Here is a 57,671-nt window from a genome sequence, read left to right on the forward strand (position 1 = left end):
TTGCTATCGTATCATTTATTACGCCATTGATTATTATCGGTGTACCTTTGTCAGATACATTCTTTGCTATTATTCGTCGCAAGTTGCAGAAAAAACCGATATTCTCACCGGATAAAGGCCATTTGCATCACTGCTTGCGCGAACTAGGCTTCAGTCACAGACAGACGGTGTTGATTATCTACGGTATTGCTGTATTTTTCGGTATATTAGCCGTTATCCAATCGTCGGCTGCGCTTAATGAAGCAAACTGGGTCACCTTTGTCGTGATATGTATCATGATGTTCTTCCTACAGATCGGAGCAGAAGTTATTGGTCTCGTTGGCAAAACCAAACGTCCTGTTCTTAACACACTAATTCGGTTGTTGGCTAAACCAGATTCCCAGACGCGATCGAAATTATAATTTTAATTTAAATGTAAGCCTTCAAGCTTAGCGGTATACCGCAGGTTTGAAGGCTTTTTTAATGTTTGCTGTAAAAAAACTCCCTCCTTTTTTGAGAATTTTCTAATTTTTTGTATGTTTGCTACCGATAAAAAAAGTAATGAATGATTACGTACCCCAAGGTGCGACAGAATCAAAGGAGGACAATGATTTGAAACGATTGCTATCCATGTTGCTGACGGTTGGTCTCATCATTGGCTTGGTGCCGGCGGCCCTGGTAGGTACGGCTCATGCTGCGACAGGAACTTATTTCATTTTTCCAAATGAAAAATATGATGCGGATTCGGCCAGAATGGTAAATACCGACCGTGTTACAGTTAACGGTACGATTAACGGAGTGAATGGAAGTACTATATCGTATAGTGTATTCCAACTCTCTAAAAATGGAACAAACCTTAACGTAGTTAATAAAAATGAGAGTCAAAAGGGCGGAATTACGGTCAATGGCTCTGCAATTCAAATTTCAGACATTAAACTGTTTCCTGGTTTGAACCGAATTACATTCCAAAGTAGTCAAAATTCGGCTGAAATGAAGGACTCCATTTATATTGAGTATCAGGATGGACCCAAGCTGTATGATCTGTCAGCCACACTGAATGGTGAAACCCAGCAGTTAGTAGAGAATCAGACGGCGGTACTGACAGACGCACGAAATAGCGGTACGGATGATGTGAAAGTAGTCATTCAAGGTACGGCGCCTAATGCTGACAGTGTAACGCTTACTTCTACAAAAAGTAGCAATACGTATACTGTTAACTCCTATACCAGCTATAAGCTAACAGGAAGTGTTGTACTCAGCCCGGGTAAAAATATAGTGACGATTAAAGTGGGTAACGGAACTCAGGCTCTTACGGTTACGCGTGAAATCACGATTTATACGGGTAAACCTGAATTTTCCGATTTGACTTTGAACAAGGACGGAAATGTGTCTGCTGATCTGACGACTTCACCTGACTTTACTGTATCGTCTACAAGCGGTGTGGTTTTAAAGGGTAATGTTCTGGTTCCTTCCGGAGCAACTGATCCAGTAGTGAGCAAAATTAATGCTAGATTTACGGATGTAAGTAATAACGGTAGCGCAATTGGTGATACCAATGGAATTGATGCTACGATTGATACAGCAAATGTTGTTACATCTACTGGTTACAAATTATATCCGTTCCAGGTAACTGTGCCTGATGGCATCGTAACCGACCACTTGATTCGTGCATCTCTGAGTGTAGGTTTTGCAAATGGAACGAGTTCCAATGCATCTGCGGTTCAATTTACATTGCGCAGCAGCACTCAGCCTTATATTGATGACGTGAACTTTCTCCCTGATTTTAATAATCAGTTGTTGAATAGAATCAAGGGTAGCGGGTCTGATCAAGCGGCTGCCCTAGATGAAGCCATGAAATTAACAGGAAGTTCTATGAAGAACAAGACTACTGATGCCCCATCTGTACCTGTAGGTATGGAATTTATCATTGTTAATGGTACACCTGGTTCAATTAACGAGCTTTCTGGTGTATCCGTTAATCCCGTGGGTCCAGCCCAAGATGTGATTCGAACAATCAATGGTAAGCCAACACAAGTGAAGAAAGTTGTCGCTTATGTAGATACTTTGCCTAAAGAAGGACAAAACGTCCTGAATTTCTACCTGAATGACTCAAGCAAATTGATTAAGGCAACTGTAAACTTATTGCAGGGGCCATTCATGAAATACGATACGATTTATGATGGTCAACAAATTCCGTTGAATACATCGAATGCAAACTTAAATACGTACAAACTGGATCAATTGGGTTATTTTAAAGGTAAATTGCTGGATGTGAGTAATGCAGCTGATATTCACTACACTGGCAGTAACCGAAATGTATTCTTGTATGTGAACAACGTATTAGTTGATCTTGATGGCTCAGGAGCGAACTTTAAGCTGGCTGCTTCCTCCTATGATGCGGCTGCCAACGCACTGGCAAACGGAAATAATGAAATCAAATTTGTGTTCAAGCCAGGCATCGAGTATAGCAATACGGTAAAAGTAAACTTTACACAAACGAATATTCCAGTAATTCCTGTTCCAAACACACAAGGAATTATTCCTTTTACACCCGTTAGCGGTCTGAGCAATACGCCGAAATATAGCGAAATTGCACCGAAATCAAAAGATGCAAACTTCACTAAAGTAGATGACACTAACTACAATACATCGCTGAAAAATATCAATATCTTTGGTACTTTCAGTCTTGCTGATTTGGGTAAAGCGGATCAGGTGAGTGGTTCGTTAAGTGATATTGCCAATAAAGATCAATACATTTTAGAAATTAAAGGTTCGGACGACAGTGAGGTAAACTGGACGCTGAATAACGAGTTCTTCTCAGCGGAAGATGCCAAAACTGCATACAACTCTGGTGCTACTACGGATAAGTTTACAAGCAAAGATTTGAAAGACCTGCTCGTATACTACCATCCGGACAAAAAGTATTTCAGTTTTGTATTGAAAAACCAAACTATTTCGCAAGATGGAACGCCAGTAGCTTATAACATTACCTTGTACAACAGCGGCAAGAGCGGACCGTTTGCTACTTTCCGACTGCAAGTATCCGGTCAATCCACATCTTTTGATATCTTGCGTCCGCTTCCTGAAAAAAGAATCGTGAATCAAAACTTTGTGCAAGTTGTTGTGAACGCAGGTAATGCAGATAGTGTTATGGTAGGTAAGGAAAAAGCAGTTCAAGAAGGTTTTGATTCTGATTATGATGGTACTGTTGATTACCCATCAACCTACAAAGCCATCGTTACAGGTCTAAAAGCCAACAAAGATAATAAAATTGATGTAGTGGTTACAGTAGGCAAGGAAAAATTAAAACAGACCATTACTGTTAAATATGTGCCTACTAATATTCCTGGCGAGCAGTACATGGAAGCGATGAAAACATCGCACAAAGTGTTCGATGGTAATCTTACACTTGCGTTCGCGAAGGGAACGAGCCTGATTCGTCGGGATTACGATCAACCACAGCAATTCAAAAACCAGGTTTTCTCTGGCCATACTTTGTACTTTGCGATCGCGAATAGCGAAGATGGTGTGGTAGACCGTCATGAATTTGAAACTGAAAAAGCATTGTCCGACATGCGGAGCTTGATTGCAGATGGAAGTAAATACTTCAACAGAGATTTCCCAAGTCGCTTTACCAAGTCCAGTCCAGTATTCTGGATTGACCCAGGTACAGCAGATGATATCAAAACAGATGCTTACGATCCGGTAACGTATGGTGCCGATCCTTATCAATTGGCTAACAAATCACAAAATGATAGCAGCAAGATCAAAAACTTTTACTGGCGTGACCCGTCTAACGAGCTAGTACCTTCCAAGCGTGCTACATTGACGCTGACGTATGATAGCAGTATTGCTCAGGATGCAGGGAAACAAATGACAGTGTTCTATTTTGATTCTGATTTGAAGGATTGGCAGAACATTGGTGGTGTGGTGGATCCGAAGAAACATACCATTAAAGTACCGTTTGACCGTTTCGGCTACTATGTAGTCGCTAAGGTTGGGGAAACGTATAGTGATGTCATTAAGCACAAATACGCTAGAGATTATATCGAAGCTATCTTGGCTAAGGGTGTTATGAACCCGATGGATCCAATTAATAGCTTTGGACCTGACAGCTACATTAAAAGAGGCGAATTCACGTCGATGATTGTCAAAGGTCTGCAAATTCCGCTTAATTTCAGTGGAGCGAAGCATTTCGACGACGTGTCTATTCCAAATACGATATCCGCAGATGCGCTCTACGATTATCGTTATATTGAAACAGCTGCGCGTGCCGGTATTGTCAAAGGTTCGCAACCAAGAATCTTTATGCCGGAAGATGTAATCACACGTCAAGATGCAGCAGTCATTATCGCCAAGGCATTGAATTTGAAGCTGGAAACAGATCATGACAAGATCATGAAAAATCTGTCCAAGACCTTTAAAGATGCGGACAAGATCGATTACTACGCACAAGCATCTGTATTGGCTATTGCTAAGAAAGGCTTTATCACAGGGTCGCCTGTAGACGCAAGTGATCTGAAAAAAGGATATATGTTTAATCCTACATCCTTGACCTTGCGCGGAGATGCAGCAATTATTGTAGCTAAAGTTATGGCTGATAAAAAACTGCTTCCTAAAATTTAATCATTCAAAAACCTGAAATTATCAAACATCCCTCCATGAGAAATGGAAATTCCCTTTCATATACATGAGAGGGATGTTTTTTATAAATCAGCTATTTGACTGGAATTACGGGCCTATGCCATAATATCAATGAGATGAAAACTTTGGAGAAGCATTACGGCATTTTTAATTTAGCTTTGTCTTAAATGGGTGTATTAATTGCTTTTTTTTAAGAATTTATCTCAAAATGTGTTTATTATTTTTGCATATGTTTTTTTTGCGCATTTATCTGAAACTTTACGCCTATTTCATCGTAGTAGAGGATGTGTGTGCTTAAATATTACATAGAGAAGTGAGTGGGGAGTGATGAGATGTCTCAGTTTTCAATACGCCGTCCTGTAACAGTATTTATGTTAATTGTTGCTTTGTTAATCGGGGGCGGTATTTTTGCGTTAAGGCTTCCTGTCGAGTATATGCCAGATATGAAGCTACCTTACGCTGCAGTGGTGACCAGTATTCCAAACGCAACGCCTACTGAGGTTGAGGAATTGGTTACTAAACCTATTGAAAAGAGTCTGGCTTCTATCGAGAACGTGGATACAATCACGTCCGAGTCTTCAGAAGGATCATCTATGGTCATGATTCAATTTAACTGGGGAGTAGATATGAACCAAGCAACCCTCGACATGAGGGATAAAGTTGATACCGTTAGAGGATCTCTCCCAGACACGGCAAATTCGCCGCGTGTTCTAAAAGTGGACCTCAATGCAACGCCAGTTATTACCCTCGCTTTTACAGGAGACCAGGATATTAACAAGCTGAAGCCTATTGCTGAAGATATTATCGAGCCGCGGCTTGAAAGAATTGCGGGAGTAGCTGCAGCCAACATGTCAGGTGGTCAAGAACGACTCGTAAAGATCACTGTAGATCAGGCCAAGCTTCAAAGCTATGGCATTACGCTGGATCAAATTCGACAGGCCCTATCGGCTAATAATGTTGCTGGCTCTGCGGGTTCTGTATATCGTGGTAATACACAAATTCAACTTCGCGTTCAAGGTGAATATAAAGCTGTTTCAGAAATGGGCGAAACGCCAATTCCTGTAGGTAAGGGAAGCGTGAAATTGAAGGATATCGCGACAGTTGAAGACTCCGTAGAAGAAGTCACCACTATTTCTACCTATAATGGGAAGCCAAGTATTAATATTTCTGTTACTAAGGCTACTGGTGGAAATACTCTTTCAATCGCTAATTCTGTGAAGGAAAGTTTGGATTCGATACGGAAGGACCTGCCTCCTGGAACACAATTGGAGATGGTAACTGATGCTTCCAAGCCTATTAGAGACTCCGTACACTCACTAATAGAACATGCTATATTGGGGCTTATTATCGCAGCTATTGTGTTGCTATTATTTTTGAACAGTATACGTTCTACTATTATTGCTGCGATCGTTATTCCAATTTCCTTCGTAGCAACGTTTATGATGATGTATTTCACTGGACAAACCATTAATGTTATTTCATTGAGCGGTTTGCTTCTAGGGTTAGGATCATTTGTCGACTTTGCCGTTGTTATCATTGAAAATATTTTTAGGCAGCGACATGAAGGGAAAAGTATGCTACAAGGGGCAATTGATGGCTCCAAGCAAGTGGGCAATGCGGTTATGGCATCTGCACTTGCACAGATTGTAGTATTTTTACCGGTTGTTTTTGTTGACGGAATTGCAGGAGTTATGTTTAAACCGTTGGCATTAACTGTTATCTTCTCCCATATAGCAGCCTTGCTGGTATCCCTTATGATTGTGCCAATGCTTGGCTCGCGTTGGATGCCTACAGTACCGGATGAATCCATATATTCTTCAGGTACTTATAAAGGTATTAACCCTATTGTGTGGTTTAATATCGGATTTGAGAAATTTAAGGGTGGTTATCGCCGTGTACTGAAGTGGGGAATTAATCATCGAAAATCTGTTTTAATCATTACTGTATTAATGTTTGTGGCAGCTGGGTCTCTGATTTCTATGGTTAAGGCTGAATTTATTCCTGAATCCGACACTGGGGAATTCTCAGTGAAAGTGAAACTTCCTAATGGAACAGTTCTAGAGGAGACTGAAAGAGTTGTTCAAGGTATAGAGAAAGAAATTCTGAAAGTTCCTGATCTGGACAAAATGACAGTGACTGTTGGTGCTGGTGGTCTTTCTGGTTATTCAGGGGCAACTCCATCCAATTCGGCAGAACTAAGTGTTGCGCTGAAGGATGGGCATCAGCCAACAGACGCTGTAGTTGAAGGCCTTCGCAAGAAATTCGATAGTATTCCGGATGCAGAGATTACACTGGAGTCTGCAACAGGCCTTTCGACTGGAGCGGCGGTTAATATTAACCTAAAAGGCGATGATATGGACGTCTTGAGGGAACTTTCCGACAATCTCGTTGCCGGCGTAAAGAGCATACCGGGAACGGTCAATGTAAAAAGTTCTTTGAATGCGGTTCGCGAAGAATATGAGATTACCGTTAATCGAGAACTTGCTAGTCAATATGGCTTATCAGCAACCCAAATTTTATCTGCTGTAAATACTTCCTTTAATGGATCTGTTGCAACAAGCTATCGCACAGGTGATGATCAAATCGATGTGAAAATATCTCTGCCTGAGCAGGATCGACATGACTGGTCCTATTTGAAAGCATTACGTATTACCACTTCACAAGGGATTGATGTGCCTTTATCTTCGGTAGCAAGTATTGATAAACGCGCTGTACCGGATAGTGTCACCCGTGAAGACCAGACACGTCAAGTACAGATTTCTGCTGATATTGATGGATCAGGGGACATTCTAACCGTCAAACAGAAAATAGATGCTCTTTTGAAGAGTACTCACTTCCCAGAAGGCTATAGTGCAGATACGGGTGGCGGGCAAAGTGAACAAATGATGGAGTCTTTTATAAACTTAGGGATAGCTATTCTGCTATCTGTAGTTCTGATTTATATGGTTATGGCAGGACAGTTTGAATCTCTGCTCACACCGTTTGTTATTATGTTTTCGATTCCGCCTACGTTAATCGGTGTACTTATCGGTCTAGTGGTAACGGGAGCGAGTCTTAGTGTTTCGGCTTTTACGGGTTACATCATGCTCGTCGGTTTGGTCGTAAATAATGCAATTGTCATGATTGATTTCATTATTCAGCTTCGAAAAGAAGGCGAAGATCGAGATGAAGCTATTATTCATGGGGCATCTGAGCGGTTGCGTCCGATTTTGATGACAACGCTGGCTACCGTACTTGCTTTGATTCCTATGGCATTTGCTAAAGGTGACGGTAATGAGACACAAGCTCCTATGGCGGTTGTTGTTGTATTCGGGTTATCCTTCGCAGCTTTGGTCACGCTGATTCTTATTCCGGTTGTTTATGTTATTTTGGACAATATCATTCAAAAACGTAAAAATCGCAAATTGAAAAGACAAGAAAAGAGACAACTGAAAAAAGAAGCGAAACTACAAAAAAGTGTTCATATATAAGGTGAGGTGGAGAAACATAATGAATAAAAAAAGTGCTCTGATTGCCACAACTTTGCTTTTATCAGTTGCATTAGCAGGCTGTGGTGGGGGGGAGGCCCCCACTGCGCCAGCTTCAGTGCAGAAGGCGATCCCAGTCCAAGTGGCAAAAGCGGCTAAAGGCAGTATTAACGACTCAACAGGTATTATTGGAAGCTTTGCTCCGAAAGAGACGGCTCAAGTATCTCCGAAAATTAGCGGAAAAATTCAAAGTATCAATCTTACAGTGGGGCAAAAAGTAAACAAAGGCGATACATTGTTTACTATAGACCAAAAGGATATTCAGGACTCGATTAAGCAATCTCAGGAATCGTACCAGGTTGCCTTGGCCAACTTAAAACAGGCTGAGTCAGGCGCAGCACAATCTGTGCAACAGGCGGAGTCCAGTGTGGATCAAGCCAAAAGTGCGCTTGTACAGCAAGATAACTCCATTACACAAGCTCAGACCAGTCTGATCGATGCTCAGAATTCCGTGCGTGATGCACAAAATACGCTTAATCGCAACCAACAGTTGTTTAGTGCGGGCGCTCTATCTCAATCCGAGTTAGAGCAGTCCCAAATAGCGTATAGAAAGGCTCAAACTGCGGTGGAGAATGCTCAGATTGCGCTCCACAATGCACAAACATCCAAGGAAAGTGCGCAAACCACATATAATAATGCCCAGAAATCATTGCGTCTTGCACAACAAAAAACGGGCATAGACGTAGCACGTGCTTCTGTAAATCAAGCTAAAGCCAGTTTAGACACAGCACGTAGCCAACTGGTGGATGCTGTAGTCAAAGCTCCGATTTCCGGCACGATATCGGTAGTAACAGGAGTCCAAGGGCAAATGGTTAGTGCGCAATCTGCAGTTGTTACAATTGCGAATACCAATCCTATTATTGCTAAGGTCAACGTTTCTGAATCGGAGCTTCTGAAGATGCAGGTGGGTTCATCTGTAACTGTAGGTGTGGACTCGTTGGATAAGCGCATTGAAGCCAGAGTATCGGCTGTCAATCCGGTAATGGATAATGATCTCAAGGCATATCCTGTCGAGATTTCGGTTCCAAATGGTTCTGGTGAATTAAAATCAGGGATGGTTGTAACTGTATATATGAAGTCAGAAGCTCCTAAAAACATTTTAGTATCGCAGGATGCCGTTACAGAGCAGGCAGGGAAGAAGTATGCATATGTAGTGGAAGGTACTGTTGCTAAGAGGGTAGAAGTGCAGACAGGCCAGGAAAGTGCCAAACAGGTTGAGGTCACCAAGGGGCTCACTGAGGGACAAAATGTCGTCGTTAAGGGCGTAAGTTTGCTTTCAGATGGCGCGAAGATTAATGTAGTAAAATAATTTGTTTCGTTATATTTACATTATATTGCTGTTCTCCGTCATTTCTACTATTTAAAGTGTATTAGAGTATTAGATTTCTAAGGAATCTATAGTCTTTATGTACTTTATGTATTCTATGGATTATTCGTTACGAATATACTCCATTAAAGACCTCATTAATGTACAGAAAATACCCCTGTACATTTAAGGTTGAGAAGGTAAAAGTTGTAGGATGACGGAGGAACAGGTTCAATAGTATAATTATGACTGTGGAAAGCGGAATACATAATCAAAAAAAATAAAATAATTTTTTTTTTTGAAACAGACGCAACTTTTTGGACCCATGCTACGTCTAATTGGGTGAGTATGAAACAAAGGGGTACAAAAGCGTAAAGACAAAATTCGCTAAAAAAAATCTTTACTGCATTGTTATCACATTGTATAATACTGGAGTACGTCATAAATGGACGCTTTCTTTCAACTAGATTCCAAGCTTCTGTGATATTGTCACAGATATCATTTTATAAGGGTTCTCATAAAGCTCGGAAAGGAGGTGTAACGACTGATGAGTGACAAGATCCGACAAAAAGACAAAAATAATATTTCTGTTTATATTCAAGGAGGAGAAAAAAAGGTTATGACAAAGTTTAACAAAAAAATGATCAACGTGCTGGCAACAGCAACATTGGTTGCTGGTGTAGCAGCTCCAATCGCAGCATTGACTGCACCAACTGCAATCCATGCAGCTTCTAGCTATGTAAATCTTAATACTCCATCTCTTAACTCTTCCGCAAACTCTAACGCTCAACTGGGTAGAGTGAAAGTGAACATTGGTAAAGCTGCTGTGACTAAAGACTCTTCTTTTACAGTAAGATTGCCAAAGGGAGTTAAGTTCAATGGTAAAAATACCACTGATTATGCTGGTGTTGTTGGTGTATCTGGTCACAACAGTGCTTCCGACCATAATAACTATGGCAGCGTAGCATCTGCTACTTATGGTACTAAAACATTTGGTATGGGTGTATATGTTGAATTGGATGACAATGGCTTGAAAGGTAACTCTGGAGATATTGCAGAACCAGTTACTGTAACGCCATTGAATGACAGCACTGTTAAAGTGAAAATTAATTTTGATAATAGTAATGATGATCTTGGACTTTACCTGAATTTTCTGAACATGAATGTTACAGGACCAAGCACTGGTCCAGTCAAAGTTGCTATTGATGCAGATAGCAACAGCGGTATCACTAGTGGTGAAGTAACGATTGCTAATGTAGTATCTTCTGGTCAAGTTTCCTTGTCAGCTACTGATACTGTTTCAAGTCAAGAGAATTTCGAGGCGACCTTGAAAGTTAAAGAACAAACAGCTGGCGCTTTGGGAACTAATAGAATTAAACTGAAACTGCCTAGCGGTTTCAAATGGGATGCTTCACCTAAGAGCAATGCTACCATCTTGTTTGGTGATCAAGATGCAGTAGTGAAATATGTGCCTGATGGTGACACACTGGAGTTGTACCTGAATAAAGAAACATCAAAAGAGACTTCTTTCCAAATTCCAGTAGGATTCTATGTTGATGATGAAACAAGTGCTAAAGAAGGCGATGTTGTAGCTAGTATCTCCGGAAATGCATCTACTGATGTTAGTACTCTTGTAGTAGGTAATTATGGAGAAATTGGTGGAGGAGTTACTGTTGCTACTCCAACAACAATTCTTGCTGGTCACGACGAGCAAAAAATTGGTGACATCGTAATTAAAGAAAAAGTTGCTGATTCTTTTGTTGAGAAACGTACTGTGACATTGCGTTTGCCTGAAGGCGCTCGTTGGCAGTCGACTTTTGATAATAACAATCCAGGATCAAGTTTCTCAGGATCTATGGAGAACACTAATGGTCTGGGTAATGCAGAAGTATCTTACACAGATTCCGACAAACGTACTTTGAAACTGACTTTCAATAATCCTAACAGCACAACTGATGCAGGTTCTCTTAAACTGAAAAACGTTGAAGTTGCTACGCAACCAGGTTTCTCCGGTGATCTGAACGTTGAAGTTGCTGGTAGCCAAGGTCTGAGCGGTACTGTTAAGGTTGCAACTGTGAAACAAGCAGTTACTTTGGCTGCTGCTTCCAAACCAACCCTGACAATCGGTCTGGGCGATCAACAAGTTGGTGATATCACAATCACTGAAGCTGCTAAAGAAGCTTTCGTTAAGAAAGACGGTAGCCGTGAAGTAATCTTGGAATTGCCAACAGGCGTACGTTTTGCTTCTACTCCAGAAGTAAAAGTTACAGCTGGTGACGTTAAAGTTAAGAGCGTATCTACTGATACTTACGGCGAAAGCAACAAAGGCCGTCTGAGCTTCTACATCGACAGCGAATCTGCTACTCCAAGTACAATCACAATCTCCGCTCCTAAGCTGACTATTGACCGTACTGTAGCTCAAGGCGACATCGTTGCTAAGCTGAAAGGTAGCGCAGTTTCTTACACTGCATATAAAGGTAGCGAAAACACTCAAAACTGGAAAGACAACAACACTGCAGCTGCTGAAGTAGCCATCGCAACTGTTGGTACTCCAGCTCCAGGTGCTACTAAAACTAAAGCTGTCTTCACATTGGGAAGCACTTCTTACACTGTGAACGGCGAATCTAAAACAGCTGATGTAGCTGCTTATGCTGAAAACGGACGCACTTACTTGCCAGTACGTTATGCAGCTGAAGCTTTGGGTGTATCCCCACAAAACATCCTGTTTGACAAAGCAACTTCCACAGTTACCCTGATTAAAGGTGACCGCGTTGCTCAAATCAAACTGAACACTAACCTGTTGACTGTTAACGGTTCTGTGATTCGTATGGACGTTAAAGCTGTAACTAACAAAAACCGTACTGTACTGCCTATCTTCTGGGTGAGCAGAGCGTTGGATGCATCCATCAACTATGATGCAACTGCTAAAACAGTAACTGTTGAAAACAACAACTAATTTAAGAGCAACTCTTTTGAGTTAACTGAATTAGATGAGAAGAGGGTTCCTTTTGGAGCCCTTTTCTTTTATTAGTCTTATTGACAAAGGAGAGAAATTATGAAACGTTTTGGAGTGGCATTACTATCCACATTGGTTCTTACTTCTGCGTTTGCTAATCTTGCAGGAGCTCAGTCAGGCGATATAAAGGTTATTATTAACGGTGTAACTCAACAATATACACAGTCTCCGATAGTCAGTCAAAATACAACCCTAGTGCCTCTTCGTGGTGTTTTTGAAAGTTTGGGAGCGCAAGTAGAGTGGGACAGCAAAGCCAAAAAAGTAATAGCATCTAAAAATGATGATACATTAACTTTAAATATTGGTTCTAAACTTGCCTACAAAAACAGTAATCCTGTACAGCTCGATGCGGCAACTCAAATTCAAAAGGGGCAAGTACTCGTTCCTTTACGTTTTGTGAGCCAATCATTAGGCGCCAAAGTAAATTGGGATCAAGCTACACGAACAGTGACCATTTCGAATCAAGCTAATGGTAGCGCCACTGACACTAATAGCTTGTCCAGTAAGCCACTTACAGCTCCTGTGACCAAAGTTACTTACGATACTTATTATAATGACTCCTTAACCTATGATGATGCAGTAAAACTGGCTATAGCTGATAGTACTTCAGTTAAAACAGGAGAAGTGAGTATCGATCAAGCAGGGAAAATCATGAAAGAAACTGGCAAAAATATTGATTTTGTTCCTGCTGAAGCGGGAGATGAGGCTCAAGATAAAGCTTTTAAAGGCTATGCCCAAACGAACCTTAATTATGAGGCTGCCAAAAAGAATCTGGAAATGACCAAAGAAAGTATTGAATATAATGTGAAGGATCTTTATAACAAGCTCCTTCAAAAACAAAATGCGGTTAAACTGGCAGCATTGAATATTGAAGATGCAGAGCGAAAACTTAAAGTTGCGCAAATCAAGAGAGATAATCAAATGTCGAGTGATTATGAAGTTACCCAAGCGACCAATCAGTTGACTCAAAATCAAGCAGCTTTGGATAAAGCTAAAAAAGATTTGGATAGTGCATATGTATCTTTAAATCAATTGATTGGCTACAAACCAGAGCAACGTTATGAATTGAAGGATAAGCCCGTATATTCTGAATTTAAAGATAATGTAGAGACAAAAGTAAGCCAAGTACTCACTAGCAGCACTGCCATTTGGTTGAGTGAGCAAAAAGTGGATTTGGCTGAACTGAGTTTGAAGCTTTATAACTTTAGCACTCCAGGAAATACCCCTTATGAAGCTGAACAACTTAATGTTGAAAAGGCTCAGTATGCTACAGAAGGCACAAAGAGACAATTGGAAGAAGCTGTGAGAACAATTTATAACAACATCAAAGCATTGGAAAGTCAGTACTCACAGATTCAAGCCGGTTTGGTGAGTGCAAGAAGTGCGGCTGATATGGCTAAAAAGCAATTTGATGTTGGATTGGCTACAGAGCTTCAGGTTTACGAGGCTAATTTGAAAGTGACTACCGCTGAACAACAAGCGGAAGATATTGTTTCAAGTATTGACACTTTGAAGCTGGCTTTCAATAAGCCATGGGCTATGCAAGGTTCCGCTGGAGCAAGTGCGCAATAATTTAAGCTTACCTATACTTGTTATAACCTGCAGTAGGAGGTCTTCATGAAATCACGCTATAAAGTATCGTTGGCTGCTGTTTTACTTGGTGGAGGATTTGTGGCTGGCTCTTTGATGAACAATTCAGTCAATGGAGCCGCCAGTTCTGGACAACCTGGAACAGCTGATGATCCAGTCGTAACCAAAAGCTATGTTGATCAAAAAATTGCTCAAGCGATCAAAGGTGGGGGAAGTGCAAGCGGTACTAGTAGTAAAACAACTAGCTCGACTGCTCCAGCAACAAACACCACTACTTCTAATACAACAACGTCTTCAGGAACCTCTAATGCAACTAAAAGTTCAACGGTGGAGCAAACAGAGGCTTTGAAGGTTGTTGATGTAAAGCCTGGTCAGAAACTAATTGCCAAAGCTGGAGCAGAATTTATTTTACGTAATGGAAATGCTGTTGTGTATAGCATGGATGCCAGTGGTGCTATTGATATTACTTCTGGAACTGAAATTGTTCATAACCAGGCTGTCGAAAAAAATCATTTATTATCGTTTCCTAGAGAAGGAAGAGGTATTCAAGTAAAAGAAGGCCAAAAGTATGGCTTAGTCGTTATGGTACGTGGCGGCTATACTGTTCAATAACTGGGGTCTATCTCTTTTTAAGGTACTCTTTTTCTTAAATCCTGCTTGGGATAGCAAATTGTTCTTGGCTAAGTTGACTTTAAACACTGCACACTAACTTCATGAAAACTAATTCATTGAGTGGAGGGTCATACAATGGCGTCGAGAGGTCAAAGACGATTAATTCCTGAAAGCCGTGCCAGATTAGATGATTTGAAGTATGAAATTGCTGCCGAGTTTGGGTTGCCTGTTTATAATCCTCAATATGCACATATACATCCGAATGCTGACAGTGAATTTGCTGCAGAATTGGGAGAGTTTACGAGGAGTCAAAATGTAGCGTGGCGCGATTTAACTTCAAGGCAAAATGGCTCCGTTGGTGGAGAGATTACTAAAAGATTGATACAATCCGCTGAACGTAGCTTGTCTGAATTTGGTACATTATAAATTGTAATTATTTGTACAGATTTTAAACAAATAGTAGGTTTAAACTGGAGCTATTTACATGTGGATCAAAATGGTTCGCATGTAAACTCACTTCATTTTCGAATTTTGTTATTTGGATGACATGAATTGACACCTTGTTTTAAATAGGATATCATGGCATTTGAGGCTTGTACGCAACCTTTTCCTACCGGAAAAGGTTCATTTTTTGTTAATCAGGTGTAAAAGATATCTTCCGTCATTTGTTGGGTTGAAGGTAACTGAATAATGCCATGCCATGTTAGGATTTATTAAAAATCCTCATGTATTTTAATTGTGGGAGGTTGAAATTCATGTCTGTAAAAGGTCGTCATTTGTTCACGTCCGAGTCTGTAACAGAAGGCCATCCGGATAAAATTTGTGATCAGATATCCGATGCTGTATTGGACGCCTTTTTGGCTAATGACCCTAATGCACGGGTAGCATGTGAAGTATCGGTAGCTACCGGTCTTGTTCTCGTCATTGGTGAAATCAGCTCCAAATCGGAATACGTGGATATTCCATCCATTGTTCGTAATACGATTAAGGAAATTGGTTATACACGTGCAAAATACGGTTTTGACTATAATACTTGCGCTGTATTGACTTCTTTGAATGAACAGTCGCCAGACATTGCTCAAGGGGTTAATGCTGCCCTGGAAAGCCGTGATCCTGCTGAAGTAGATAAGGAAACAGAAAACATTGGGGCTGGGGACCAAGGATTAATGTTCGGTTTTGCTACGAACGAAACACCTGAGCTAATGCCTCTTCCTATCGCTATGTCTCACCGTATTGCACGACGCTTGTCTGAAGTGCGTAAGGAGGGAACACTGAATTACCTTCGTCCAGATGGTAAAACTCAAGTAACGGTAGAATATGAAAACGGCAAACCTGTCCGTATTGATGCCATTGTGGTTTCTACGCAGCATGCAGAAGATACTACTTTGGAGCAAATTCAAGCAGATATCAAAGAAAAGGTTATTTTGCCAGTGGTTCCTGCCGAATTGCTGGATGAGCAAACCAAGTACTACATTAATCCGACAGGACGCTTTGTAATCGGTGGTCCTCAAGGGGATGCAGGTCTGACAGGCCGTAAAATTATTGTGGATACGTACGGTGGTTATGCACGTCATGGCGGGGGAGCATTTTCGGGTAAAGATCCAACTAAAGTAGACCGTTCTGCTGCTTATGCTGCTCGTTATGTAGCGAAAAACCTTGTGGCAGCTGGATTGGCTGACAAGGTTGAAATACAGCTTGCTTATGCCATCGGTGTAGCTACGCCTGTTTCGATTAACGTCGATACATACGGCACAGGGAAAGTCAGTGATGAAAAACTCGTTGAATTGATCCGAAATAACTTCGACCTTCGCCCAGCAGGCATCATTCGCATGTTGGATCTGCGTCGTCCAATCTACAAGCAAACAGCTGCCTACGGCCACTTTGGACGCACAGATCTGGATGTACCGTGGGAGAGTGTAGATAAAGCGGAAATTCTGAGAGAGCAAGCGGGGTTATAATCCTCGTAGGTCATCAGAATAACGCATTAACCTAAAAAGACTGTTCATGCTATGCATGAGACAGTCTTTTTTTGATATACTTTGCTATTAACTATGAACTTGCCACGGTGTACTTAATTTCGCTCCACTATTCGGATATCGGTGCGAGACCCAATAAATTTCTGAGTAAATGACATACCTTCTGTACTTCCTTATATTGCTCCAAATACGCAAAAAGAGCTTTTAAGAGACCTTTCTGAGGGTTCGATTTCAGAGCCTCTTCCTTTAATTGAGCGTAAATTTGCTGACACTCCTGTTTCTCCTCTGAGCTCCACGAAGACAGCAGTATACTGTCTTCCAGGGAGTGGAGAAGGCCGTTAATTTGACGACCTTGGTCAAAGGGATTACTTAAAGCGCTCTCGGGTAACCAGCCTTTCTTGCTCCAAAACAAATGTGGAGCGGGATCAGCACTGCTCAGGCTGGTTGCCAAGGAACTGGATAAGAAGATGATAAACTGTGTTAGATGCTCAATCGTTTCATCATTCATCCGATCGGCAAAGAAGCGAATATATTCAAACACAATGCTTTTCAGCACAAAGGTTATATCCCATGCATGATCTTCAATGCCTGGTCCAAAAATATCAATCAGGCAGTCGCGAACCCATTTGTATAATTTGTATTCATGCTGTTCAAACGCACCATTGAGTTGTTCATTTTGAAAAATAAGCATGGAAGGCTCAGGAAGATCCATCATGAGATACACTTTGTTTTCAACAAGATTTTTCAAGTAGAGTACAATAAAACCGTGCAGCTTATCGTGTTTAGATAGGTCAGGTTTACTGTAGAGAGCTCGGATGTCTTGTTCAATATTGTTTTCCAGAATGACACACATTTCCAAAGGCAATTCTTCTTTCCCTTGAAAATATTTATAGAAGGATGCTTTTGCCATTCCACTTTCTTTAGCGATTTCTTCAACAGATGTTGAATAATAGCCTTTTCTGGAGAACAGCCGAATGGCCGCCTGTAAAATATCATTTTTTTTACTTTCCATACATACTCCCTCCAGGAACCAACTCGACAGCATGCGGAATTCGATACTTCATACATTACAAAGGTTGGTCACGTGTAATAACTGTGTGCTGCTGTTTTTTGAGTTGCCGGTGCATCTTGTACTTGGCCATGATCATATACAAGGACGGCACCACAAACAAAGTTAACAAGGTTGAAAATAACAAACCGAAAATGACGGTGAACGCCAGTGGCTTAAAGAGCAGGCTCCCTAATAGTGCTAATGGAATCATACCTACAATGGCAGCCAGGGAAGTCAACAAAATCGGTCTGAAGCGAGCAGCGGCGGCTTGTATTACGGCTTCCCTTAACTCCACTCCTTCATATCTTGCATCCTCGATAAATTCAATTAAGACAATCCCGTTCCGTACCACAATACCCGCAAGTGCGATAATTCCCATGATACTCATAAAACCGATGGGCATACCAGTTAGAAAAATACCAATAATCCCGCCGGCAGCTGCTAGGTACACGGTCGTCATAATAATAATAGGAATGGAGAGTGAATAAAACTGCATCGTGATCAAGAGTAAAATGAGTAAGACTACAACAATCGCCAGCTTCCCTAAATCTCCGAATATGGTGGACTGATCGGATGTTTCACCGCCTACCTCCCATTTATAGCCTTCAGGGAACTTCATTTGTGCCAGTTTGCCTTCCACATCTACCATGGCTTCACTTGCAGTTCTTCCATTCAAGTCAGCTTCGACCGTAATCGTCCGCTCCATATTGTAATGCTTGATTTGCTGAATAGCAAATGACGGTTTAATCTGTACAAGCTGGTTTAATGGAATTTGCTTGCCAGCTGCATTCACTACACTTAATTGTTGGAAAAGCTTACTTGGCTCCTCGTTACTGTGATTCAAATACATCTTGATATCTACCAGACTGCTTCCCGTATCAAATTGACTGACTTGAGCTCCTTCTTTTAACAGAAGAAGGGTACGAGTCAAATCTGTATAGCTTACTAGATACTGATCCATGGCTTGTTTGTTAACCTCAAGCTCGAGGGCATATCGTTCAATTCCTATGTCATCTACGATGCCCGTTGTGCCCTCAACTGTCGCGATCTGCTCCTTTGCTTTTTGGGCAAGGGTTTGCAGTTCATTCAGATCCTGACCTGAGATACGAATAGAAACGGGTTTACCTACTGGAATCCCAAGACGGGGAACATACATGGTAACCGTAACGCCAGGGTAGGATTTCTTAACATGTTGTTCCCAAGCATCAACTGTCGAATTGAGATCGAATACGTTCTCTTTTCCGACAACAGCAATCTGACCTACGGTTTCGTTATAACTGATAGTTCCACCCGCACTATTAATGTCACTAAACAGTTGGGGGGCAGTCCCACCTGCACTGTAAACGACCTTGGAAGTTTCGGGTTGCTTCTTAATCCAGCCTGCAAGATCTTTAACGACCTGGTCGGTTTCCGCAATGGAAGTGCCTACAGGCATTTTTACATTTAATGCAACATGAGGATCTTCAGATTCAGGGAAAAGCTCAACCGATGTAAAGGGAACTAATCCATAAGCGGTTGTTCCAAGCATGAGTCCAACCATAGCCGTCAGCAAGGGACGCTGAATGACTTTAGGCATCAGCTTTTGTGAATAAAGCTTGTTTAAAGAGTGAATCTGCTGACCGAGCAAGCCTACTGGTTTAGATTTCCTCTGAGGATGATGAGTCTGTCTGCGTTTCTCATACCACTCTCGAAAAATAGGGATGATCGTGAGAGACATGATCATAGAAGCTAACATGGACAGAGAAACAATGGTGGGAATGGGTCTAATAAAGGCACCTACATTTCCGGGCAGAAACAACAATGGAGCAAAGGCAGAGATCGTGGCCAATGTTGCAATCAAAATAGATAGCATGACCTCTTTGGTACCTTTTATAGCTGCAACGGAGGGTGGCTCTCCTAATTCCGTAAGTCTGCGCTCAATATTATCGTTTACCACTACAGCGTCATCCACGAGTATGCCGAGTACAATGATCAGACCGACAACGGAAATCTGATTTAGAGTAATGCCGAACATAGGTAAAAAGATAACGGCAATCGAAACCGAAATAGGGATTGCCAGCGCGACAAAAGCTGAGGTGAGTAAATTCAAGCCCAACATACAAACAAGAATAACCGCTGCAATGGCCAGAATCGTTTCACGCTTTAAGTCGTCAAAGATATGGCTTACCTGATCCTTTTGTGCAAAGAGAGTCTGTAAGTGAACACCCGCAGGGAGTGTTTTCTCCAGCTCTTTGAGCTTGCTATTGACCTTTGCGCTCATAGAAGGGATGTCTGTGCCTGTTTCCGCCCCAATACTTAGTGTAATGGCCGGTTTACCCTCTACGTAAGCGAAATATTCTGCCTCAGGATGTGTCAGCTCAGTTGTGCCGATATCTCTTAAATAAACAGGATTACCTTCTTTTGTACGTGTCAAGATGACCTGATTTAATTCGTCAGCTTTTTCGGTCTCACGAACAACGAGTTGATAGGTTCGTCCGTTGTATTCAATATTACCAGTAGGAACCCGATCGATCTGAGATTGAATCGCTTGTGCCACTTGTCCCCACGACAACTGATATTGCTGAAGCTTCTGGTTGTCGATATGGACACGTACTTCTTGATCGGGAAGACCATTGAATTTAACACTGGATACGCCGGAAATCGTATTAAGTTGATCTTTCCAGGTGGTGGTCAAATCATTTAGTTTATACAGTGGGGCAGATGAGTCGGCGGTCAGGGCATAAGAGCCGATAAACGAGCTGGTCAGCTTGTCATTTACAACAGGCACCTCAGCACCTTGAGGAAGATCAGCTTGTGCATCCTGCACTTTTTTACGCATATTATCCCAAACCGTTTGAGGATCGACTCCATTTTTGGATTCGATTAAAATAGAGGAGAATCCGTTCCCAGAAGTCGAATTAATCGTTTTAACACCTTCAACCTCCTTGATGCGTTTCTCCAGCTCTTTAGTTACGGTTTGTTCTACTTTTTGTGGTGAAGCGCCGGGATAGACGGTTGTGACCGTAGCATTCTGTATGGTCACATCGGGCATTTCCTGCTGTGGTAACTGGAAAAATCCAAAAGTTCCAACTACAATCAGCATGACAAAAAACAGCAATGTTATTTTTCGTTTTTTTACGATGTACTCAATCATGGACGTCCGCCTTCCTCCGACTGAATCGCATTTCCATCAAATAGGGATTCTGCCCCTTTAATGACAATACGTTCTCCTTCACGAAGCCCGGATACAATTTGCAATTGATTATCTACAACCTGATTGCCAAGCTCCACAGGGGTTCTAACCGCTTTTCCTTGAACATCTTTGAAAATAAAAGGCTTGCTTCCCGTATTGATGACTGCTTCAGCAGGCACAAGAATACCGTTCTTGTCTGTCACCTGATGCGCAGCTTTGATGACCTGGCCGGGTAACCAGTCTCGCTGTGGATTGGCAATGACAATCTCTACGTTAACCCTCCCTGTATCGGTGCTGGTTGAAGGATAGACGTTGGACACCGTACCCTGACGAGTTTCTTCATAGAGCGCCACCTTTACCTGTTGTCCCTTTTTCCAATCCTTAATTTCACTGTCTGGTACGGGAAGGAGTACTTTAAGACGGTCGATGGAGCCTATGCGATAGACGGCTTGGCCCGACGCGACCAAATCACCTGTATTCACGATTTTGTCTAGGATTACGCCGTTCACAGGAGAAGTTAAACGGGTGCGTGACAGTGCCAGCTCTGCCTGGCCCTTGGCAACAAGCGCCTTTTCGTAGTTGGCGCGCGCTTGTTTTTGGGAAGCCTCAGCCTGTTCGCTGGCTGCAAGAGCTTTAGTTTTACCTGCAATCGCATCCTGAAAGGAAGCTTGGACAGATTGATGCTCTTCGGCTGTGGCTCCTTCCAGCAAAAGAGATAAGGAAGCTTTCGCTTGCTCCAGATTTTGAAGAGCAGTGGTAGCATTCAGGCGGGCGTTCTCGTTATCCGACGCGGTAGCTGCCCCCGCCTCAAACAGCTTTTGTGTCCGCTCGCTATCCGTCTTGGCCTTGTTATAGGCGCTTTGTGCCTTATCGACAGTGGTTTGAGCTTGCTGTTTTTCCTGAGCGCGCGCACCCTTGTTGACCTTGCTAACATTTGCACGAGCATTCGCAATACCAGCATCGGCAGATTGAATGGCAGAGGTAGCTGCCTGTAGGTTAGCCTGTGCGTTATCTATACCGGCTAGAGCTTCTTGGATCGAGGCTGTAGCCTGTGCAACCTGTAGCCTGTAGTCGGCGTCATCGAGACGGGCAATGGTTGTACCTTTTTGGACAAGAGTTCCAGTCGCGATTTCTGCGCTAGCGACGGTACCTCCGTTTTGAAAGGCTAGTGTACGTTCCTCATAGGCCTGAAGGGTACCTGACAAGTCATAGGCGGTATGGAGTGGTGTGTTTTTGACGACTGTAGTACGCACAACGGTCGGCTGTGCGGATGAACCTGAAGCAGCATCTTTTTTTCCGGTAGAGCATCCGGCGATGGCGAGGCTCAGTGATAAGGTGAGTATGATGATGGTTCGTTGTTTATTCATGATTATCCATCCTTCCGATAGGGTCATAAGTTTCTGTTTAAACTTACTGGTTTAAATTGAACTCATAAGTTCATGTGTATTATAGTGCGCCAATATTGTATTCGTCAATTCACTGTTTTGGATTTTATGAATTAGTTGGCGGGATTTCGGAACTTTTGCCTTTATAATAAGTCTATTAACATAAGAGGATTTTTTTGTTTATTGGTAGAGTACATGTGCGGGTTAATCCGTTTGAATACAAAGAAGATGGGAGCTATTATCCAAATGCTTTTAAGTAATAGAAAACACAGCAAAGTGAAAGTAGATGGCAAAGGAATCGCTAAAAGATGGGCTGTATTAACGCTGGCAGGAGTATTATGGGTCGGTCCGGTTGCTGGAACTGGGGTTCTAATCCCGTTAAACAATTGGATATCTGCTCCAATCGCGAGTGCTGCCTCCGGTTCAACGGTAAAATTGGGTGAAGAGATTATTACTTCGGGCGCAACATTATTGAAATATCGCTTTAAAGGGTCTAAAGGAACAGCGCTGGCTGATATCATTCGAGTAGACCTGCAAAATCCGTACGTAAAGCTGGATGTCATGACAGGGAAGAACGGACAGTTTACGACCCGTCAGAGCACAGGCGGTATGGCAAAAGAGACCGGTGCGGTTGCTGGAGTGAACGGGGATTATTTTAATACCTCTAGTGAGGGAGCACCGATCGGTGGACAGGTATCCAAGGGCGTGCTGATGTCTACACCCTCTGATTTAACAGGGATGTATGCCTTTGCTGTTACGAAGGATGGCTCGCCGATGGTTGAGCAATTTACTTTCGAAGGTACAGTAAAAGCTGGGGATGGGTCTTCCTTCTCCTTGGCAGGGATGAACAAGGCTTCGTACTCGCCAGAGACGAGTGGGAGCAGCTACAGTCACTCCAATGCTATGTATATTTATACATCTGCTTGGAAAGCGATTGAGCGACCTAAAAACAGTTCGACAACGCCTACAGAAATATTGGTACAAAATGGCGTGGTTACGCAAGTCTCCGAAAATGCTACATTGAATATGACTGTTCCGCAGGATGGCTATATTTTACGTACACACGGTAAAGCAGCTGAATATGCCAAAGCGCATCTGACTGTGGGACAGACCGTAGAAACGAACTATCACCTTCGCGTCAAATCAACAGGGAGTGAAGTAGATCCTTCCAACCTTCAGATGATGATCGGTGGACATACCATATTAGTAAATGACGGACAGAAGACTTCGTTTTCCCGAAGTACAACAAGTATTGGCGGGACACGTGCGCGTACGGCTTTGGGATATTCCCGTGACAAACGATACGCATATGTCATTGCCGTTGAGAAGAATGGGAACAGCGTTGGTGTATCCCTGAGCGAGCTGCAAACACTGATGAAAGATATCGGTGTCTGGAAGGGGATGAACCTTGATGGTGGCGGCTCTACCACTATGGTCACTCGTGATTTGGGAGATACGACAGCGGGGCTTACATTCAATACAGAATATGGTACAGAGCAACGTAGCATCGTAAATGGAGTGGGAGTATATACCACTGCTCCTAAAGGAACGCTCAAAGGCTTTACCATCAAAGGCAATAAAACGCTGCTGATTGGTCAGACCGGAAGCTACTCCTTCAAAGGCTACGACAACTACTACAATCCGTTTGATACATCGAAAGTACAAGTGACGTGGAAGTCCGGCAACCCTGCTGTTGTGTCCGTGAGCGGCGGTGTTGTGAAGGGGGCCCAACCGGGAACTGCTACCTTAACAGCATCCAGTGGTTCAGCCAGTGCGACAACCAAGGTCACCGTGCTTGGGGCAGATGAAATTTCATCACTTACTGCAGGAAGTGGGACAGGCTCGCTTACTGCAGGAGCAAAAATCGCAGTACCGATAACGGCCAAGACGAAAGATGGACAGAGTGTCAGCATTACATCAGATGCGCTCAAATGGGAGTTCATCGGCTTTAAGGGAAGCGTTAAGGACAATCAGCTTACGGTAAATACAGTGGATGCGGGCGTGAAAACAGGCTACGCCATTGGCCGCTACGATGGTTTCAGTGCGGTTGTCTTCCTGTCTGCTGGGGGGGCAAGTACAAATAACTGGGAAAACTTCGAAAATGTTTCGTATCCGGTTGATTTTACTTCAAATGCGGAAGGTGTTACCGGTACAGCGGCAGTTGTACAAGGGGATGGAGACCATGCCAATTCCAAAGTGCTGGAGCTAAGCTATGACATGACGAACGGCAGTGGTAAAATGTATGCTTACGCTCAATTAAACGGCACATCCGGCAAGACGCTGGAGCAGGCAGCTACATCCATCTCGATTGATGTCAAAGGAGATAAGAGTCTGAACTGGCTACGTGCGGAGCTGGAAGATGCTCAAGGCAAAACTGCATATATTGATCTTGCCAAAGTGATCGACTGGAACGGCTGGAAAACGATTAACGCAGATATGAGCGGTTTGAATATTTCGTATCCGGCGAAGCTGAAACGTCTCTATGTGGTCAATGTAGCCGAAGGTCAGGATGAGCGTGCTAAGTCAGGTAAGGTCGCTTTTGATAATATCTCTTTTAATACACCAGGAACAGTCGGCACAGAAGGACTTAAAAAGGGAACAGCTCAGATGACGATCGGTCAAAAATCGATGACGGTAAATGGAACGCCAACAACGATTGATGCAGCTCCGATGACTCGCAATGGGTCGACGTATGTTCCAATCAAGTATGTGTTGGACGCATTTGGCGGGCAAGCCAAATGGAATGCGGGCGATCAACGGATCACCATTATGCGCGGTGGTGTGCTGATGGATTTGACTGTAGGAAAAAAAGAACTGATTCTAAACGGAAAGCGTAAGAGCTCTGAAGTTGCACCTATTGTACTAGGAGGAAGGACTTTAGTCCCATTAAGACTTGTGTCTGAACAGTTAGGAATGACTGTAAAATGGGAACAAGAAACGAAGACCATCACCCTCCAGTCATGATATGGTATGATATATACTTGAAATGCTAGGATTGGAGTAGAACATTTGTGGACTTTCAAGCCGATATCATAGACCGAGTCATTAAAAATGCCATCCAGGTGATGGAGAACAGCAAATATCAGATGTTCGAAATATTGGACACGGCCCGGACCGAGCTGGTCACGTTAAATCAAGAGCTCCAGAGCGTATTGAAGGAAACGGCAGAAACGATCGAAAAAGTGGACCAGCTGGAAATGAACTATCGGCGGTCCCGAATTCGGTTGACTGAGGTCAGTCGTGATTTCGTCCGCTACTCGGAAGAGGATATCAAGCAGGCTTATGAGAAGGCAACGCAACTTCAACTCGATGTGATGATTTTTCGCGAGAAGGAAATGTATCTCAAAGCCAGAAGAGATGATCTTCAAAAGCGGGCCAAAAGTGTCGAGGCTTCTGTCGAGCGGGCCGAAACTATCGGTTCGCAGATGGGAGTCGTGCTGGAATATTTATCGGGTGAATTGGGACAAGTGACGCGGATCATTGAATCGGCCAAAAATCGGCAGTTTATTGGTCTGAAAATTATTTTGGCTCAGGAAGAGGAGCGTAAGCGCATATCCCGTGAAATTCACGATGGACCTGCGCAACTCCTTGCGCATCTAGTGCTTAGGACGGAAATTGTGGAAAGAATGATCGCCAAGCAGGAATTTAAGATGGTTCAGGACGAAATAGTAGACTTGAAGAAACAAGTTCGCTCCAGTCTTGAGGAGATGCGAAAGGTCATTTTCAACTTGCGTCCCATGGCTCTGGATGACCTGGGGCTTATTCCGACGCTCCGGAAATATGTGCAGGATTTTGAAGAAAAAACGAAGATTAGAGCGCTTTTTGAAACAAGGGGCAAGGAACACCGTCTCTCTTCCGCGATGGAAGCAGCCATTTACCGTCTGATCCAGGAAGCTTTGACTAACGCTGCCAAGCATGCTTACCCTACCTATGTGCTTGTTGAGATTACCTACCAGGCACAGCTTGTAAAAATTGTTGTGCAGGATAATGGTCTGGGCTTTAAGCCAGAGCTTTTTCAGCAAAAAAGCAAAGACCATGGGCATTTTGGTCTGATTGGTATGCGGGAAAGGGTTGAACTGCTCGAGGGGAGAATGGAGATCGAATCAGCTGAGAATCAAGGCACCAAGATAGTGATTCATATCCCAACCAACGTGGAAAAGGGAAAGGAGTAACAACATGGAAAATCAGGAAATGAGTAATGCACCCATTAAAGTTCTCTTAGCGGACGACCATCAGTTGTTCCGTGAAGGACTTAAACGTATTTTGAATATGGAGGACGACATTGAGGTCATCGGAGAATGTGGCGATGGCATTCAAGTGTTGGAATTCTGCAACGTAGAGAAACCGGATATTGTTCTGATGGACATTAATATGCCAATTGAAAATGGTGTAGAGGCAACTGAAAAACTACGTGAGATGTTTCCGGACGTCAAAGTGATCATTTTATCCATTCATGATGATGAAAGCTATGTTTTCGAGACGTTGCGCAAGGGGGCCAATGGCTATCTGTTAAAAGATATGGAGGCCGAATCCCTCATTAATGCTATTCGTTCAGTACATGAAGGATATGCATTTATTCATCCTAAGGTAACGGGTAAGCTTATTCAGCAGCTCCGTCGGATGACTTACCTGAATGAAACAGGGGCTATGGCGGAAGGTCATACTAAGGAAGCAGGCGTGAAGTTTGTCGCAGGTGAAAATAATCCACTGACCCGCCGTGAAGCAGAAGTGTTGCGTCTGATGGCTGAAGGCAAGAGTAATAAGATGATTGGTGAATATTTATTCATTAGTGAGAAAACAGTCAAAAACCATGTTAGTAGCATTTTGCAAAAAATGGAAGTTGATGACCGTACACAAGCAGTTATTAACTCCATCAAATATGGATGGGTTACGCTGTAAAGTGTAGTCTTTTCATGCATTAGACGATGCAGCTGCCTAGATATGAATGCTGTACCGCCTTTCTTTTAGAGCGAGATATCCGCTCGTATGGAAGTCCAGTACATAACCGTGACACCTCTTCCTGTTAAACGGCATATATTGTCGCTATAGGAGGAGGTGGAACCCTCGTGACGGCTCACTTGGTTTGGATATTGCTTATATACGGTGTGGGAGCTGCAGTCGTGCATCTCATGTATATACGACAGGCGGTTCAGGCTTATCACAATGGCGAAGATGCACACACGACATCGCTGGATCATCGTGCGACTCGCTACATTGTGATTACATCCAATGATGGAGATCGTGTGGAATGGGTGATGCGTTCATTGAGTATCCTTGCCTGGCTACACCGGAGGCCGCTACATGTAACGGTACTGGATGATGAATCTATAGACGATACGCTACCGATTCTGACCCGGCTGGTGCGCTATAGTCATATGGATGTTTCAGTCATCTCATGTCGTTTTTCACCGGGGAACCCGGTTTTGCCGAAGTCAGGCGGTGAAAAACAGGTTGTTATTGATCTTAGAACAGCAAACCCGTTGGCGGGCGCCCCACTTGTTCCTTAGTGACAGGGATCTGTGGACATCGTGGTTAAAATCAGATATAAATATTTATAGACAGTTGCATATGCAAGACAATAGGGATTTCGTTGAAATCTGTTTGATGTGAAGCACACTTCAGGCTAGCAGCCATGGAAGTGTGCTTTTTTGCTGTTCTCTGGGGTGATAAGCAATATGAAAAATGAATGAAAGGAGAGATTGAACATGAAAATTGCAGTATATGCAGTTAGGTACAAAGGGAAATGGAATCTCCGATTATCTGTGGATATTCGAGTAGATATGACATGGTGGTTGCACCAAGTTAAGGACCAGGAGAATGCTGTCGAAAGGTGGGTGTTATTAGGAGACGAGCTTCCCTTGTCTTGGGGAGTAAGCCTTTGTGGAAGATTTAAGGGATTAGCAGAAATGGAGCGGTGGGGGGATCGGCAATGGTGGGCTTATATTCTTTCACAGCTAAAGAATGAACTGGTTCTTGAGTCTTCTAATGGAGAACGAATCTTATCTGGAGGAGTAGAAAATATAAGCATTTGGGACCGTCAACAAGGGTGGGGTTCTCGCACTAAACATGGGAATGAGGGACGGGAAACAATAGGAACTGTACGTTCTATTCAAAACAGGAAGCTCGCTACGGGAGTAGATGGATTGGATATGGAAGGTTTAACAGGACAAGCGAACGAGCTGACTCATTTGTTGGCAGGACGCCAGTTGCTCGTACCTGAAGCTGAAGCACTGCTAGCAGAGGCAGCCCCGGATTTGGAGCCTACTTGGCGTTCAGCTGCGCAACTTGCATATCTGCAAGGCCGACTCAGCTTTGCTGCTGGTCTGGCTCCAGCACCACGCGCGCGCTGGTCTGCCGCGCGTAGACATGAACTCCGCTGCAACCGTTGTGGCAGTGGAAAGGTGCACCGCACAAGCTGCGCGTCGTGCGGCTGTAAGGCGTGCGCCTACTGTGAGACATGTCTCACACTTGGGCGCAGCCGTCAGTGCTCGCTGTTGCTTCGCGGTACAGCGAAACCTGCCATGCCGCGCGTGGCAGAGGTAGCGCCGGCGGCGAATCTCGACCGCTGGGGGCTGAGTCCTGCACAACGTGCTGCCGCCGAAGTAGCGCTGCGCTTTTTGGCTGCACCACCCCGCAGGGTGCGAAAATGCTCCCGCTTGGAAGGCCAATGGCAACGAGCGCGCGAATTATTCCGGCGCAGCATGCGTGTGCGCCAGGAATTAGGTGCTGCCGCTCCGCATGGCAGCACTCTTGCCCTCAACGAGCAGTCATCGCCCAAATCTGGCGAGCGTGCTTGGGAGATTGCTGGCTGGCAATTACCTGATTCTGCGGCCAAACGTTTTCTGCTCTGGGCCGTGACTGGCGCAGGCAAGACGGAAATGATGTTTCCGCTTTTACAGCATGTGTTGGAGCGCGGAGGGACAGCACTTGTAGCTACACCGCGCCGTGATGTGGTATTGGAGTTGGCACCTCGCTTGGCAGTTGCCTTTCCTCAAGTTAGTATGGTGACACTTTATGGAGGGAGTGCAGAACGGTGGCAAAGGGGACAGCTGACACTGGCAACAACACATCAGCTGTTGCGTTATCGCCAGGCCTTTGATTTGGTTGTAATCGACGAGATTGATGCATTTCCTTATCACAATGATCCAATGCTTGCCTTTGCTGCCCAAGCAGTATGCAAGCAGGAAGGGAAATTTATTTTTTTGTCTGCGACGCCGCCGCGTCCTTTGCAGAAAGAGGCTGCACGTGGTCAACTGCCACATGCCAAGGTTCCCGTTCGTTTTCATCGTCATCCCCTACCTGTCCCCATTCGTTTGGGGACTGCTCCAGTGCATCATTGGCTGCAAAAAGACCAGCTTCCTGCTTCATTTATTCAGCGCCTATACATATCCATTCAACGAGGGGCGCAGGTCTTTCTATTTGTGACACGAATCTCATATATTCAAGGTCTTGTGGAACTGCTGATGAGACAATTTTCTGATATACCTATTGCCGGCACATCATCGCAGGATGAAGAACGAACCGCTAAGGTGCGTTTGTTTCGAGCTACTGAAATACGTGTGCTGGTCACAACCACTATTTTGGAGCGGGGTGTGACTGTTCCACGAAGTGATGTGTATATACTAGACGCGGACAGCAGTCTTTTTGATGAAGCATCCCTTGTCCAAATGGCTGGTCGCGCGGGAAGATCTAAGGATGATCCATCTGGTAGTGTTATTTTTATATCCCCTCAATGGACTAGCGGTCAAAAGAGAGCGATTAAGCAGATTAAACGCATGAATGCACTGGCTCGGAAAAAAGGATATCTGAAATTGACGAAGCACTAAATGCATTAAATAAAAAAAGTTTTTTTGGAAATATGAAACCTGAAACAATGTTGGTACGTAAACTACCAGGAAAGGTGCATTTTGGTATGGGGATGATTCCAAGAACCCGTCTGTTTTTGAATTGGTTATTCCATTGTCAGTCGCAAACATGTGTTGCTTGTGGCAAGCTCGCAGGTCATTTTTCCGAATTTACTGGGCTTTGTACTCATTGTTCGATTCAAATTCCTTGGATTTACAACATTCGTTGTGTACATTGTGGACGTCCGACGTTTTGTCCGGATTGCGTCAGGCCCGACCGATTAGCGCGTTACTATATATGCAATCGGAGTGCGATCAGCTATACGCCGATGGCGAGAGAATGGATTGGGCAGTTCAAATATCGTGGCAATGAAAAGTTTGGTCCCCTGCTGGGCGAGATCTTGAACCGAGCCTATCAGGCGATGAGACATGAGTTTGCGGGTCATAATTGTACTCGTTTCAAGCGATCTTTGTGGGATGTAGATATAGTGACCTGTGTCCCGGTAAGTGAAAAGAGGCTGACGGAGCGAGGTTTCAATCAGGCCCAAATTTTGGCGGAAAAGATTGCTAAGCAAAATAAGCTCCCCTTCCTTTCTTTGCTTGTTCGCCCACAAGATACAGGGAAACAAAGCTTTAAATCAAAAAATGAACGCATGAATACAATGAATAATGCATTTTCCGTTATCCCCAATATGGTGAATTTGATGGATTCTTTTATTTTAAAAGCTGGATCTCAACGTGCTATGGAGCATAGGCATTCCGTTACAATTTTGCTTGTAGATGATATTTATACAACGGGGAGTACATTGCAGGCGTGTGCACGTGTTTTGAGAGAAAAGGCATTAGAACAAGGAGTACATTTGGCTATCTTTTGTCTGACCTTAGCGAGATCATGAGTCTGAATTTCTATTATATTCCATAATTTTGTGCTTGAAACTATGAAAAAAAGGTTATAATTCTTTTGAAAGAAGGATTAAATGATAGAGCATAAGCCTTTTAATCCGTACAATCAGCAGAATTTGACAACAAGCTAGAGAGAGATATATAATAAAAATATAGACACGAACAAAAAGTTAGGAAGTGAGGGATGAAATCAGAATATTTCAATTTAGAGGTTGATTTTTTTGGAAAAGAGGAGTACAATTTCTTTCTGTTGATAGCTAACATGATTGGTAATAAGTGATCAGCTAACGACAAAAGAGCGGACATTGGGAGTGTCTCGCTCAATAGTAAAGCAGTTAATTAAAATTTAAAGCTAAAAAGAGGAGAGAATAAAATCATGAAAAACGTAATGAAAAAAGTAGCAGTTTCTAGCATGTTGGCTGTTAGCTTAGGTGCAGTATCTTTGTTGAGCCCACTTGCTACAGGTCAAGTATTGGCTAAATCTGGTTCGGATTACTACAAGGATCAAGCTGAAGAACAACTGATTATTCAACAACAAGAAGCAGCACAAAAAGCATTCGAAGCAAAAGTTTACGGAACTGAAACTACTGAGAACGCAGCACCTGCTCAATCGACAACAGAGAACAACAACCAAACAACAACTACAAAACCAGCAACAACTACAACTGAAACACCAGCAACAACTGTAAAAACAATCACAGTAAATGTTCAAGATGGCGACACACTGGCTTCTATTGCTGAAAAATACGGTGTAACTGTTGAAGAACTGGTTAAAATCAACAACCTAGTAAAAGTTGGTCAAGAACTGCAAGTACCACAAACAAATACAAATAAATAATTAACATTATAAACTGTTTTATAAAATGTATTTATTAAACCAAGCGTTTGACTATAGTATACGGGAAGGCCTCTATTAAAACAATGCTTTTTTGAATAATTATTTGTAAAAATCGCTTGTTTTTTTGGGCTGCAAATTTCCAACGGTACATCTTGCTTAATTTCAGATAGGTTATAAGTTGAAATGATGTTAGGTGTATGAGATTTATGAATACCCACACTCCATGTGCGGAGCATTCGTATGGACGCCGATCCCCCGGATTTATAACATTTTCTTGATGCATCGGGGCACAGGTGAACATGAATTCTTCTGAGGATTGTTTCGCCCGGTTTTTCCCTCATTTTATTTCTACATTTTAACCATATTCATATATAGCTATTTAATGATAATGAAGCGCTATTCCCGAGAAGAACTGGAATGGCGCTTATTTTATTTTTTTATCTAAAATACGGAGGGATGTTTGACGATAAATACTCACATGTAATAGGCTGGATTAGAAGGACTTATTTGCCTCTACACTTTATGTTGTTGCATATTAATGTGCATAGAGATGGGAAAGATTTTACCCGTTTAATCTTCCTCTCTTATAACTTTTACTATGATAACGAACGAAATGTAGAATTGTGTTAAAACTAAAAAAAAATTTGGAATATTTGCTAGACGAGGCTCTTCACTATAAGTTAATGTAAGGATAATAGTAATTAAAGACCGGAACTTGGAAAGGGGCGCTACAGAGGATGAATTTGGATAACTGTCCTCGCTGTGGAAAGTTGTTTGTTAAGAATGTCAGAGGGATTTGCCAGAACTGTATTAAAGAAATTGAGGTTGAATACGAGCACTGTGTCAAACATATACGTGAAAATAAAGGTATTCATATGCATGAGCTTTCGGAAGCTACAGGTGTCTCTGTTAAACAAATCACGACATTTATACGTGAGGGACGTATTTCCATTGCTAATGCGCCCAATATGACGTATCCTTGCGAGGTATGCGGGATACCGATTCGTGATGGTCATATGTGCGATTCTTGTCGAACACGTCTGACTAAAGACCTGAATCAGGCCATACGCGAAAGTAGTAATCAGGATCAAAGTAATAATATGGGCTCAGGTACCTACAGCGCGATGGATAAACTTCGCGGAAACTAGTACAGGGGAATTAAATACGCATTCAGCTATTCAAAAAGTTTCAAATACCGCCGATAATCTTTATAGAGCTTATCGGTTTTTTTATTTTAGCAACCATGCACAAAATAAAGAAGTAAGGCATAATACGAACCATGTTCGACGCTATGTCGTCTGATACATTCTGACCATATCAAATAACTAAGGAAGGTGGAAGTTATGAAAATTAACGAGACCAACCGCATCGGAGCTATTAATCCATATCAGCGAAATATTGAAACAGGACGCCAGGAGGAGCAAAAGAAATCCCGCCGCAAGGACGAGGTTTCCATTTCCCCAGAAGCAATGGAAATGCTGAACCGCAGCAGTGATGCAGACCGCGTAAAGAAAATTCAGGAGCTTAAGCAGCAAGTAGCTTCTGGAACCTATCGTGTGGATGCTGATAAAATTGCAGAGAAGCTGTTACCTTTCTTTAAGCAGTCTTCCGAAAGCTAGGTGAAGGATATGCCTTTAGAGCGTTTGATTGGTGTGCTGGAACAGCTAGATCAAAAGCATCTTATTTTATTAGAGCTGGCGAAAAGTAAAAAAAAGATTGTTATGGAAAATGATATGGATAGTCTGGTACAGCATTTGAACCAGGAATCCAGACTCCTTAAACAAGTAGAACAGTTGGAAGAAGCTCGTATGGAGGTTTCGTATGAGCTTCTTCGTGAACGTGGTATTAAGTCTCAGCTTAATTTGACTATAACCGAGCTGGCGCGCCTTGTCTTTGATCCAGAAGATAAGAACAAACTCCTCAGTGTCCAGAGCCGCTTATCCCACACTCTTTCAGAATTAAAGGAAATTAATGAAATCAATCAAAAACTCATCGAGCAATCGTTGGTGTTTATTGATTACTCTTTGGATCTACTTGTAGGACGTCCTAATCAGGAAATGACTTATATGCATCCTGATCAGAAGAGTAATCAACACGCACGACCTGGATTATTCGACACTAAGGCTTGAGCCGAGGAGGAAAATAGAGTGCCATCCACATTTCATTCCATAGAAACAGCTAAAAGAAGTCTTTTTACACAAACAGCAGCTTTAAATACAACAGGACACAACATAGCTAACGCTAACACGGAAGGCTACACACGGCAGACGGTCAAAATGAAGGCTTCCATCCCCATGGAGGCTTACGGTATTAACCGTTCTAATGTACCTGGTCAATTGGGAACAGGTGTTGAATTTGACGCTATTGAACGTATTCGCGAAAAGTTCTTGGATAGCCAGTATCGCGGAGAAAATACCGAACTGGGTAGTTGGACAATCCGTAGTAATACGCTTGATAAACTACAACAGATTATGAATGAGCCGTCCGATACAGGGATTCGGAAAGTTCTAGATAACTTTTATAAATCTTGGTCTGACTTAAGTAAAGACCCAGAAAGTGTGACTGCACGAACTATTGTTAAAGAAAATGCACTTGCTTTGACTGATGCAATGAATCATATGAGTAAACAGTTGAGTAATTTATCTGCGGATTTAACCTCTAATGTGGAGGCTAAGTCTAGTGAGCTACAAAGTTATGTGAATTCCATAGCTGATCTGAACCAATCGATTACTAAAATTGAAGGCTTAGGGGATAACGCTAACGATCTACGTGACCAACGTGATTTGATTGTCGATAAAATCTCAAAAATCGTTAATGTAACGGTGACTGATACCGATCAAGGCTACAATGTTAATATGGGTGGTCAAGCATTAGTAACTGGATTTGAACCGACTACTGGAATTAACGGCGCTTTTTTACAAGCAGCGTTTGCCTCTAATGATTTACAAGGTGGCGAAGTGCATGGAATGATTTTCTCAAGGGATCGATTTGTAGCTGATTACACAGCCCAAATGGATAACCTCGCCAACACATTGGCGACAGGTAATATTACTGTAACGCTACCTAAAGGCTCAGTTTTGCCAGAAGGTACTGTACTGAATGGAGTGACTTACACAGGGACCAACCGAACACTTCAATCGGATTTAACAGTTACAGTTAAAGGTCTTAATGGTTTGCATCAACTTGGTTATACCCAAGAAGATAAAGATGCTAACGGTAATATGGTTGCAGGTAAACCTTTTTTTGTAACTTCAAATAATGGTGGGACAATAACAGCAGGCAATATCACGTTAAATACTGCTATAGTAGATAATCCTAACGCTATTGCAGCATCCCTTCGGGTAACAGGCACTGCTCCTACTGAGGAATTGGTTAAGGGTAATAATACATTGGCATCCTTGATGTCCAATTTGAAATTAAGCAATTTCACTTCAGTTTCTACGGGGAATACAGCTACTATTGATAGCTTCTTCAGTTCTATGGTTGGTCAGTTGGGGATAGAGGCTCAAGAGGCTACAAGACAGACACAAAACTCGACAGCTCTCGTATCTCAAGTAGAAACTATGCGCCAATCTGTGAGCGGTGTTTCACTGGATGAAGAAATGTCCAATATGATTAAGTTTCAGCATGCCTACAGTGCCGCTGCTCGGTTTATGACCACATTCGATCAATTATTAGATAAATTAATTAACTCCACAGGTGTAGTGGGAAGATAAGAATTGGGATTAAATATCTGATGTTTATATACAGCTGGATATTTAATTACGGAGGGATATAACTATGCGCGTTACTAACAATATGCTAAGCTCACAGCTTTTGCTTAATTTAAATCGAAATTCTGAGCGTATGAATAATACGCAGAACCAGATGTCGACTGGACGTAAGTTGAACAAACCCTCTGATGATCCTGTAGGCATTACGTATTCCTTAAGGTACCGATCTGAACTGTCTTCAAATGAACAATACCAGCGGAATGTGGACAGCGCAGTGTCATGGCTTGATTTTAATGATACGGTAATGGATCAGGCTGGCCAAATTATGCAAAGAGTACGTGAACTTACAGTACAGGCCTCTACGGGGACTAATCCACAATCTGCGTTGGACAGCATTAACAAAGAAATTGGTCAGCTTAAGGAACAAATGATTGATGTTGTAAACAGCCAATTGAACGGTAAATATATATTTAATGGGCAAACCTATGACAAAAAACCTTATGACCTTCCTTTGAACGCTGATAATACGCATGATACGTCTGGAGCAGCATCCATTGCTACGGATACAGGCAATGTTAATTTTATAGTAGGGGAAAATGTAGCTTTACCCATTAATGTTACTGGCAATGAAGTCGTAGGAACGAGTGCGGATGCCGACAATTTGTTTACTATTTTTAATCAGATCTCTTCAGCTCTGGCAAGTGGTGATATTAAAACAAGTGGGGATCAACTTGCTAATATTGATTCGCGTATGGATAAAATGCTGAAAGTTCGGTCAGAAATGGGTGCTAAATCTAATCGTGTTGAGCTGATGCAGAACCGCTTGAGTGATTTGGAAGTAAACTTAACGGACTTGCAATCTAAAACGGAAGATGCGGATTACGCTGAGCTTTTAATGAATTCCAAGATCCAAGAGAATATTTACAATGCTTCTTTGTCAGCGGGAGCGAAGATCATATCCGCATCATTAGTTGATTTCTTAAGGTAGTCTAAGGAGGGGGAGAGATGCCCATTATTCCGATGCTTCAGATCCGGCAAACTCCGGCTATCCTGCATATTGACGCAGACCCTGGGCAGTATTCGATTCGACAGCCTTCGGCTGATATGGAATTGAAAACACGACGTGCTCAACTGGAAATTCACCAGTATCAGCCACAGCTGACCATAGATCAAAGTGCGGCCTTCTCTGCCTATAACGGGGGCAATTACCTGGAGATGAATAATCGAATTTATTCAGGGTTGCCGCAGATATTTTTACAAGCTATTGCGCATAAAGTGGAGCAAGGCAACCGAATGGCGGCGATTCACATCCCTGGGAATACTGTAGCCAATGTCTTTGGAGAGGATACAGAAACGCATGTGCTTCCTGAATTTAGGGGTCCGGCATCTATGGATAATGTCGATATTCATGTTGAAACGCGTGCACCTGATATTACATATACACCTGCTGTATCGGAAATGCATGTAACCGTTAATCGTCCTGAGATTGAGTATACTCGGGGGAAACTGGAGATTTATATGCAGCAGTATCCATCTGTGGCCTATATTCCGCCTGAAATTGATGTCATGATGTAAAATAAGTTAAGGTTATAGAGGTTGTTCAAGCCGTCTATAGCCTTTTTTTAATAAAACGTATAGATCTAATTAAATATTGGAGGAATACTAGTGATTATATCCACATCTATTTGGGGTGACATTGAAGTTAATGACAAAGAAATATATCGTTTTAAAAAAGGAATTCCGGGATTTGAGGAGACGACTGAATTTGTGTTGCTCGATCAAGATGAGGCACCCTTTTACTATCTCCAGTCCCTTCAGCAGAAAGAACTCTCTTTTGTAGTAGTGGATCCTTTTATTTTTTATCCTGAATATGAGTTTGAACTCCCTGATAGCGAAGCAGAAGAACTGAAGATTGAAACTAATTTAGTCGTTCGCAGCATACTAACATTACAGGAGCAGGTGGAAAACTCAACGATTAATCTGTTGGCACCTCTAGTGTTCAATCCTGATAATAGGCAAGCCAAGCAGGTTGTTTTGCACCAGTCTCCGTATCAGACCAAACATTCGCTGCAACCCGTTAAGGAAGATAAAACCGTCCGTTCAAAGGAAGGTGAATAAGCATGCTGGTACTTTCGCGTAAGAAAGGCGAATCTGTTATTATTCAGGATCACATTGAGGTCACGGTGCTCGGAGTAGAAGGAGATACTGTCCGTATAGGAATTTCAGCACCCAAACAGATGGACATCTTTCGCAAAGAAATCTATTTATCCATTCAAGAGTCCAATCGTGAATCTGCTGCCCATACGCAGTCAAATTTAGATGCTTTACGCAAGATGATAAATAAAAATAACGAAAAATAAAAAAAATCCTAAAATGCTATTAAAAGTTCGACGAGAATGTCGATATATATAGTACAAGCTATTGCGGAGGGGCGGCCGACTTCAACGGATAGCTGTAACAACAATAAACCACATGGATGTGGGACATTTACCTTCAGGGAGGAAATTTAAAATGATTATCAATCACAATATCGCTGCAATGAACACGCACCGTCAATTGAATGCAAACACTACTAACACAAACAAAGCGATCGAAAAGCTGTCTTCTGGTCTTCGTATCAACCGTGCTGGTGACGATGCTGCTGGTTTGGCAATTTCCGAAAAAATGCGTGGTCAAATCCGTGGTTTGGATATGGCTTCCAAAAATGCTCAAGATGGCATTTCTTTGATCCAAACAGCTGAAGGCGCACTGAACGAAACACACAGCATCCTGCAACGTGTTCGTGAATTGGCTGTACAATCTGCGAATGATACGAATACTGATGACGACCGCGCTGAGCTTCAAAAAGAAGTAGTTGAGTTGACTAAAGAAGTGACTCGTATCTCCACTGATACTGAGTTCAATACTAAAAAATTGCTGAATGGCGATATCAGTGGTGCGGTATTCCACATTGGTGCTAATACAAACCAATCAATTTCTTTGGCTATTGGTAATATGAGTGCTGCATCATTGGGTATTTCTGCTGTTTCCATCTCCACTCAAACAGGTGCTAACGCTGCAATTTCAACTTTGGATGCGGCTATTAAATCGGTATCTTCCGAGCGTGCTAAACTGGGTGCAAACCAAAACCGTTTGGAGCACACAATCAACAACCTGGGAACCACTTCTGAGAACCTGTCTGCTGCTGAATCCCGTGTTCGTGACGTAGACATGGCTAAAGAAATGATGAACCAAACAAAAAACAACATTCTTGCTCAAGCTTCCCAAGCTATGTTGGCCCAAGCAAACCAACAACCGCAAGCTGTTCTTCAATTGCTTCGTTAATCATTTTTCTTATAAAACTGCTGAGATCTTTCTCAGCAGTTTTTTTGTGTTTATATTTTACATATAAGGAATCATATTCATCCTCATATTTTATCAGTCTAGTCTAACTTATGATTATAAAGTAGCCGATATATATACTAAACTGATTCGTAAATGCGAAATGAAAGGAATACATGATGAAAACCATCGCTTTATGTATGATTGTGAAAAATGAGCAAGAGTACCTTAGAAGATGCCTCGATAGCGTAAAGGATAAAGTAAACCAGATAGTAATTGTAGATACAGGTTCAACAGATGAAACTGTTAATATCGCTAAAGAATATACTAATGAAGTATACCATATGGATTGGACTAATAATTTTGCAGCTGCCAGAAATGAGTCCATTAAATATGCCACTACAGAATATATTTTAGTGCTAGACGCAGACGAGTACTTAGAAGAATCTGCTGATTTACAAAAAGAAATCGCTTCAGGTGCAGACTACTATTTCACAAAAATACACAATATTATGTCATTTGATCGTGCCTTAAATCATTTAGCTATCCGAATTTTTTCGAATAATAAAGAACTATATTATCAGAACCGTCTTCACGAACATTTGAATATTATGGACGAAGGAATAGATTTTAAAAGCGGACAAGCTGGGCTTATTATTATGCACACTGGCTATACAGATGAGATGATGGAGGGAAGGGAAAAAGCCAAAAGAAATCTCCCCCTAATGCTGAAGGAAGTTGAAGAAAATCCGACGGTGTATAACCTATTTAATATGGGTAGAACTTACATGTGGGTTGGTAAATATGAAAAAGCAATCCCCTTCCTACAGAGGGCTTATCCGATGAGTAAAAACTTAACAATTGCTCCGGATTTAGTTATAACTTTATGTCGTAGCTTAGGGGAAATGAAGAGATACGATGAAGCTCTACAAATTCTACAAGAAGCAACGATTGTTTATCCGAATGAAGTAGACTTACTTCACCTACAAGGACTTTATTTTATGGAAATCGGGTACTACAGAGATGCGATAGTGACGATGACTAAATGCCTTGAAATTGGCGATCAAGGTATCACATTCACAGAAGGAAATGGCAGCTATATTGCACATTTCAGACTCGCTGAATGGTATGAATCACGCAACGATTTGGTGAAGAGCTATGAACATATTTTAGAAGCATTCAAACTGAAAAATGATTTTGTACCGGTTATGGGGAAATATTTTAGAATTTTAGAGAAAGCAAATGTTCCATTAGAAGAAGTATTCGTAAGTACAAACCAGTTGTATCCGATATCAAATAGTGGACAGCTAGAAAAAATGTTAGAAGTGATGTATCAGCTGAGACATCCTCTATTGCAAAGATATCTGACAGAGTATAACGTGACTATTCAAGATAATGTAATGGCTGTTGCACGGCAATACGCCAGGGATTACGATGCAGCGCAAGCCTTATGGTTGGAAATCATGGATGTTGATAAGCAAAACGGAGAGGACATCTTATTATTATCTATTATCCTCAAAAATGAAACTCTATTTGGAAGGGCCAAAACACTACTTAATCTAAGTCAAAAGGAACAAAAAAATCTATATAAAATCATAGTGAATGAACCTTCAGGAGATGTTAAGTTAACACCCCATCTAGAGAATATATTAGAGAGGGCAATAATACACCTAATTCGATTACAGGAGTTTGATATATTTGAAAAGATACTCGATTATTTGTGGCAAGGTGGCGTTGATGCAAAAGTTAAAGCTTGTGAGCATCTTGTGTCCTATGGCTTCAGCGAGATAGCTATCGATCTATTAGTTAAACTTTTTGAACAATATCCAAGGAATGTAAGGGTTGTTGAATTATTAGGTGATGTCTGCCTCAGTTCTGAATATTTGCAAGATGCTCAGCTTTTTTATGCTAAATTGCTAGATCTCTGTCCTGATTATAGCTCATATGAAAGGGCATATGCATTATCGGAAAAGACTGGTGATAAAATGGATGTTTATAAAATCAAAGAGAGCATTAAATTGAGATTTCCCCTTTCTCGTAGTTACTAGATTAGAATATTGGAAAAAGCGATCATGAAGGACCTTCATTGGAAAGGTTTAAATATTTCGGATTTATGGTGAATTTTTGAGAATTCCAAAATAAGTAGGAATGAGGAAAAATAAATGAAAAAGAAAAAAGTGCTTGTTGGAAGTCCTATCCGGCAAAATCCATCTATACTAAAAGAATTTCTTGAATCACTTAGAGAACTTGAACAGGAAACAATCGAGCTTAGTTATCTCTTTATTGACGATAACGACAATCCTTTGTCCAGTAAAATCCTTTTGGAATTTTCTGAATCTACAGCTAATGTAATGATCCATAAAAACAGTAGCACGGATTATTATTTTCGTAATGAAATCACACATTCTTGGGACGAGCAATTAATATGGAAGGTGGCGCAACTCAAGGATATTATTATTCAAATAGCACTAGAATATAATTATGATTACTTATTTTTTGTAGATTCTGATATTGTGCTTCATCCTCGCACAATTGAACAATTAAAAAATACAGAAAAAGAAATAGTATCAGAAATTTTTTGGACAAAGTGGTATCCTGATTCTCCGGAACTCCCGCAGGTTTGGTTGACTGATCAATATAATATGTCGTATAAAAACCGTAGTGAGCAACTTTCCCAAGAAGAGATAGCGAAAAGAGAATCTGAATTTATTAGAAAGCTGAGAGTACCTGGCGTTTACGAAGTTGGGGGATTAGGAGCCTGTACACTTATAAGTAAGTCAGCTATTGAAAAGGGTGTGAATTTTAAAGAAATCAAAAATGTTTCTTTTTGGGGTGAAGATCGACATTTTTGCATTAGAGCATCTGCATTAGGAATCTCACTTTTCGTAGATACACATTTCCCTGCGTTTCATATATACCGAGAAGAGGATTTACAGAAGGTCGAACAATTTAAAACAAGAGCTTTTAATGAAGGTGTTTTTTTCACAGTTAAAAATGGGATAGAATTGCTAGGCTCTTTTCATTATAAGAAAGGCTATCATCCTGACTGGAAAAAAAGTTTCACAAAAGAATACGGAGATTTGCTATCTAAGAAAATGGAAGATGAATTGAATGAGAATATTAAGAAAAAAGTAATTGTCAAAGCAAATGTATCAAATTTTTGGATTGATAGTAATCAAAGTAGTGAAATTGGAATACTCAATGTAAAGTTTGATCTTATAAATGATGGCATAAGTAATGGAGAACCTTTTCATGATAAATTTAGGGGAGAGGCTACATTGCTTTTACAAAATAATAAATGGTTAATTGATAGTTTAGAAATTGTTTAAGGAGATGAAAAACTAATTGATTAGCGTGATAATGCCTGTATATAATTCTGCACCGTATTTAAAAGAATCAATTCAAAGTGTCTTGAATCAATCTGAGCAGGATTTTGAACTGATTGTTATTAATGATGGATCAACTGATGCTAGTGAAAATATAATTTTGAATTTTAATGACCCTAGAATTAGATACTTTAAACAAAAAAATCTAGGTGCAGCAAATGCAAGGAATAAAGCGCTTGAGATGGCGAGAGGGGACTTCATTGCTTTTCAGGATTCAGATGATATATCTATGCCCAACCGTTTTAGTTCCTTAAAGGAGCAATTTAAGAAGGGTGTGGGTATTGTTCATTCTGATATGATGTTAATAGATCAAAATAATTACCCTATTGGATATTGGCATGCCAGGAATATTGATAAAAGTAACCTAAACAGGTTTTTTTTAAAGATTGGGACTCCTATAAATGGTGGAAGTGTAATGTTCAGGAGACAGCTAGTTGGCGATTTGAAATATGATTTAAGTTTACAGATAGGAGAAGATACAAATTTTATTTATGAATTATTAAAAATTTGCGAATCTTCTATCCATATTCCGGAGCCTCTTTACATTTACAGAAAGCATCTAACTAATACTACTAATCAAGGAAATTATGATGTTTTGTATTTGCATGTCCAAAAATTCATTCAAAATCATGACATCAAAGAACTGGTTCCTGAAGTAGAATGGAATAGAAATGATGATAATGAGAATGAAGCAACAGCTTCGGCCATCCTAGCGCTTTTATTATTTAATAGAGGAATGTATATTGATGGAGAAAAGCATATTTTAAGTGCAATTAACCGAAGCGAGAATTTAAAGTCTAAACAATTAATATATGCCATTGCGAAATTAATTAATGGAAAACCAGATGAAGCCTTAGAGTATTTATATGCAGTTGATAAGAAAAACCATCTGGTAGAGAATTATATCGGTGAAGCGCTAGTTTATTTGGGGGAAATAGAATTAGCTTACCATCACTTTTTGTCTGCTCTAAATACAAAGCCAGATTATATTGAACCAATTGATAACTTGAAAGCTATATCATCTAGGAATTCTTTTAATATGCTTGATAGAAATTGGATAAAATTTTAGGAGTCGTTAAGATGCATGGTGCATACATTGGCGACAATAAACTATTGATTTCTACAGGTTTGGAAGGGCATGCTTTATACTTATGGAGATGGTTTTGGCTTGACTCCTAATTTATTGATTAATGGTGTATCGATGTACCGTTGACTAATTTTTTAATAAAAAATTTGCATCAAGGTAATACTTTTATTGATGCTGGCGCAAACATCGGTTATTTCAGTGTTCTAGCTGGGTATTTAGTCGGAACATCAGGAAGAGTCTTATCCTATGAAGTTAATCCTAAAGTCCATAAACTTTTATTGGATAATATTCCTGTAAATAATTTACATACACATGTAAAGTGTCTCAATAAAGGAGTCTACTCTTCATATGGAGAATTCCATTTTATATGTCTAAACGCTTTAATGGTAATGGGTCTTTAATTGAACAAAATGAAGAATACTTCAATATATTCAAAATGATGAAATAGAAAAAGTAATGGTGGAAACAGAACCATTGAGTATGCGGATTGAAGACATTGGATTTGTTAATATACTGAAAATTGATATAGAAGGAGCAGAGTATCAAGCGTTTTTAGGCTTGGAAAATAATTTAAAGAACAAAATGATAGGAAGTATTGTATTTGAGCTAAATAAACTAAGAATAGGCGAAGAGTGGTATGACTTTTACGAATTTTTGAATAAACTTCGTATGATTTATGGCTGGGAGTTTTATACTTTATCAGTAGATGGTGACCTTGTTTTATCAGATTTAAAAGAGTTCTTTACTTTAGATTTCGTGGAAAATGTAGTAATGGTGCTTAAATAAGTTAATTGTAAAATTACCTCCAATCAACTGTATAGGTATAAAGCGATCTCCATATGTTAAAGATATATTCACATATTTTCAAACAAAGGAGAAATCATTATCTCTCTGATTGTCATATTACCCAGTCATGCTACAGTCGGTGACTACTTAACCAACATCGGAATGTCAATGCATTATTGAATGATGATGAGTACATCGTGAGGTGAAAATGACTGCTACAACGAAATGGTTCCGTGCGAAAGCTGTCGAGCTGCTGAATAAAGTTAACGCCATCGTGCGACACTGAATTGCTTCTCTGTATGAGGAAAAGGGAATGAAAAAAAGTGAAATACGAATCAACTCGTAGAGTTTCCTTGAGTTCGAACGAAAGAGCTTCTATTTGTTATTATTAATGTCACCATTATCAAACCTATGCTTGTGGGCATAGGTTTGATTCATCCCGTCGATCTGTATATTCCCTTCTAACACAAAAGCTGATGGCTTCTATAACTGCACGATATCTAAAATTCTGCTCCTATATACGAAAAAGATCGTTCATCTTTATGGATCGCGCCTCATGCGGTCACTATAAGACCGTTTAAAACGAGATACAGGTGTTATGTTCCTGTTTGGCTGGAAAGATTATTTGGTAAGACAAATATCTTATGTACCTTTTTGTGTAAGGGCAATCTCTAACCTAGATGGCATCAATGTATCATAAAAAATGTAATAAAGCCCTTGTCCAGTAGTCAGAAAGAACCTTATCTTGGCTTAGCCACACACCAATTTTGATTCCTGACAGCCTTCTGTTTATAGCCATTTATGTTCAGAATCAATTGGCTTTGGATGATCAGACAAAATTGAAGCCTACCCCCTTTGCGATGAACTAATTAAAGAGGCACAACCTAACAAAAGTTAAATCCATGTAATGCGTCTATGAGTGCGTATAAATGTGCATCCTTATTGTTGGTTAATAGTATGTTTTATATATTTCTTTTATGCTCTTCATAAGCAAGAAATAGTAGCCGATAAATATAATAAATAATCCCATCGGAGGTTGTGAGATGAATCTGCAATTCTCTCTTTCGACAAATGTGGTGAGTGGTAATACAAGCGGGATAAGTCAACATAGCGAGGCTGTAGCTCATCAGGATAACCAACTAATCCAAGCCGTAAGAAGTGGTTCAGAATTAAGCAAACTTGAAAGACAGGGAGTTTCATTCTCCATGGGGGATGAGCAACTTATTAAGGCAATAGATAGAGCTGTTAAAGCTCTTCAGGGACCCACAACCACGTTGGAAATGAGTGTGCATGAAAAAACACATCAGATCTTGGTCAAAGTTCTCAATAAAGACACAGGAGAATTGATTCGGGAGATTCCTCCTGAAAAGACGCTTGATTTAGTAGCAAAGATGATGGAGATTGCAGGAATTCTCATAGATGAAAAAGTATAAGGAGGCAATTAGATGCGTATAAATGGTTTTTCAGGAATGGATATAGATAGCATGGTTACATCTTTAATGACTGCCAAGAAAACCCCGTTAAACAAGCTGAATCAGCAGAAGCAGACATTAGAGTGGACGCGTGATAGTTACCGTGAATTAAATACTAAGATCGTTCAGTTTAGCGATAAGTTGCGCGATTTAATGACTAAGTCTGACAAAATGAACACTCAGAAGGCTACGTTAACTGGTAATACAACGGCTATTAAAGCGGAGGCTAATGCTGATGCTAGCTCTACACCTATGTCTGTAGTCGTTAACAAGTTAGCAACAAAGTCCAATATGCAGACCTCTACAGGTCTACGTACAGCGGGCAGCAGTACAGCAGATGCTACTAAAAATACAACATTGGAGCAAATTGCAGGTGGCAGCGCGTCTGATACTTATGAGTTAAATATCAATGACAAAACAATCACTTTTCTTAAAACTGATACAATAACTGCAGTGATGGCCCGTATCAATTCAGAAGGGGCAAACGTGACAGCAAACTTTGATGAAATCAGCGGCAAGTTCTCTATTACAGCTAAAGATTATGGGGATAAGAATAATATTAAATTAACTGGTGCTGATAAGCAGGTTAAAAGCAGTACGCTCATGGATTTATTCCAAATTAGTTCTACAGATGTAAAGGCGGCTGAAAAAGGGGAAGTTATAGTAACGAATACTGCAGATTCGAGTTCCAAAACTTATAATCCTGATAACAACTCCCTTGTCGTTAATGGAGTGTCGCTGACTCTGTTAGAGACCACGGGAACTACTGGACCAGCTAAAATCACAACCCAGTCAGATCCAACAAAAGCTATGGAGACCATTAAATCTTTTGTGGATACTTATAATGACCTATTAAGTACATTCAATACGAAACTAAGTGAACAAAAGTATCGCGATTTCCCTCCACTGACAGCCGATCAAAGGAAAGACATGAAGGAAGATGAAATTAAGCAGTGGGAAGAAAAGGCGAAAAGTGGTCTCCTCAAAAATGACACGATTTTAAGTTCTGCTGTGTCTTCTATGCGAATGACTATTTCTAGTAAATTAGGCGATTTGAGTTCAATTGGTATTACAACAGGCCAATATTACGAGAATGGTAAATTACAAATTAATGAAGAGAAACTGAAGGCAGCTTTGACAACAGAGCCTGATAAGGTTATGAATATATTCAAAGGGTCGTCCGCTGATGTAAACAGCAAGCCCATCTTTAGCGAGTTGAGAAGTAAGCTTGATACTACGTTAGACATGTTTGTAAAAAAAGCAGGTACATCAAAATTCGATACAAATGCTAGTATGACCTTAAAGGCTGACAGTATAATGGGAAAGCAGCTTAAAAACTATAACAGCGATATTAAAGAGATGACCAAAAAACTTGCTGATGCAGAAACACGTTATTATAAGCAGTTTTCGGCTATGGAAAAGGCTATGAGCAAGTACCAGTCGCAGTCGTCCAGTTTGACAAGCTTTTTACAATAGTTTAGAAAAGGGTGATTCGTTTGATCTCATCTCCTTATGAAAAATATAAACAGTCTTCGGTGCAGACATCTACTCCAGGGCAGCTCATTATAATGTTATATGATGGTGCCATTCGCTTTGTAAAGGCTGGTCTTGATGGAATATCATCGAATGATATTGTTAAAACAAACATAAACCTGGGCAAAGCACAAAGCATTATTAGTGAGTTAATGTCTACGTTAAACTACTCCTATGATATTTCCAAAAATTTATATGCTTTATATGAGTATATGAATTATTTATTAATTCAAACGAATATCAAGAAAAAGATTGAGTCAGGTGAAGAAGTTCTGGGTTATCTGCAAGAATTACGTGAAACTTGGGTTACAGTGAACAAGCTAACCGCAGGTATGTCATTGTCAACGGAACAGTAAGCTATGATAAATGAAGTTTTATCCCAATTGGAGCAACTCACCCAACAATTCATACTTCGACTGAATGAGACAAATTATGAGGAAGTTGAGATTTTTGTCGAAGTTCGTCAAATGAAGGTGGATCAATTGGTAAATGCCTTGGAAAATTCACCGATGACAGAAGAACAAAAAATGAAGTTAGAGTCTATTCTAAGCTATGATGCGTTAATCGATCAGCGTATGCAATCGCTAAAACAGGAAGCCCAAAATTGGCTTGTCCAAAGAAATATAGCCAAATCGCAACGCAATGCTTATGAATCTAACTATACGCCTGATAGCTTTCTGATGGATCGTAGAAAATAAATTATTCAAGAAGCTCTCGTCTAACACACTTTATTGTGTAGACGAGAGCTTTTTTAACATTTAAATAGTTTCTAAAATAAAGAAAAGAACCCTCAAAAGCAAAAAAATCTATCAATTTATCGTTTCAGACTCTAAAATGTAGTTTAAAACATGATTAGTAAGTCTGCTTTGGTTTAAGTTCTAATGATCAAGGAACAAAGTTGTTGACTATTTACCCATTGTATTATATATGGAATAACTATACATGAAAACATTATCAATTCCAATTGACAATGGATAACTTTGGGTGGTATAGTCAAAAATGTGGGCGAGAGCTTCACTTCATTTGATGACGAAGGGAATGTTAGTGCATGCAAGGTAAAGTAAAATGGTTTAACGCAGAAAAAGGTTATGGTTTCATCGAAACGGCTGACGGCGGCGACGTATTTGTACATTTTTCCGCAATTCAAACAGAAGGCTTCAAAACACTTGAAGAAGGACAAGACGTGGAGTTCGACATCGTCGAAGGCGCACGTGGACCACAAGCCGCTAACGTAACCAAATTATAATCATCCCCGGCATAGCCGACCTACATAATTGGTAAGATGGTTAGCAATGGATAACGCGCTAGCAACTGCCCTGGAATATATTCCAGGGCTTTTTTATGTTTTCTAAATACATAAAAAGCCCTTTACCACCGGGTAAGGAGCTCAGTATAACAAAATGCTTTACTCTAGAGAACCGTCAAAGTCAGCCATCTCCACAAAAATGGTATTGGAGGAGGCAGATTGTTTCTCTACGCCTCCGTCTGGATAACGGAACTGATAGCGCAGAATGGCCTGGGCGATCAGATACGCGCGGAGTGCAGATTCGATATCGAATGAGAAGACGATGACGGCTTTGTGGTCAGGATCAAGCTGGCCTAATGGGATACCTTGGAGCAAATTAGGATGTGGAAGCGGTACTGAGTTCACGGTGACGGTTCTCAGTACAAGGAAATCTTCGGCTGAGAATGGTGCTGTGAGCAATAGTTCTTCCAATGGATCATTTCCGATGTTTTCCACCTGGAGTGTAAAGGACAGGGTATCTTCTTGCGCGACACGCAAAGCGCTGGAGCTAAGTGTAAGTTTAGGAATAGCTGCGATGACAGTCAAATCTACGGTATTAGTTTGGATGGTTTCCTTTAGGGTCTCTCCACCACTACGACGTGAGGTATATTCGATGGTGGCCTGGTTGCTGAATGTTCCATCTGCAGGTGCTTCACGAATTTGTGCCTGGAGCGTAAGCGTCTCCCCTGGTGCAATATCCGGGAGTGTGATACCAGTGCCAGGATTAGCGCCTGGCTGCGTTTTATCTTGGATAGTCAGGCTGTTGGGTACATAAACAAGTCCATGCGGCAATGGGTCGGTGAACAATGGATACTGCGCCGAGATTCCTCCTTTATTTGTAATCTGAATGGTGAAGGTAAGTGTATCTCCTACAGAGGCGTCATAGGTGTTCACCTGTTTCACCAATTCGAGCAGTGGGAATACCACTGGGATCGTGACGGTATTGGTAGTCAATGTGCCTGGTACGATTCTTCCTCCAGGTAATGTAAATGAGTAGGTAAAGGTAGCTTGATTCACGATGTAGCCAGTTGAAGGTGTCTCGGATACGGTTACTTGATAATTTAGGGTCAATGACTGACCAGGTTCCACAGATCATAGACTAACTCCGACAGCAGGGTTGGCTTCCGCAAACGATTGACCGTTCAACTGGAGGCTGCGGAATGTATAGAGTTCCGGCAGGAATAAAATTCTGCAGAATAACTTCTGATGTAATGTTACCAAAGTTATTAAGTAGTACCGTGTAGGTAAGTGTTTCTCCTGCTAGGGCCTCCTTATGGTCTGTGGAGATGTTTGCGGCAAGCTTTGGACAGAAGTTTGGAAACTCACGATAAATGTATTTCCAGGTGCGACATTTCCAATGGCAATTCCAGCAGTTGGCGAGGCGTTAGGGAAAGGTACACCGTCGATAAGGACACTACCCGGAACGAAGGAAGTACCTGCTGGGATTGTATCGGTCACAACGGTATCTGTGACGGAATCCACACCGTTATTCGTAATGCTTAGTGTATATCTGATCGTATCTCCAACTACAGCAGCTGCCAGACTGGATGTTTTAGTCACCTGAATATTAGGTGCAGACACAGCGACATTAACTGTATTAGTGGTACCGAAGGTCCCCGTCGTGACCAATGTGCCGTCATCCCCGTTAATTTGGGACGCAAAAAAATTAGTCGAAAAATTGTTGGGCCCAGACAGCGCAGTTAAGCTGGATGTGGTAGGTCCAAACAACGCACGATCCCCGGTGATATCCACGTCACCCTCTTGGGCGCTAATTAACGCCCTGCCGCGCAAAGTCCCCTGTACAGGCGTGGCAAATCCGCTTATTACCACGTTGACCGAGCCAGTAGCGCTGCTGATCCCTGCGCCGCCTTGAATGACCAAATTTGTTACATTTGCGGTTCACACATAGGTACTGAGACTGGTGACGTTGATCGATGTTGCAGATTCGGGACTGACTGTAGTAGATAAAGCAGGCGTCTGAAATGTGATCGGATTGCTGGCGCTGGACAATACATTGGTATTGCCGTTGGCATAGCTTCCTCCCCAAATAAGTTCAGCATATAGCACGGTACTGCCCGCAGGGAGCACAAGGAATGCCGTCGATGAGTTACTGGCAAAAGCAGAAGTCGTGCCGAATGGATACGTGCCGAAGCGAGAGGCTGTATTGGTTGTGATGAAAGCGCCAATGCTGGTCACTGTACCTGGCACCCCCGCCGAAGCAGAACGTGCCAGCCCGAGTGTATTTCCTATAAAGGTAATAGCCCCGGTCTGGTTCGTTGCATAACGCTGAATAAAAGCCATGGATTAACTTCCTACTTTCCATCTCTCCCCAATTAGCTGTCTTAGGATTTTTGCAGGGGAAGAGCCAGCTGGGCTGGGTGTAATGATCCTTTCGTATAAATTGCCTGCATGATAGTCAGGTCTTGCTTTTAGCATAGGTTCTATACCGGATTCAGTCTGACAAATAACCCCCTCCCCAGTCGATAAAATACATAGCATGGACTTGGAATAGTGGATCTGTCGCGACACCAGCGGAGTAGCTATTTAAATATCTCTTCATTATTCACATATGTATGCGAGCTGAATTTAAACATGACCCTTTTCATAGAATGGCGTTATGGGAAGTGTTTTGTCGAATCATGAGGAAAATTGTAAAAAATCTTCGAAATGTTGATCTCCTTTTTTACTTGGCGTTAACATATGTGTTATACTGAAGAGGCAAAGGAGGCGTGCCCTATGAACTTAACAGTACGAGGTCAACAGATCGAGGTTACCGACGCTTTGAAGGACTACGTTGAAAAGAAATTCAGCAGACTTGAAAAGTATTTCGATGCACCCCCGACGTCTGATGGAAGTGTAACGTTAAGCACAACCAGAGATTTGCACACTGTAGAAGTAACCATTCCTTTGCCGGGGCTTGTACTCCGTGCCGAAGACGAAAGCGATGACATGTATGCATCCATTGATGCCGTGGTAGACAAGCTGGAACGGCAAATTCGCAAGCACAAGACCAAATTAAACCGAAAATTCCGGCAGGAAGGCAGTTTAAAAACCCTTTTTGTGGAAGATCCAGCTGGTGGTGTGGCTGTTGCTGAAGATGAGGATGCAGAATTGGATGAGCTGGAAGTCGTCCGCACCAAGCGTTTCTTATTGAAACCTATGGATGTGGAAGAAGCTATTCTGCAAATGAACATGATTGGACATAATTTCTTCGTATTTGCTAACATTGATAACGAAGAAGTTAACGTAGTTTACAAACGCAATGATGGTAAATACGGTCTGATCGAACGGGAATAGCCTGTAAAGCAAGAACTTATTGCATTTTAAAATGAATAGAACTTTTTGATTGAAGCATGCTTCATGGATATCAGGAAAATGATAATAACACGAGCCTTATCCTTGCGAACCTGGCGGGATAGGGCTCTTTTATATGTTTATCGTAAACATGAATGGAAATTTAAACTTAGATCGATGTAACCAATTGTGTATTTCGTGCGTCAATTGTTTTGGTATCTTTAACCGGATGCAAATCTACAGGCTGCTTGTGTTGCGGCATGTCCTACAAACTGTTACAATTTATGCAAAGAACATCGCACGATGGGCTGGTATAGCCGGGCCTGTCAAACATATCGGGAATCAATTTCATCATGGACCCTTTCTTATTGTGAAATTGATTCTATTAATTGTTTTGCGCGAAAGGGGTAAACCATGCTAGGAATTGTCAAAAAAATTTTTGGGGATACAAATGAACGTGACGTCAAACGTTTAATGAAGACGGTTGAACTGATCAATAAAATAGAGCCTGATTTTGAGAAGCTCTCGGATGAGGAACTGAAAGCCAAGACGGCGGAGTTTAGAGAGCGGATTGAACAAGGTGCTACGGCTGAAGAAGTGCTGCCGGAAGCTTTTGCAACGGTTCGTGAAGCGTCCAAGCGGGTGCTGGGCAAACGTCACTATGACGTACAGATGCTCGGCGGTATTGCGTTGCACGAAGGAAAAATCGCCGAAATGAAAACCGGTGAAGGTAAAACACTGGTGGGAACACTGCCGGTTTATTTGAACGCTCTGTTGGGCAAAGGTGTGCACGTGGTTACAGTCAATGACTATTTGGCACAACGTGACAGTGGAGAAATGGGACAAATTTACAATTTCTTGGGAATGACCGTAGGTCTGAACCTGGCCAATATGGATCATGCTGCCAAACAGGAAGCTTATGCATGTGATATTACGTATGGTACAAACAATGAGTTCGGCTTTGATTATCTGCGCGATAATATGGTGCTTTACAAAGAACAGATGGTACAGCGTCCGTTGTACTTCTGTATCATTGATGAAGTGGATTCCATTCTCGTCGATGAAGCTCGTACACCATTGATCATTTCAGGACAAGCTCAAAAATCGACCGAGCTGTATTTTGCCGCTGATCGTTTTGTAAAGAGTCTGAATGTTGAAGAAGATTACACGCTTGATATTAAGGTGAAGTCAGTTGCTTTGACCGAAAACGGCGTATCCAAGGCTGAAAATTTCTTTGGTCTTGAAAACCTGTATGATCAGGAAAGTGTTACAATCAATCACCACATCGTACAAGCCTTGAAAGCTAACGCTATTATGCGTTTGGATGTGGACTATGTCGTGGCTGATGGTGAGGTCCTGATTGTCGATGAGTTTACAGGTCGTCTGATGGCTGGACGTCGTTACAGTGATGGTTTGCACCAAGCTATTGAAGCGAAGGAAAACATCATTGTCCAAAACGAAAGCATGACACTGGCGACAATTACATTCCAAAACTATTTCCGTATGTACCGCAAATTGGCGGGGATGACGGGTACAGCGAAAACAGAAGAAGAAGAATTCAAAAAAATCTACGGTCTGGAAGTGCTCCAAATTCCGACGAATAAGCCTAACCAGCGTGTAGATATGCCTGACGTAGTGTACAAGAGCGTGAAAGGTAAATTCCATGCTGTGGTAGACGAAATCCTGGAGCGTAACAAAAAGAACCAACCGATATTGGTAGGTACGGTTTCTATTGAAAACTCCGAGCTTCTTTCTGAAATGTTGAAACGCAAAGGCGTTCGTCATAAAGTGCTTAACGCCAAGTATCATGCCGAAGAAGCTGAGATTATTTCTCGTGCAGGTGAAGCTGGCGCGGTTACTATCGCTACTAACATGGCTGGACGTGGTACTGACATCGTACTGGGCGAAGGCGTTGCAGAACTTGGTGGTTTGCACATCATCGGTACAGAACGTCATGAATCCCGTCGTATTGATAATCAGCTTCGCGGACGTGCAGGACGTCAGGGCGATCCAGGCTCCACGCAATTTTACTTATCGCTGGGCGATGAGTTAATGAAGCGTTTTGGTGCAGATAATGTACTGAATATGATGGAGCGCTTGGGCTTTGAGGAAGATCAACCTATCGAGAGCCGTATGATTTCACGTGCTATCGAATCAGCTCAAAAACGTGTCGAAGGGAATAACTTTGATCAGCGTAAAGTCGTTCTCCAATATGATGACGTGATGAATCAGCAGCGTGCTATTATTTACAAACAACGCCGTGAGGTACTGGAATCAGAGAACATCAAGGAAATTGTGTTCGACATGATCAAGCCTGTCATTGAGCGTGTAGTGGAAGCTCACTGTGGTGATGATATTCCTGAAAACTGGGAACTGGATGAAGTAGCAGAGTATGTGAACAACAATCTGCTTGAGGAAAACACACTTTCGCGCGACGATCTGTGGGGTAAGGAAAAAGAAGAGATGGTCGATATGATCTTCGAGAAGGTTACCAACAGATACCACAGCCGTGAAGAGATGATCGGCGAAGAAATGGTACGTGAGTTCGAGAAAGTTATCGTACTGCGTGCAGTTGACAGTAAATGGATGGATCATATTGATGCTATGGATCAATTGCGTCAAGGTATTCACTTGCGTGCTTATGGCGGTACTGATCCATTGCGTGAATACCAATTTGAAGGTTTCGAAATGTTCCATGCTATGATCGCCAGCATCCAAGAGGAAGTTGCGACATACATCATGAAAGCACAAATCGAATCCAACCAAGAGCGTCAGGCTGTCGTTGATGAAGATAAAATCTCTACAAGTGGCGAACCTGCGGCTATTAAAAAGAAATCCGCTCCTTCGCGTCCGCGCAGAAAATAACGGATTGAAATTAAGGGATCTTGATATACACTATCCCCTGCAATGCATATAATGGCAGGCGGCAGTTCAACCACTGACCGTCGGCCATTTTGTGCCATCAGGGGACGACACTGATGTATTCAATATAGCTCTTCTGTGAGATGGTCAGGTTATGGTCAGGTTGAATATGGCGATGACTGTGCTCTCCTAGTACTTTTAAAACAATTATGACAAGCAAGCAGGTCCCTGCTTGCTTGTCAGTCAATTCCGCAGTTGATCTGGCTCACATACCAGAGCCTGTTATTTAAAAGTGGTTTGACTTTACGGCGGTCGGTAGCGAAGCGGAGGATTTGAATCTGGAGAAGCGTCAGCGTTCGCCTTTGCAGTGAGATGCCCACCTTTGAATGTGTTATTTCAATCAGGGCATCTCGCTGCAACAGCGATCGTAAGATCAAATCATTCGCGCAGCGTCTCTTCACCTAGCCGTAACTCACAACGCTTTTACTCCCCCTAACCCTATATTAAAAGGAGAATGACATCATGATTGATCCAAGTGTAAAACATGATTTACGAGAAATAGGCAAGAAACTAACAAACCTTAGGGGGTCTCTTTGACTTAGATCTCAAACAGGAAATGATCGCGAACTTTGAGGAAAAGATGGCAGCGCCTGATTTTTGGGATGATAACGAAAAGGCCCAAGGCGTAATTGCTGAAATGAATGCTGTGAAGTCTTCTGTGGACAGCTATGAACAGTTGCGTCAGGAATATGAAGACGCAGGTATGATGGTTGAACTGGCTGAAGAGGAAGGCGATGAAGCGCTGGTTGGAGAAGTTGAAAACAGTATCAAATCCCTGCTGAGCAAGCTGGAGGAATTTGAGCTGCAATTGCTTTTAAATCAGCCCTATGACAAGCTTAATGCTATTCTGGAGCTGCACCCGGGGGCAGGCGGTACCGAGTCCCAGGACTGGGGTCAAATGCTGCTGCGTATGTATACGCGCTGGGGAGAAAAACGAGGTTTCAAGGTGGAGACCCTGGATTATCTGGCAGGTGATGAAGCGGGAATTAAGAGCGTAACCCTGTTGATCAAAGGCTACAATGCCTACGGTTATCTCAAGGCGGAGAAAGGCGTACATCGGCTTGTTCGCATTTCTCCATTTGATTCCTCTGGTCGTCGTCATACATCGTTCGTGTCTTGTGATGTGGTACCGGAAATTGCGGATGATGTGGATATTGAAATCCGCACGGAAGATCTTAAAATTGATACGTACCGGGCCAGTGGTGCAGGTGGTCAGCATATTAATACGACTGACTCAGCTGTTCGGATTACGCATTTGCCTACTGGTATTGTCGTGACTTGTCAAAATGAACGTTCCCAGATCAAAAACCGTGAACGTGCGATGACTATGCTTCGTTCCAAGCTCTACGAGCGCAAGATTGAAGAACAACAGCAGCAATTGGACGAAATCCGTGGTGAACAGTCCGACATTGCATGGGGCAGTCAAATTCGCTCCTACGTGTTCCATCCATACAGCATGGTTAAGGATCATCGTACCAGTGTGGAAACTGGCAATGTAGGGGCTGTTATGGATGGCGATCTCGATCCGTTCATCGATGGTTACCTGCGCAGCCAAATTAAGCTGGACGCAGAATAATTGCCTGTACGTTTTCCTACAGAACCGCAGTCCATGTGCCTGCGGCCTGTAGGAATTTTTGTGTGACGGTATTTTTTATTAAAGGAGAACATGAATGATGTCTCAATTGAATCCTCCCGCTGCCCGCCGAAGAAGGCGTAAGCCTCTGATTGCCGCCAGTGGACCAGCGCGTAACGTGACCGATGTCCTGCTGATTATACTCGGCTCCTTTATTACAGCGCTGACCTTTAACATGTTCTTGCTGCCCAACCGGATTGCATCCGGGGGTGTATCTGGCTTGTCTATCTTGGGTGAGGACCTGTTTGGCCTGGAACCGGCCTATACGCAGTGGGGAATGAATATTCCGTTATTTATAGCAGGAGTACTGCTGTTAGGAAAAAAGTATGGCTTGCGTTCCCTGCTGGGAAGCATCATGCTGCCACTATTCGTTTATGTGACGAAGGATTGGGCAGTACCGACAACCAATCCGTTGCTGGCTTCGCTGTATGGTGGAATCGGAGTAGGATTGGGGTTGGGCACTGTGTTTCGGGGCAGAGGCTCAACGGGTGGACTGGCTATTTTGGCGCAGATTATTCAAAAGTATACCGGTTTTAGCCTTTCTCTTTGTGTCATGCTCATGGATGGCACGGTAATCACGCTAGCTGGTTTCGCCCTATCGCCGGAGCGGGCCCTGTATGCATTGATTGGCTTGTTTGTAACCGGCAAAGTCATTGATGCTGTAGAAATGGGACTGGGCTACTCCAAAGTAGCTTATATCATATCCAATCAAAAGGAAAAAATTACGCAAACGATTTTACAGGATTTGGATCGGGGTTTGACAGAGCTTGCAGGACGGGGGGGGTACACGAACGAAGAACGTCCTGTACTTATGGTTGTAGTCGGGCAAAACGAGGTAACCCGCCTCAAAACGCTTGTCCGCTTGGTAGACCCGGAAGCTTTTGTGATTATTAGTAACACACGTGAAGTATTGGGTGAAGGGTTCAAAAGGGAAGGCTAACTTAATGTGACCTTCTGAACGCTAGCTCTTAACTGAATCAATGTAGAAGAGCTCACTGATGTAGTGGGCTCTTCTCTTTTCAGAACCGCTTTATCAATTCCTTTTTAGTAATAGATCAAGCCAATTTGCCGGTTGTCCTTGATTAAAATATGAGGTTGGTACTCCTTTTACCCCGGTTTTGACCATAAATAAACCACCTGCTAGTGGTTGGCTGGTATTATCGTCATCTTGAGCAGTTGTGATATACAACTCATCGAGATGTTCACCGCCAAAAGCACACGAAGTCACACGATTGACTGGAAGTAACACCTCAGCAATCACTTCTCCCTGAACAGGATGGATACGAGATACACGTTTACCGCCCCAACGCGCGATCCACAACATGCCCTCTGCATCGATGGTCATGCCATCGGGATATCCTTCACTTTCATCCAATCTAGCTACCAATTGCTTATT

The 57,671-nt window shown here is 41.9% G+C and carries 43 protein-coding genes and 1 pseudogene (2 of these 44 cut by a window edge); 39 read left to right on the forward strand and 5 right to left on the reverse strand.

Annotated elements, in window-relative coordinates; all coding sequences use genetic code 11:
* The 9 genes from KSP24_RS05680 to metK all read left to right on the forward strand — a co-directional run.
* Positions 1-401 carry the final stretch of a glycosyltransferase family 4 protein gene (locus KSP24_RS05680; RefSeq protein WP_013373415.1) on the forward strand. Its footprint begins 730 nt before the window's first position, so the window shows 401 of its 1,131 coding nt (coding positions 731-1,131); its start codon lies off the left edge, out of view; its stop codon occupies positions 399-401.
* Between the two features lie 190 nt (positions 402-591).
* A complete protein-coding gene (locus tag KSP24_RS05685) occupies positions 592-4,605 on the forward strand; it encodes an S-layer homology domain-containing protein (protein WP_216974664.1) in 4,014 nt (1,337 codons plus the stop codon).
* 350 nt (positions 4,606-4,955) lie between these two features.
* Entirely contained in the window at positions 4,956-8,093 is a 3,138-nt protein-coding gene (locus tag KSP24_RS05690) for an efflux RND transporter permease subunit (RefSeq protein ID WP_129550105.1), read from the forward strand.
* 19 nt (positions 8,094-8,112) lie between these two features.
* Positions 8,113-9,459: an efflux RND transporter periplasmic adaptor subunit gene (locus KSP24_RS05695; protein ID WP_090737968.1), complete on the forward strand. Its 1,347-nt coding sequence runs from the start codon at positions 8,113-8,115 to the stop codon at positions 9,457-9,459.
* 544 nt (positions 9,460-10,003) lie between these two features.
* The gene (locus tag KSP24_RS05700; protein ID WP_216974665.1) at positions 10,004-12,412 is read left to right on the forward strand and encodes a copper amine oxidase N-terminal domain-containing protein; all 2,409 of its coding nucleotides are present in this window, start codon (positions 10,004-10,006) and stop codon (positions 12,410-12,412) included.
* Between the two features lie 99 nt (positions 12,413-12,511).
* Entirely contained in the window at positions 12,512-14,044 is a 1,533-nt protein-coding gene (locus tag KSP24_RS05705) for a stalk domain-containing protein (protein WP_216974666.1), read from the forward strand.
* A gap of 45 nt (positions 14,045-14,089) precedes the next feature.
* Positions 14,090-14,674 carry a hypothetical protein gene (locus KSP24_RS05710; RefSeq protein ID WP_216974667.1) on the forward strand — a complete coding sequence of 195 codons (585 nt, stop codon included), beginning with the start codon at positions 14,090-14,092 and terminating at the stop codon, positions 14,672-14,674.
* Between the two features lie 135 nt (positions 14,675-14,809).
* Positions 14,810-15,100: an alpha/beta-type small acid-soluble spore protein gene (locus KSP24_RS05715; RefSeq protein WP_013373408.1), complete on the forward strand. Its 291-nt coding sequence runs from the start codon at positions 14,810-14,812 to the stop codon at positions 15,098-15,100.
* A gap of 329 nt (positions 15,101-15,429) precedes the next feature.
* Positions 15,430-16,632 carry a methionine adenosyltransferase gene (gene metK / locus KSP24_RS05720; protein WP_129550101.1) on the forward strand — a complete coding sequence of 401 codons (1,203 nt, stop codon included), beginning with the start codon at positions 15,430-15,432 and terminating at the stop codon, positions 16,630-16,632.
* A 127-nt stretch (positions 16,633-16,759) separates the two neighbouring features.
* On the opposite strand, the gene KSP24_RS05725 is transcribed toward metK, so the two are convergent.
* Genes KSP24_RS05725 through KSP24_RS05735 form a run of 3 tightly spaced genes read right to left on the reverse strand, consistent with a single transcriptional unit; the run spans position 16,760 to position 22,240 of the window.
* Positions 16,760-17,662: a TetR/AcrR family transcriptional regulator gene (locus KSP24_RS05725; RefSeq protein ID WP_025678294.1), complete on the reverse strand. Its 903-nt coding sequence runs from the start codon at positions 17,660-17,662 to the stop codon at positions 16,760-16,762.
* Positions 17,663-17,717: 55 nt separating this feature from the next.
* A complete protein-coding gene (locus tag KSP24_RS05730; RefSeq protein WP_090737974.1) occupies positions 17,718-20,834 on the reverse strand; it encodes an efflux RND transporter permease subunit in 3,117 nt (1,038 codons plus the stop codon).
* The gene (locus KSP24_RS05735) at positions 20,831-22,240 is read right to left on the reverse strand and encodes an efflux RND transporter periplasmic adaptor subunit (RefSeq protein WP_216974668.1); all 1,410 of its coding nucleotides are present in this window, start codon (positions 22,238-22,240) and stop codon (positions 20,831-20,833) included. The genes KSP24_RS05730 and KSP24_RS05735 overlap by 4 nt, the downstream gene beginning before the upstream one ends.
* Positions 22,241-22,504: 264 nt before the next feature.
* Between KSP24_RS05735 and KSP24_RS05740 the strand changes: the two genes are divergently transcribed.
* The 26 genes from KSP24_RS05740 to KSP24_RS05865 all read left to right on the forward strand — a co-directional run bounded on the left by KSP24_RS05740 (position 22,505) and on the right by KSP24_RS05865 (position 48,387).
* Positions 22,505-25,222 carry a stalk domain-containing protein gene (locus KSP24_RS05740; protein WP_216974669.1) on the forward strand — a complete coding sequence of 906 codons (2,718 nt, stop codon included), beginning with the start codon at positions 22,505-22,507 and terminating at the stop codon, positions 25,220-25,222.
* Between the two features lie 47 nt (positions 25,223-25,269).
* Positions 25,270-26,430, forward strand: a complete 1,161-nt coding sequence (locus KSP24_RS05745) for a sensor histidine kinase (protein WP_013373402.1) — start codon at positions 25,270-25,272, stop codon at positions 26,428-26,430.
* A 4-nt stretch (positions 26,431-26,434) separates the two neighbouring features.
* Entirely contained in the window at positions 26,435-27,157 is a 723-nt protein-coding gene (locus KSP24_RS05750) for a response regulator (RefSeq protein WP_013373401.1), read from the forward strand.
* A gap of 167 nt (positions 27,158-27,324) precedes the next feature.
* Positions 27,325-27,765, forward strand: coding sequence for a hypothetical protein (locus tag KSP24_RS05755; RefSeq protein ID WP_013373400.1), 441 nt, complete (start codon positions 27,325-27,327; stop codon positions 27,763-27,765).
* A 198-nt stretch (positions 27,766-27,963) separates the two neighbouring features.
* Complete coding sequence (locus KSP24_RS05760) at positions 27,964-30,084, forward strand: ATP-dependent helicase ComFA (protein WP_216974670.1); 2,121 nt, start codon at positions 27,964-27,966, stop codon at positions 30,082-30,084.
* Positions 30,085-30,116: 32 nt separating this feature from the next.
* Positions 30,117-30,998 (forward strand): ComFC family protein, encoded by an 882-nt coding sequence (locus KSP24_RS25150; RefSeq protein WP_254207609.1) that lies wholly within the window; start codon positions 30,117-30,119, stop codon positions 30,996-30,998.
* A 383-nt stretch (positions 30,999-31,381) separates the two neighbouring features.
* The gene (locus tag KSP24_RS05770) at positions 31,382-31,843 is read left to right on the forward strand and encodes a LysM peptidoglycan-binding domain-containing protein (protein WP_216974671.1); all 462 of its coding nucleotides are present in this window, start codon (positions 31,382-31,384) and stop codon (positions 31,841-31,843) included.
* Positions 31,844-32,580: 737 nt separating this feature from the next.
* Positions 32,581-32,991, forward strand: coding sequence for a TIGR03826 family flagellar region protein (locus KSP24_RS05775; protein ID WP_040102724.1), 411 nt, complete (start codon positions 32,581-32,583; stop codon positions 32,989-32,991).
* A 195-nt stretch (positions 32,992-33,186) separates the two neighbouring features.
* Positions 33,187-33,462, forward strand: coding sequence for a flagellar biosynthesis anti-sigma factor FlgM (gene flgM / locus KSP24_RS05780; protein WP_013373392.1), 276 nt, complete (start codon positions 33,187-33,189; stop codon positions 33,460-33,462).
* Positions 33,463-33,471: 9 nt separating this feature from the next.
* A complete protein-coding gene (locus KSP24_RS05785) occupies positions 33,472-33,972 on the forward strand; it encodes a flagellar protein FlgN (protein ID WP_013373391.1) in 501 nt (166 codons plus the stop codon).
* A gap of 18 nt (positions 33,973-33,990) precedes the next feature.
* Positions 33,991-35,559 carry a flagellar hook-associated protein FlgK gene (gene flgK, locus KSP24_RS05790; protein WP_013373390.1) on the forward strand — a complete coding sequence of 523 codons (1,569 nt, stop codon included), beginning with the start codon at positions 33,991-33,993 and terminating at the stop codon, positions 35,557-35,559.
* 64 nt (positions 35,560-35,623) lie between these two features.
* The gene (gene flgL, locus KSP24_RS05795; protein WP_216974672.1) at positions 35,624-36,544 is read left to right on the forward strand and encodes a flagellar hook-associated protein FlgL; all 921 of its coding nucleotides are present in this window, start codon (positions 35,624-35,626) and stop codon (positions 36,542-36,544) included.
* 17 nt (positions 36,545-36,561) lie between these two features.
* Positions 36,562-37,131, forward strand: a complete 570-nt coding sequence (locus KSP24_RS05800) for a DUF6470 family protein (RefSeq protein ID WP_216974673.1) — start codon at positions 36,562-36,564, stop codon at positions 37,129-37,131.
* A gap of 90 nt (positions 37,132-37,221) precedes the next feature.
* A complete protein-coding gene (gene fliW, locus KSP24_RS05805) occupies positions 37,222-37,674 on the forward strand; it encodes a flagellar assembly protein FliW (RefSeq protein ID WP_216974674.1) in 453 nt (150 codons plus the stop codon).
* Positions 37,675-37,676: 2 nt separating this feature from the next.
* On the forward strand, positions 37,677-37,916 hold the full coding sequence (gene csrA / locus KSP24_RS05810; RefSeq protein WP_040102728.1) for a carbon storage regulator CsrA: 240 nt from the start codon (positions 37,677-37,679) through the stop codon (positions 37,914-37,916).
* Between the two features lie 151 nt (positions 37,917-38,067).
* Positions 38,068-38,880 (forward strand): flagellin N-terminal helical domain-containing protein, encoded by an 813-nt coding sequence (locus KSP24_RS05815; RefSeq protein WP_216974675.1) that lies wholly within the window; start codon positions 38,068-38,070, stop codon positions 38,878-38,880.
* A gap of 176 nt (positions 38,881-39,056) precedes the next feature.
* Complete coding sequence (locus KSP24_RS05820) at positions 39,057-40,925, forward strand: glycosyltransferase (protein ID WP_216974676.1); 1,869 nt, start codon at positions 39,057-39,059, stop codon at positions 40,923-40,925.
* Between the two features lie 114 nt (positions 40,926-41,039).
* Positions 41,040-42,206: a glycosyltransferase family A protein gene (locus KSP24_RS05825; protein WP_216974677.1), complete on the forward strand. Its 1,167-nt coding sequence runs from the start codon at positions 41,040-41,042 to the stop codon at positions 42,204-42,206.
* Between the two features lie 25 nt (positions 42,207-42,231).
* A complete protein-coding gene (locus tag KSP24_RS05830) occupies positions 42,232-43,332 on the forward strand; it encodes a glycosyltransferase (protein WP_367949290.1) in 1,101 nt (366 codons plus the stop codon).
* 164 nt (positions 43,333-43,496) lie between these two features.
* Positions 43,497-43,751: an FkbM family methyltransferase gene (locus KSP24_RS25570; RefSeq protein WP_367949292.1), complete on the forward strand. Its 255-nt coding sequence runs from the start codon at positions 43,497-43,499 to the stop codon at positions 43,749-43,751.
* A 43-nt stretch (positions 43,752-43,794) separates the two neighbouring features.
* A complete protein-coding gene (locus tag KSP24_RS05840; RefSeq protein ID WP_367949293.1) occupies positions 43,795-44,136 on the forward strand; it encodes an FkbM family methyltransferase in 342 nt (113 codons plus the stop codon).
* 1,043 nt (positions 44,137-45,179) lie between these two features.
* Complete coding sequence (locus tag KSP24_RS05845; RefSeq protein ID WP_165079734.1) at positions 45,180-45,569, forward strand: flagellar protein FlaG; 390 nt, start codon at positions 45,180-45,182, stop codon at positions 45,567-45,569.
* A 12-nt stretch (positions 45,570-45,581) separates the two neighbouring features.
* Positions 45,582-47,084: a flagellar filament capping protein FliD gene (gene fliD / locus KSP24_RS05850; protein WP_216974681.1), complete on the forward strand. Its 1,503-nt coding sequence runs from the start codon at positions 45,582-45,584 to the stop codon at positions 47,082-47,084.
* Between the two features lie 20 nt (positions 47,085-47,104).
* Positions 47,105-47,497, forward strand: coding sequence for a flagellar export chaperone FliS (gene fliS, locus KSP24_RS05855; RefSeq protein ID WP_216974682.1), 393 nt, complete (start codon positions 47,105-47,107; stop codon positions 47,495-47,497).
* 3 nt (positions 47,498-47,500) lie between these two features.
* Positions 47,501-47,839, forward strand: a complete 339-nt coding sequence (gene fliT / locus KSP24_RS05860) for a flagellar protein FliT (RefSeq protein ID WP_016822931.1) — start codon at positions 47,501-47,503, stop codon at positions 47,837-47,839.
* 350 nt (positions 47,840-48,189) lie between these two features.
* Positions 48,190-48,387: a cold shock domain-containing protein gene (locus tag KSP24_RS05865; RefSeq protein ID WP_013373372.1), complete on the forward strand. Its 198-nt coding sequence runs from the start codon at positions 48,190-48,192 to the stop codon at positions 48,385-48,387.
* Positions 48,388-48,546: 159 nt separating this feature from the next.
* On the opposite strand, the pseudogene KSP24_RS25710 reads toward KSP24_RS05865, so the two are convergent.
* Positions 48,547-50,727 (reverse strand): annotated as a pseudogene (locus tag KSP24_RS25710) (hypothetical protein).
* A gap of 435 nt (positions 50,728-51,162) precedes the next feature.
* On the opposite strand from KSP24_RS25710, the gene hpf reads away from it, so the two are divergent.
* From hpf to KSP24_RS05895, 4 genes are all read left to right on the forward strand, one after another.
* Positions 51,163-51,723, forward strand: a complete 561-nt coding sequence (gene hpf, locus KSP24_RS05880) for a ribosome hibernation-promoting factor, HPF/YfiA family (RefSeq protein WP_016324800.1) — start codon at positions 51,163-51,165, stop codon at positions 51,721-51,723.
* 411 nt (positions 51,724-52,134) lie between these two features.
* Positions 52,135-54,585: a preprotein translocase subunit SecA gene (gene secA, locus KSP24_RS05885; RefSeq protein ID WP_216974683.1), complete on the forward strand. Its 2,451-nt coding sequence runs from the start codon at positions 52,135-52,137 to the stop codon at positions 54,583-54,585.
* Positions 54,586-55,104: 519 nt separating this feature from the next.
* A protein-coding gene (gene prfB / locus KSP24_RS05890; protein ID WP_129550094.1) for a peptide chain release factor 2 occupies positions 55,105-56,218 on the forward strand; the annotation gives its coding sequence in 2 pieces (ribosomal slippage) (positions 55,105-55,176 and positions 55,178-56,218; 1,113 coding nt in all).
* Between the two features lie 97 nt (positions 56,219-56,315).
* Positions 56,316-57,215, forward strand: coding sequence for a YitT family protein (locus KSP24_RS05895; protein WP_040102741.1), 900 nt, complete (start codon positions 56,316-56,318; stop codon positions 57,213-57,215).
* Positions 57,216-57,308: 93 nt separating this feature from the next.
* Here the strand turns inward: KSP24_RS05895 and KSP24_RS05900 are convergent, their stop codons facing one another.
* A protein-coding gene (locus KSP24_RS05900) for an SMP-30/gluconolactonase/LRE family protein (RefSeq protein ID WP_043921430.1) crosses the window boundary here: on the reverse strand, positions 57,309-57,671 show its final stretch. The gene runs 525 nt beyond the window's last position; the window shows 363 of its 888 coding nt (coding positions 526-888); the start codon falls outside the window, past its right edge; it ends in the stop codon at positions 57,309-57,311.

This window comes from Paenibacillus sp. AK121, assembly GCF_019042715.1.
GTDB classification, from domain to species: Bacteria; Bacillota; Bacilli; order Paenibacillales; family Paenibacillaceae; genus Paenibacillus; species Paenibacillus polymyxa_C.

Bases quoted from the DNA above. Each gene is read 5' to 3' on its own strand.
- KSP24_RS05690 (WP_129550105.1), top strand. From the start codon at position 4,956: ATGTCTCAGTTTTCAATACGCCGTCCTGTAACAGTATTTATGTTAATT.
- KSP24_RS05695 (WP_090737968.1), top strand. From the start codon at position 8,113: ATGAATAAAAAAAGTGCTCTGATTGCCACAACTTTGCTTTTATCAGTT.
- KSP24_RS05700 (WP_216974665.1), top strand. From the start codon at position 10,004: ATGAGTGACAAGATCCGACAAAAAGACAAAAATAATATTTCTGTTTAT.
- KSP24_RS05705 (WP_216974666.1), top strand. From the start codon at position 12,512: ATGAAACGTTTTGGAGTGGCATTACTATCCACATTGGTTCTTACTTCT.
- KSP24_RS05710 (WP_216974667.1), top strand. From the start codon at position 14,090: ATGAAATCACGCTATAAAGTATCGTTGGCTGCTGTTTTACTTGGTGGA.
- KSP24_RS05715 (WP_013373408.1), top strand. From the start codon at position 14,810: ATGGCGTCGAGAGGTCAAAGACGATTAATTCCTGAAAGCCGTGCCAGA.
- metK (WP_129550101.1), top strand. From the start codon at position 15,430: ATGTCTGTAAAAGGTCGTCATTTGTTCACGTCCGAGTCTGTAACAGAA.
- KSP24_RS05725 (WP_025678294.1), bottom strand. From the start codon at position 17,662: ATGGAAAGTAAAAAAAATGATATTTTACAGGCGGCCATTCGGCTGTTC.
- KSP24_RS05730 (WP_090737974.1), bottom strand. From the start codon at position 20,834: ATGATTGAGTACATCGTAAAAAAACGAAAAATAACATTGCTGTTTTTT.
- KSP24_RS05735 (WP_216974668.1), bottom strand. From the start codon at position 22,240: ATGAATAAACAACGAACCATCATCATACTCACCTTATCACTGAGCCTC.
- KSP24_RS05740 (WP_216974669.1), top strand. From the start codon at position 22,505: ATGCTTTTAAGTAATAGAAAACACAGCAAAGTGAAAGTAGATGGCAAA.
- KSP24_RS05750 (WP_013373401.1), top strand. From the start codon at position 26,435: ATGGAAAATCAGGAAATGAGTAATGCACCCATTAAAGTTCTCTTAGCG.
- KSP24_RS05760 (WP_216974670.1), top strand. From the start codon at position 27,964: ATGAAAATTGCAGTATATGCAGTTAGGTACAAAGGGAAATGGAATCTC.
- KSP24_RS25150 (WP_254207609.1), top strand. From the start codon at position 30,117: ATGAAACCTGAAACAATGTTGGTACGTAAACTACCAGGAAAGGTGCAT.
- KSP24_RS05770 (WP_216974671.1), top strand. From the start codon at position 31,382: ATGAAAAACGTAATGAAAAAAGTAGCAGTTTCTAGCATGTTGGCTGTT.
- KSP24_RS05775 (WP_040102724.1), top strand. From the start codon at position 32,581: ATGAATTTGGATAACTGTCCTCGCTGTGGAAAGTTGTTTGTTAAGAAT.
- flgM (WP_013373392.1), top strand. From the start codon at position 33,187: ATGAAAATTAACGAGACCAACCGCATCGGAGCTATTAATCCATATCAG.
- KSP24_RS05785 (WP_013373391.1), top strand. From the start codon at position 33,472: ATGCCTTTAGAGCGTTTGATTGGTGTGCTGGAACAGCTAGATCAAAAG.
- flgL (WP_216974672.1), top strand. From the start codon at position 35,624: ATGCGCGTTACTAACAATATGCTAAGCTCACAGCTTTTGCTTAATTTA.
- KSP24_RS05800 (WP_216974673.1), top strand. From the start codon at position 36,562: ATGCCCATTATTCCGATGCTTCAGATCCGGCAAACTCCGGCTATCCTG.
- csrA (WP_040102728.1), top strand. From the start codon at position 37,677: ATGCTGGTACTTTCGCGTAAGAAAGGCGAATCTGTTATTATTCAGGAT.
- KSP24_RS05815 (WP_216974675.1), top strand. From the start codon at position 38,068: ATGATTATCAATCACAATATCGCTGCAATGAACACGCACCGTCAATTG.
- KSP24_RS05820 (WP_216974676.1), top strand. From the start codon at position 39,057: ATGAAAACCATCGCTTTATGTATGATTGTGAAAAATGAGCAAGAGTAC.
- KSP24_RS05825 (WP_216974677.1), top strand. From the start codon at position 41,040: ATGAAAAAGAAAAAAGTGCTTGTTGGAAGTCCTATCCGGCAAAATCCA.
- KSP24_RS05845 (WP_165079734.1), top strand. From the start codon at position 45,180: ATGAATCTGCAATTCTCTCTTTCGACAAATGTGGTGAGTGGTAATACA.
- fliD (WP_216974681.1), top strand. From the start codon at position 45,582: ATGCGTATAAATGGTTTTTCAGGAATGGATATAGATAGCATGGTTACA.
- fliT (WP_016822931.1), top strand. From the start codon at position 47,501: ATGATAAATGAAGTTTTATCCCAATTGGAGCAACTCACCCAACAATTC.
- KSP24_RS05865 (WP_013373372.1), top strand. From the start codon at position 48,190: ATGCAAGGTAAAGTAAAATGGTTTAACGCAGAAAAAGGTTATGGTTTC.
- hpf (WP_016324800.1), top strand. From the start codon at position 51,163: ATGAACTTAACAGTACGAGGTCAACAGATCGAGGTTACCGACGCTTTG.
- secA (WP_216974683.1), top strand. From the start codon at position 52,135: ATGCTAGGAATTGTCAAAAAAATTTTTGGGGATACAAATGAACGTGAC.
- KSP24_RS05895 (WP_040102741.1), top strand. From the start codon at position 56,316: ATGTCTCAATTGAATCCTCCCGCTGCCCGCCGAAGAAGGCGTAAGCCT.